The following is a 57,671-nucleotide window of genomic DNA, read 5'->3' as shown; positions in this document are numbered from 1 at the left end:
CGATCGATGCGATCATCAACCAGAAAGGGACTGGCATTAAGTGTATCTACGTCGCCGTAGGTCAGAAGCAGTCTACTATCGCTAACGTGGTACGCAAACTGGAAGAGCACGGTGCAATGGATCACACCATTGTTGTCGCTGCCGGTGCTGCAGATCCAGCATCTATGCTGTTCTTAGCACCTTATTCTGGTTGCACCATGGGGGAGTACTTCCGTGATCGTGGTGAAGACGCCCTAATCATTTATGATGACTTGACTAAGCAGGCTTGGGCGTATCGTCAGATCTCCCTGTTGCTGCGTCGTCCACCAGGACGTGAAGCTTATCCAGGTGACGTGTTCTATCTCCATTCTCGTCTGCTTGAGCGTGCTGCTCGTGTAAACGAAGATTATGTTGAGAAGTTCACGAATGGCGAAGTTAAAGGCCAAACAGGTTCTCTGACAGCTCTGCCTGTAATCGAAACTCAGGGTGGTGACGTTTCGGCGTTCGTACCAACCAACGTAATTTCGATTACCGATGGCCAGATCTTCCTAGAGTCTGATCTGTTTAACTCCGGTATCCGTCCTGCGATCAACGCCGGTCTGTCTGTATCCCGTGTAGGGGGCGCCGCTCAGACTAAGATCATCAAAAAGCTGGGTGGTGGTGTGCGTCTGGCATTGGCACAGTACCGTGAGTTGGCGGCCTTTGCTCAGTTTGCTTCCGATTTGGACGAAGCAACCCGCGCACAGTTGGAGCACGGTCAGCGCGTGACAGAACTGATGAAACAGAATCAGTACTCACCGATGTCTGTAGCGGAAATGGGCTTGAGCCTGTTTGCGGCCAACGAAGGCTACCTGAAAGATGTAGAACTGAACAAAATCAGTGCGTTTGAATCTGCTCTGATCTCTTTCTTCAACAGCGAATATGCTGATCTGATGAAGTCGATCAATGCTTCCGGTGATTTCAACGATGAAATCTCTGCGAAATTCAAAGCTGGCATCGATAAGTTCAAATCTACCCAGACTTGGTAATCACTCGAAAAGTCATAGACTTTTCTGAGTATGCGAGTCTACATCCTAAACGGGTGTAGACTCTTAGACTGAGTTAGGATCAGAGGCGGAACTTATGGCAGTCGGAAAAGAGATTAAGACACAGATTGCGAGCATCGGTAGCACACGCAAGATTACCAGCGCCATGGAAATGGTGGCTGCGTCAAAAATGCGTAAAGCTCAGGATCGCATGAAAGCTTCCCGCCCGTATGCAAACGGTATCAAGGGGGTTATCCAGCATTTGGCAACGGCCAATCCTGAGTATAACCATCTGTACATGCAAGAACGTGAAGTGAAACGCGTGGGTTTTATCATCGTTTCTACGGATCGTGGTTTGTGTGGCGGTCTGAACGTCAACACGTTCAAAACAGCTGTCAGTGCTATGAAAGAGTACCATTCACAGAATGTTGAGATTGATATCTGTGCACTGGGAAATAAAGCGATTACCTTCTTCAAGAACTTCGGTGGCAACGTTGTTGCTGCAAAAGGGCATCTGGGTGATACCCCTGAATTGGCGGACCTGATTGGTTCTGTCAAGGTGATGCTAAATGCCTTTGAAGAGGGCAAGCTGGACAAGATATTCATCGTCTCTAACGAGTTCGTGAATACCATGACCCAGAAGCCGACAGTTGAGCAGATCCTGCCAGCGAAAGCGAGCGAAGACGAAAAAGATGAACGGCTCAATCGCAGCTGGGATTACCTTTACGAGCCCGATGCAAAAGAGCTTCTCGAAGCACTTTTCATTCGCTACGTAGAATCTGTCGTCTATCAAGCGGTTATTGAGAACATTGCCTGTGAGCAGGCAGCGCGAATGCTAGCGATGAAGAACGCAACAGACAACGCGGGCAATTTGATCGACGAGCTGAAGATGGTTTACAACAAAGCTCGTCAGGCAGCGATTACTCAGGAAATTTCTGAGATCGTTAGCGGTGCTGCTGCTGTTTAATACAGTGAACAGGTTTAAACGTTAAGAGGATCCGAACATGAGTAGCGGACGTATTGTTCAGATTATCGGTGCGGTTGTCGACGTGGAATTCCCACGCGATGCCATTCCGAAGGTTTATGATGCGCTGAGCGTCACGAAAACCGGCCTGACACTTGAAGTTCAGCAGCAGCTGGGCGACGGGTTAGTCAGAGCAATTGCAATGGGTCAGACTGAAGGCGTGAGCCGTGGTCTGGACGTTGTGAACACAGGTGCCCCAATTTCTGTTCCAGTGGGAACAGCAACTTTGGGCCGTATTATGGACGTCTTGGGTAACCCAATTGACGAACAGGGCCCGATTGGTGAAGAAGAGCGCATGCCGATTCACCGTAAAGCCCCTTCCTATGCGGATCAGTCAGCTTCCAACGATCTGTTGGAAACCGGCATCAAAGTTATCGACCTGGTTTGCCCCTTCGCGAAAGGTGGTAAAGTCGGTCTGTTCGGTGGTGCAGGTGTAGGTAAAACCGTAAACATGATGGAGCTGATCCGTAACATCGCGATTGAGCACAGTGGTTTCTCTGTGTTCGCGGGTGTGGGTGAGCGTACTCGTGAAGGTAACGACTTCTACTACGAGATGAAAGAGTCCAACGTATTGGACAAAGTATCTCTGGTTTACGGTCAGATGAACGAACCACCAGGAAACCGTCTGCGCGTTGCTTTGACGGGTCTGACCATGGCGGAAAAATTCCGTGATGAAGGTCGTGACGTTCTGTTGTTCGTTGACAACATCTACCGTTACACCCTGGCGGGTACTGAAGTGTCTGCACTCTTAGGTCGTATGCCTTCAGCAGTAGGTTACCAGCCAACTCTGGCGGAAGAGATGGGCGTTCTTCAGGAGCGTATCACCTCTACCAAAGTCGGTTCTATCACGTCTATCCAAGCGGTATACGTACCTGCGGACGACTTGACTGACCCATCACCAGCGACCACCTTCTCCCACTTGGATGCGACAGTCGTACTGTCACGTCAGATTGCGGAATTGGGTATCTATCCGGCTGTAGATCCACTGGATTCTACTTCACGTCAGCTGGATCCGCTGGTTATCGGCCAGGAGCACTACGAAGTTGCTCGTAATGTTCAGGGTGTGTTGCAGCGTTATAAAGAGCTGAAAGACATCATTGCGATTCTGGGTATGGACGAACTGTCTGATGAAGACAAGCAAACCGTATCTCGCGCACGTAAAATTCAGCGTTTCCTGTCTCAGCCGTTCTTCGTAGCGGAAGTATTTACCGGTTCACCAGGAAAATACGTTCCTCTGAAAGACACCATCAGTAGCTTTAAAGGCATCCTGAATGGTGAGTACGACCATATGCCTGAGCAGGCGTTCTACATGGTCGGTGGAATCGAAGAAGCGATTGAGAAAGCCAAGGGCATGAAATAAGTTCTGGCGGAACCTTATTAAGAGGTAATCAACATGGCTGTAACTGTTCAATGCGAAATCGTCAGTGCGGAAGAAGAGATCTTCTCTGGTCTGGTCGAGTTCGTTTCAGTGACAGGTAGCCTGGGTGACCTGGGTATTATGCCCGGTCACACTCCGCTGTTAACGGAACTGAAACCAGGCCCGATCGAACTGCGCAAGCAGGGTGGCGAACAGGACGTGTTTTATGTGTCCGGTGGTTTCATCGAGGTGCAGCCCTTCAAGGTCACGGTATTAGCAGACACGGCTCTGCATGCTAAAGATCTGGATGAAGCCGCAGCTCTTGAAGCTCAGAAGCACGCACAACATGCGATTGCAGACAAGTCAGGCGAGTTCCAGTACTCACGTGCGGCAACTCAGCTGGCAGAAGCAGCAGCACAGCTGCGTACCCTGCAGCAGATCAAGAAAAAGCTCGGCAAATAAGTCGAACTTTGATTGCATACAAAGCAGCCTTCGGGCTGCTTTTTGCGTTTTAGCTCCCAGCTCAGCGGGTTTCTGGTAAAATCTTACATCCATTCTACACACTGGGTCTTCACTCATGTCTATCGATGTTATCGTTCTTGCGGCCGGACAGGGAAGCCGGATGAAGTCTACCCTACCCAAAGTGATGCATCCGCTTGCGGGCCAACCCTTGTTACGCCATGTGCTGAACAGCGCTGCACAACTACAGGATGCACGTCTGCACCTGGTGGTGGGCCACGGTGGTGATCAACTGGTGGACTACATTCAGAGCGAAACAATCAGTGCGCAACCTATTCAGATTGCCTGGCAGCGTGAGCAATTAGGCACTGGCCATGCGGTCGCTCAAGCCTTGCCTGCTTGTGCTAAAGATTCCGTCGTGTTGATTCTGTATGGGGATGTGCCTTTAACACCGTCGTCACTCTTAAACTCAATGGTAAGTGTGGCTCAGCAGGGTGATCTTGCACTCTTAACTGTAAATCTTGCAGACCCCGCGGGTTACGGACGTATTTTGCGCAGTCCGGTGGGGGATGTGGTCGCGATTGTTGAGCATAAGGACGCTACCGATGCACAAAAGGCAATTGCTGAGGTGAATACCGGCATTATGGCAGTTAAGGCCGAGGCTTTAGCCGACTGGTTGCCGCGCTTGTCAGCCAACAACGCGCAGGGTGAATACTATCTCACGGATATCATTGCTATGGCTGCGGAAGAAGGAGTGCGTATTCGGGCATTACAGCCGCAAGCGGAAGAGGAAGTTCAGGGCGTGAATACGCGCAGTCAATTAGCGGCTCTGGAGCGTTGGTATCAAATGCGTCAAGCGCAAGCTTTGATGGCGGCAGGTGTGAGTCTGGCGGACCCACAGCGCTTTGATCTAAGAGGATCACTCAAGCACGAGATAGATATCAGTATTGATATTAACTGTGTGTTCGAGGGTGAGGTGATTTTAGAAGAAGGGGTTGTCATAGGTCCAAATTGCCTGATACGTAACAGCCATATAGGTGCCTACACACGCATTGAAGCGAATAGCGTGATTGAAGGCGCGCAAGTAGGTGCTCAGGCAACGATTGGGCCCTTTGCGCGCTTACGTCCGGGTACGGATTTAGCGACTCAAACCCGTATTGGTAATTTCGTGGAAGTGAAGAAGTCTGTTATAGGTCGGGGCAGTAAAGTGAATCATCTCAGTTATATCGGAGATGCCCAGATAGGTTCAGAGGTGAACATCGGTGCGGGTACCATTACCTGCAACTACGATGGTGTGAATAAGTCTCTGACTGAGATAGAAGACGGAGCCTTCATCGGCTCCAACACCGCTCTGGTTGCACCGGTTAAAGTGGGTGCAAATGCCACCGTAGGGGCAGGTTCCACTTTAAATAAAGCGGTCGAAGCTGGGCAATTAGCTGTGGCGCGTGCGAAACAACGTAACCTAGACAACTGGACGCGTCCAACTAAGCGCGAAAAATAAGGAGCAGGGCATGTGTGGAATCGTCGGTGCGATCGCTGTTAGACCGGTTGCTGAGATTTTATTAGAAGGATTACGTCGTCTTGAGTATCGCGGGTATGACTCTGCGGGTATGGCGTTGCTGAATACACAGGGTATTACACGTGTACGTCGGGCTGGTAAGGTGCAGGCACTAGCAGATGCGCTTGCGCAGGAGCCGGTTATCGGCAACTTAGGCATCGCTCATACCCGTTGGGCGACTCATGGCAAACCCACTGAAGCCAATGCACATCCACACATGTCTGGCGCGGAGTTAGCTGTAGTGCATAACGGTATCATTGAAAACTACGAGGTGATTAAGGCAGCGTTACAAGCTCAGGGATATGTGTTCAGTTCCGACACGGATACTGAGGTTGTCGCGCATCTTTTGGATTTGAATTATCGGCAAAGTGGCGAGCTCTACACAGCCTTACGCGCCACCTTAGCAGAGCTAGAAGGTGCCTTTGCTCTGGGTATTATGCATCGTCAACAGCCCGATAAATTGCTGGCGGCACGTAAAGGCAGCCCTCTGGTAATAGGTGTGGGCATGGGGGAAAACTTCATCGCTTCAGATCAGCTTGCCCTTTTGCCCGTGACAGATCGTTTTATGTTTTTGGAAGATGGTGATATTGCAGAGCTGAGCTGTAGCGGCATTAAAGTTCATGACGATCAAGATCATGCCGTGGAGCGTGCTGTCCATCTTTATGAGCACACAGGTGCTGCTGCGGAGAAAGGCCCGTTTAAGCATTTTATGCTGAAAGAGATCTATGAGCAGCCACAAGTGATGCGCCAAGTACTGGAAGGGCGCGTTTACAAGGATCATCTTCTGGAACAGGCCTTTGGTGTCGCTGCCGCCGAGGTTTTTGATCAAGTCAAAAGCGTGCAACTGCTCGCCTGTGGTACCAGTTATCATGCGGGGATGGTGGCACGTTATTGGATTGAAGAGTTAGCGGGTATTCCTTGCCACGTGGAGGTTGCCAGTGAGTTTCGTTATCGTTCAGTGGTGATACCGCAAGACACTTTATTAATTTGTTTGTCTCAGTCGGGCGAAACAGCAGATACGCTGGCTGCTTTGCGTGAAGTCAAAGGACGCGTTTTATCTTCGCTGGCAATCTGTAATGTTCCAGGCAGTTCGTTGGTGCGTGAAACCGATCTGTCTTTGATGACCAATGCGGGTCCTGAAATAGGCGTTGCTTCGACTAAAGCTTTTACTTCACAGTTGGTGGCGTTAATGCTGACCACTTTGGCCTTGGCTCGACGGCATGGTTTAAGCTCAGAGCAGGAGGCGGAGATAGTTCAGAATCTGTTAGCGCTGCCTGAGCAGATGCAAGATCTCCTCAAACTCGACTCACAAATTGAGGAGATGAGCCAAGCCTTTGCTGAAAAACATCATACTCTCTTTTTAGGTCGAGGTAGCCTCTATCCAGTCGCGATGGAAGGCGCATTAAAGCTGAAAGAGATTTCTTATATTCATGCGGAAGCTTACCCAGCCGGTGAGTTGAAACATGGCCCTCTGGCCTTGGTGGATAAAGAGATGCCGGTGGTTGCGGTCGCTCCAAAGAATTCGATGCTGGATAAATTAAAAGCCAATCTGCAGGAAGTCCGCGCGCGCGGGGGTGAGCTCTTTGTGTTCAGTGGCGATCGACAAAGTATTCAGCAGGAAGAAGGGATCAGTGTGATTTCACTACCCCCAGTCTCACGCTTGATGGAACCGATTTTGTATACTCTGCCACTTCAGTTGTTGTCGTATCATGTCGCTGTGATTAAGGGAACGGATGTGGATCAACCGCGCAATTTAGCGAAATCGGTTACCGTTGAGTAGTGCTGGACTCAAGCAGTCAAAAACCTAAGGCCAGTGCTCACCCACTGGCTTTTTTCTGTCTAGAAGAGAGACTGAGGCGGCTAGTCGTTATCGAACCAGCGCTCCTGATCGACATAAGTGGCTAAGGCTTCTTCTTCACGCTTCTTTTCGATAGCACGTCTGGCTTCAAGAAGGCGTTTGGAGGCCAATTGCTTACGACGATTTTTCTCTTCGATGTCATAGCCCACTAAGAGGTCGAATACTTCGGTCTCGATAGGGTTGAGATCCTGCTCAGCGCGTATCAGCATAGTCTAGGCTCCGATCTGTTTTGCAGATATGGACGATGCTTTAGGGATGTTTAAAGCATCTTGCTGTAAAAAGTCCCAGATCATTTTTTAACCGATTCTGCGACGGATTACAAACATCCAAACGAACAAATTGAGCTTAGATTACGCACGGCGTGTGACGAACAGATGACTTGGAAATCAATTCTTTGTTGCCTTAATCATTGTTATCTGACTGGCGACGAGTGGGTAACAAACGATCATTTTGGCGCAGACTACGCAGGCTGCGTTTGATGGTTTTGAGATGATCAAAAAGTGCCGGGCCGAGTTTCATGGCAACCCCAACGGCTAAAATATCGATGACCACAAGATGGACAACACGTGAAGACATAAGGGTGCTGAGATCCTTATCCTCTTCCACATCCACATGAATAGGAATGGTGGCCAGATCGGCAAGCGGCGTGGTACCCGGGCAAAGGGTAATCACAGTCGCCCCTGTTTCCTTTACCAAACGCACAGTATGCAGCAGATCTTTGGTGCGTCCCGTTTGTGAAATCGCCACCACCACATCACCCTGACGTAGCGTGACAGCAGAAATGGTCTGCATATGTGGGTCTGAATAAGCGGCTGCAGACACCATCAAGCGATAAAATTTATGCTGTGCATCCGCACAGACCGGGGCCGAAGCCCCAAAGCCATAGAATTCAACACGATTCGCTTTGGCTAAAGCATCGATGGCTTCTTCAAGCGTTTCGGGATCGAGTTGTTCACGAATATTGATGAGATTACCGATCATCGAATCAAAAATTTTCTGTTTAAACTCTATGACGGTGTCTTTTGAGTCCATCGAAAATTTTTCGAAGCTGGCGTTGCTGGCCAAACCCTGGGCTAGGGTGAGTTTAAAATCCTGGAAACCGTCATAATTGAGCGCACGACAGAAACGCACGACCGTCGGCTCACTGACATTGGCTTCTGAGGCCAAATCCACAATGCGCATATGAATGACATCGTTAGGATTCGCCAGCACATAATCAGCGACCTTTTGCTCTGATTTGCGTAGTTTTTCTCGCGAATCTGCGATGGATTTCAGGAGATTGAAGGAGTTCAATTCATATACCCGTGAGTTCATTCAAGCCAGCAAAAAGCAGTATATCAATGAAACGGGCAGACGCCTAACCTGTCGACCGTGAATTCTCAATGAAAGCATGGATGAGATTGCTACAGATCTTGGTCTTGAAGACGTACAATAGAAAGATCAATTTTGAGTGTGGATATTTCTCATGCAGGCGTTAAAAAAACAGTTGGAATCACTTAAACCCTGGCAGCTCAATGCGTTTTCAGCCGCATTCAGCGAGCGCATGTTGCCCAACTTCACACTCTTCTCCAAGCTCTTGAAATTTGGTGATGCTCAGAAAGTGCGCCAGATCATGGACGGTGTTTGGAATCATCTATCCGGAACCGGTGCCAAAATGAACTTTGAGGTTCAGCTGGATGTGGTCGAAGGCAATATGCCTTCACTTGATGATTTTGATCTTTATGGTGCGATGCCGGCACTGGATGCGGTTGTGGCGCTCTATTCCACCCTCCTGTGCATTCTCGAAGGCGATGTAGACGATGCGTTTAGTGTGGCCAATCTGTCTAAAGAAAGCGTGGCGACGTTTATCGAGGTGAACCTGGCAGATCCGCAGATGTCCGATGTGGATCTGATGCGCTTTATCGCGAATCATGAGCTGATGCAGGAAGAGGATGCCTTCCGTGAAGACGTCTTAGAGCGTTTGTTGTCGACTGAGCATCCGACTCCGGCGATGATCGCGGACTTACGTCGTCTGGCGCATAATGAAGGTTTCAGTAATATCGGAATCAGTGACGACGAAGAATGATGCTACGTTTGGGTTTGTGTTTACTCATTTTACCGGTGGTCGCACTTCTCTTGCTGTTTTTTATTGAGCAAGCAAGGGTGGATGATTGCCTGGCGATGGGGGGCAGTTACGACTACCTTAAGGCGGTGTGTGATCTGCAAACCTCTCATCCCTTTGTACCTTTGATGGCGCGCTTTGGCACTTGGATCAATCTCGCCATGCTGCTCTCTTGCCTGGGTTTAGTATTCAGTGTTTTGGGCCTGTATAAAAAAGCCTAACTTCTTTTTCTAAGGTATGCCTGTGTTAAGCAAAAAACGCACCCTATGGATTCTGGTTTTGTTATCCGTGGCTTTGATTGTTTGGCTGCTGGCGCCAAGCTGGTTGCAGGGCTTTAATCAAAATCGTCAAGAAGAAGCTCAAGCACAGCGCGAAGCCGGCTTGTTGGCAGGTCAGACCAGTGATCAGCAAGGTTGTTTAGATCAAGCTTTGCGTGCTTTTGATCTCTGTCCCGATTCAAACTTTGTCTGCACAGTAGCACAGGGCACGTTTCTAAAGGCTTGTTGGGAGATGGCTGCACCCAGCGAAGGCTTCTGTGAGGGGGTGCCGGAATTCACGGAAAAGCCCACCGAGGACGCTAAGGAGTGGGCACGTTACACCTGTTGGGAGAAAAATATTCGTGGCGAAGGCTGCCGCTTGTTATTACGTCAGCAACAACAGCTCTGCAGCGCCTCCGCACTTCCTAATTCTTAATTAGAATTCAACGCTCAGAACCAGCTTGCCGCGACAGTGTCCGCTCGCGCTTAACTTGTGTGCTGTCGCGGCCTCTGTGAGAGGCAGTGATCTGTCGATCGCTAAATGTAAACGGCCTTGCGCCAGGCGCTCGACCAATCCGGCCAGTTGTTGGGCATCGGGGCGGGCGCGAATACCCATGACCTGCCAATCCTGTCCTTCTGCCGCGGCAATGATCTGTGCAGCGGTGACGGAGGGTAGAGTGACACAACGTCCAGTGGCTTTAAGGCTAGGTAAGGCTTGAAGCCCAGCGTCTCCGCCAATGCCATCCAGAATCACATCAAATTGCCCGCGGTAGGCTGACCAGTCTAGGTTTGCGTAGTCTAAGCAGGTGTGGGCACCTAAGCTGCGTAAAAACGCATGATTTTGTATCGAAGCGGTTGCCGTCACCTCGGCACCGGCTTCCACCGCCAGTTGCACAGCAAGGTGTCCGACACCACCGGCGGCGGCCAGAATCAAGACTTTTTCACCGGCTTTTAAAGCCGCGGCTTCAAATAAGGCTTGCCAAGCAGTGAGGCCCGTCAGACCCAGCGCAGCCGCTTGAATCGCGTCCACGCCCTCGGGGCGCAGAGTAATCTCATCTGCCGGTGCACAAAGATACTCGGCATAACAATTGGCAGGATGAGGAAAGCGGATGAAGCCTAACACGGCCTGGCCAGGCTGCCAGTTTTCTACGCCTTCACCACAGGCTTCGATAATGCCACTGAACTCCCAACCGGGGATATAAGGGAGCTGCTCGATAAAACCGCAGGCACCCCCGCCACTCACGGTCTTCCAATCGATGGGATTGACCCCTGCAGCCTGGTTTCGAATCAGAACTTCACCGGCTTGAGGTGTGGGTCGCTCACACTCTTCGTAGACAAGATTATCGGGTTCAAAAGCATGAATTCGGATGGCGTGCATAAACAACCCCGCAGGAAAAATTAATGAAGCGGCAGGGCGTTATTATCCGTTTCACTGGCGTCTATTTCCACCTGTGTCAAAAGATCCGCTGGGAAGTGGCAGATAAAACAACTTCCTTGTCCGATTTTGCTTTGAATCTCCAAACGCGCACCGTGGCGCATCAGCACGTGTTTAACGATAGAAAGGCCTAAACCGGTACCACCGCTTTCACTTGAGCGCCCTTCATCCACTCGGTAGAAGCGCTCGGTCAAACGTGGAAGGTGCATGGCTTCGATGCCGGGGCCGTTATCACAGACACTGAAATGCCCACCGCTGGAATCCGTTTGCCAACGGATGCGGATCTCACTCTGTGCAGGGGTATAACGCACAGCATTGAATACCAGGTTGGAAAATGCGCTGTAAAGTTCACTCTCTTGTCCGAGTAGATCCTTGTCCGCGTCTAGATCGAGCGTGATCTGCTGCTGTTTTTCGGCACTGAGAATCAGGGCATCACGTTGAATTCGTTTCAGTAGGTGATGAATTTCAATCGGCTCTTCACTTTGGATCTGTTGCGAAGACTCTAGGCGAGAGAGCAGCAGCAGATCACGCACCAGGCTCTCCATACGCTGAGTTTGTTGCTGCATCTGACTTAATCCGCGCAGTAAGGGACGCGGTAAATCCTGTTCTAAAAAGGTTTCCAGATAACCGCGCATCACTGTCAGTGGGGTGCGCAGCTCATGTGAGGCATTGGCCACAAAGGTTTGGCGAGTTTGTTCTAAGCGCTTAAGACGTGAGATGTCGCGAGCGACCAGGAGTCGATCCCCCTCGCCAAACTGGATGATGTTGTAAAGCAAGGTCATGTTAGGATCGCGTGGAGAAACCAACTCCAATGGCTCTTGATACTGACCTTTGCGGTAATAACGCACAAAACGGGGATCACGGAGCAGGTTGAGAATCGATTTACGGCGATCCGATTTGGTTTTGAAGCCAAGGAGTGTTTCCGCAGAGCGATTCCACCATTCCAGGTGATTATGCTGGTCGATAATTACAATCGCATCGTTGAGCGCGGCAGAGGATTGTTGGAAACGACGGATGACACCGCGTAGAGATGTTTCTCTCTCCTGTGCCGCACGTTGTCGGCGGTACAGGGCATAGCAGAGATCCCCCCAAGCACCGCTGGCATCAGGGGGTTCATCCTGGGGGTCTTGTTGCACCCATTTTAATAGACGCTGAAATTGCCAAATTGAATGGCCAGCCCAGGCGAGTGTGCCAAGTAGCGCACCAAGACGCAGATCACCCAAAAACCATCCGATCAAGCTTGCCAGCAGGAGTGTGAGCAGTAGGCTTTGCAACAGCAGGAAGCGTGAGCGGTACATGGTGGCCTAAGCCCTCCCTCAGCCACTCAGCTGAGCTGAGTGGAAAAACGATAACCTGTGCCGCGAACCGTTTGGATCAGATAATCGTGGCGTTCACCCAGAGCTTTGCGTAAGCGGCGAATATGGACATCCACTGTGCGCTCTTCGACATAAACATTACCGCCCCAAACATGATCGAGCAACTGACCACGTGAATAGGCCCGATCGGGGTGGGTCATGAAAAATTGCAGCAAACGAAATTCGGTAGGCCCTAACTCCAGTGAAGTCTGCTCAGACAAAACACGATGTGAAATCGGGTCCAGTGTTAGACCGTCGACGGTCACCGGTTCTTCGATCCCTTTTGGGGTGGTACGGCGCAAGACGGTTTTCAAACGTGCGACCAGCTCACGCGGGGAAAAGGGTTTGGTGATGTAATCATCCACACCAACTTCTAAGCCCTGGATTTTATTATCCTCTTCCGCCTTCGCGGTGAGCATGATGATGGGAATATCACTCGTCACCTCCTCTTTACGCAAACGCCGCGCAAAGTCGATACCGCTGGTTCCGGGCATCATCCAGTCGAGCAACACCATATCCGGTTTATGATCCAGAATCACACCATGTGCTTGTTGCGCGTTTTCCGCTTCCAAACACTCATAGCCGGCCATTTCCAGCGCCACGGCAATCATTTCCCGAATCGGTGCTTCATCATCAACAATCAGCACACGCTTTGCAGCAGACATTTGCAGAGCCTCTTTATTAATCACAACAGCGTGTATTACAGAAGGTTTCTGTTACATAAATATGACAAATGTCACGAAACTGCAAAAACTTCGCAGCATTATGCGGCGTAATGAAAAATGATGCCGACCAAAACAGCTAACTCGGCCAGGTGATTATTCAGGAAAGCACGAAAACAACCTTCACGTTCACGTGCTTGCGTCAAACTGTGTTGGTAGAGGAAGAAACCGGAAGCCGCGACTAAGCCGAGGTAATACCAATAGCTCATCTCCAGCATCAGCCCTATGAGTAGTAACAGGCTCAGTGCACCGGCTTGTAGAAGGGCGATGATCAGATTGTCTTTTTCACCAAACAAAATGGCGGTGGATTTAACGCCGATTTTCAAATCATCATTACGATCTACCATTGCGTATTGGGTATCGTAGGCGACGGTCCAGAGAAGTTTAGCGGCATAGAGTAACCAGGCGATGAGTGGCAGGCTTTCTTGTGTGGCGGAAAAAGCCATAGGGATTGACCAACCAAAAGCAGCACCCAGCACCACTTGTGGCAGATGGGTGTAGCGCTTCATAAAAGGGTAGGTAAAGGCCAAGGATAAACCGACCAAAGATAACCAGATGGTGAGAGGGTTAGTGAAGAGCACTAAAACAAAGGCCACGAGCATTAACAGCGCAAACAGGAGAAGCGCCTCACGGCTTGTGACCGCGCCTGTCGCGAGCGGACGCTCACGTGTGCGCTCAACGTGACCATCGATTTTACGATCGGCAAAATCATTGATGACACACCCTGCCGAGCGAGTCAGGAACACGCCGAGCGTAAAAATCAGCAGGAGTGTTAAAGAAGGTACGCCCTCGGCGGCAATCCACAAAGCCCAGAGTGTTGGCCAGAGCAACAACCAGGTTCCGATCGGTTTATCGGCACGGGTTAAGCGAACATAGTGTGGTGTTTGGCTGCGTAGATGCGCCCATAAAGCGTGAAGTGACATCTTACCCCCTGTTGAACTCCTCAGCCGGGGTATTCTACGCGCCTCAAGCTGGGAAGGAAGACTTCGATGACCAGTAGAGGTTGGCCCTCTAAACGAAAGATAGAGCGACGTGCCCAATAGACACTATGCTGATCCTCTAGACGGCAGATTTCCAGATCACCACGTTGTATAGACGGATCACTGAATAACCAGGAGCCAAGCGATTGATTACCCAGCGAGCGCAGGGCGCGATGCCGACCGCGCAGAGTGTTGCGCGGGATAATGGAGCGAGCAAATACCCAATCCTGTTGATGGCCACGCAGCATGACTTCGCGAATTAAAGCCCAGTGGTGCGCCGGTTGCTGTAAACAGATCTGCTCACTCGGGCGCATAGTCTGCCATCCTTGACGCAGGCGTTCGACACTAAAACTATGTTGGCTGGCCTGCACCAAGCGGCGCGTTAAGGAACCTCTGTCCGTTAACCAGGGCCGCCAGTGAGCAGGCAGAGGTTGGCGCCTCTTGGCAGAGCGCCAATGTTGACGCTGGAAGCTGTTTAGCAAGGCGGTACGAGCGGACATGATGCGAGTGAAAATGAGTTCTACAAGAAGGTCCACCCAGTGTAGCACCGATGCTTCCTATCTCGAAAGCTCAGGTCACGGTAAACTGCGAGGTCAGCTGGCGCAGAGAGTCGGCATTATGGCGCACACGCTGAGCACTCTGTTGTAGCTCAGTGATGGTATTTGCCATCTCCACCGAGGCCCCTTCAACCTGACGTACTGAGGCCCCATAAAAGTGACTACGATCGTCTAGCTGTTTGATGATGCTAAACATCTTCTCAACTGCTTGTTGCAGTTCATCATTCTCACTGGCACTTTCCGAGGCATGGCGAATACTTTCATCCACCGCTTCAACGCCTTGCTCCATGTAATGCACCGCTTCGCGTGTCTCACTTTGCAAACTGTTCACGGTGGCTTGTATTTCATCGGCGGCACCGGCGGTTCGGGCCGCCAGCTTGCGGACTTCATCGGCGACCACAGCAAACCCACGGCCATGCTCACCGGCTCGTGCGGCTTCAATCGCCGCATTTAACGCAAGTAGATTGGTCTGGGCGGTAATATCGCTAATCATGCCGACAATATTACCGATCTCGGTCATACGGCTATCGAGGTTTTGCACACGATTGGCGGTTGTTTCCACCACATGGCGGATCGAGTCGGTGCCCTTGCGCGCCGTTTCAAATTGCTCACGGGCATTGGCCATCACATCATCCATTGCGCGTTTTAGGGTTTCGGCTGTATGGCTGGCATCGTTAATTTCTTGTAACTGTTGCTCTAACAACTCCAGCATTTTAGTCACAACCTGGCGCACTTCACGACTGTTGTTCCCTGCTTCATCGGTTAAGCCCAGCATCACCTTGTTGGTTTCACGTACGTCGCGTTCACTCTGAATGATCTGGCCGATGATGCCATCGAGATTATCCAGGAAGCTATTGATCCAACCGCCCATATCGGCGGTTTCATCCTTGGTCATAGAAGTGGTATCGAGACGCTGGGTCAGGTTGCCTTCACCTTCGGCAATGGTGCGGATCAACTCAGTGGTGGAACCCATACGGCTGGCTAATTTACGTGGCCCTAACCAGGTGTAAAGAAAAGTCGCGAGCAGCAGAAGCAGAGCATTTAATCCCAGATTCCAACTGCTATTGAGTGGACTGAAGAGATGTAAGGTGCTGGAGGCGGCGAGTAAGCCCGCTGTGGTGAGCAGATAAAGACGACTGAGGACATATTTAATCGATCGACGGCGATACACCTCTTCTAGATCGCCCTCACACATCATGCCCCAAATATCGGGTGAACCTTCCAGCTGAAAGGTAATGCCCTTACCGATCACTGGGATATGACGATAATCGGAGTATCCGGGGTAGGTCACAAAGAGATTATGGCCCTGGCGAATGGTCTCGCGTACCCCAGGATGCAACTGGCCGGTAGCGGGATCGGTAAAGCGCAATTCCAGTTCGGTATGTTGCTTAACCTGAACGGTGCCCCAGCGTGTGTTGACGCCCTGCTTCAGGTTCTCGCCATGGGAAAAGGTGTCATCTTCAAAACGTGAGCGAGACAAGGCGGTGCCTTGCACAATGCTGGGATCAAAGCGGGATTGCACCATAAACAAATAGTTATCACCGGATTCACGATAGATGTGTCCGGCTTCACGCTGTATTAGATCACCCACAACATCATTGGGCACTCGGCTACACACACAACCCAATACCTTGCCATTCACTTCCAGGGGTTGATAGAACATGAGTGTCACGGCGTCGTGAAAGCGTGAGCTGCTTGGACCCAACTCCAGTGTTATGGGGTCTACATAGGGGCCATGTAAAAAAGGGGCTTTTAAACCTTCTTTTAGGGCGCGTAGACAGGTCTGACCCGGATGGATCTGACCCCGACGGGCACGGTGCGTTGAGGCGAGAATCTGGCCCTCGGGGTTGACGAAAAAAAGCTCGGAGGCGTCGTTGATCTGCTCGAACTTGCGCAGCAGTAGAGCTTGATACTCAGCTTCTGAGCTGAGGGCGAATAAGCTGCTGAGTTCGCGTAGATGTTTCCACTGACGTTTCGTCCATTGTTGCAGGATACGCAAGCGTGTCTCGGCAATTCCCTCAAACACCTGCTCGACAACAGGATAGGTGCTGCGGTTGATCCAGCACGACCAGCCGAGGCTGAGCTTATTGTTGGTGCCCAACCAAGGTAACCAGTGCATTTCAGCAGAAGTGAGTGGCATTGCAGGACTTTTTAAGGTATGGCGCATGTGTAACCCCAAGATCGACAACTTAACGGCTTAGTAGATACTCCCGGCGTGATTATTATGATTCTATGCGTGGGCGAAATAAGGTAAGCAAATATTGTGCCTTATTTTCTGAAGATAACTTGCTGTTATTTGGTGCGTTAATGCACCATAAAAGCGCATACAAAATAATTAATACTTTATCTGCTCCTTTAGGGTGCATCCTGCCTTAAATACATCAGAAGGATGTCAGATCAAGAACCGCCCTGATCCTTCATTTCAGCTTCATCATCCGGTGACGCATCTTTTAAGGTGCGTTTTATGTTTTTTAAGCTTTGATGGCGGACATCGGTTCCGCTGACCTGATAGATCAAGTGTTCGGAGAGGTTACGAGCGTGGTCACCGATACGCTCCAGGCTGCGCAGTACCCAGATCACATTCAGGATAGAGGAAATAGAGCGTGGATCTTCCATCATATAGGTAACCAGCGAGCGCATCGCCGAGCGGTACTCTTGATCGACATTGGTATCCTGTTTGGCAACGCTATACGCCAATTCCAGATCATCGCGTGCAAACGCCGTGAGAATGTCGCGTACCATGGAGGACACCAGCATGCCGATATGGCGCACTTCCTGATACCCCCGTGGAGCGGGGCCGGACTGGGCAATCTCGATCGCGTGTTGGCAGATGCGGCTGGCTTCATCACCAATACGCTCAAGATCAGATACCGCTCGGCTGATGGCCACAATCAAACGCAGATCGCTGGCTGTGGGTTGGCGAATCGCGATCATTTTGGTGCATTGATCGGCGATATCCAGCTCCATTTGATTGGTTTGCCGATCAACACGGCGTGATTCTTCAGCGAGGTCGGGGTTGTTGTTGAGCAGAGCATCCAGAGCATCACTGACCTGACGCTCAACTTGTCCACCCATGGCCAGCATTTGGGTGCGAATATCTTCGAGCTCATGATTGAATTGTTGGGAAATATGCCGGGAAAAACCTTCTTTTCCTGTAAACATGACGGGTAATCCTGACAGCGCTTGGCTGTAATTTTCTGTGGATAAGTTGTTTATATTTGTTGTGTAACCCGGTGAATCCTGTGCTTAACCATAACGCCCAGTAATGTAATCTTCGGTTTGACGCTTACTCGGGTTGGTAAAAATGCTGTCTGTATCACCAAACTCGATAATACGTCCCTGATGCAAAAACGCGGTGTAGTCTGAGACACGCGCAGCTTGGTGCATATTATGAGTCACAATAATTATCGTATAAGAATGTTTCAATTCGTTGATCAGCTCTTCAATTTTCAAAGAAGAGATCGGATCGAGTGCCGAAGCCGGTTCATCCAGCAAAATCACATCCGGTTCGACAGCCAGCGCTCGTGCAATCACCAGACGTTGTTGTTGGCCACCGGAGAGATCAAACCCATTGTCATGCAGGCGATCCTTCACTTCATCCCAAAGTGCGGCGGCACGTAAAGAGAACTCCACTACATCATCCAGTGTGCGCCGATCACGAATGCCTTGCACTCTTAAACCAAACGCAACATTTTCATAGATGGATTTAGGGAAAGGGTTGGGCTTCTGAAACACCATACCCACGCGTCGGCGCAGTTCCACCACATCACGCCCAGGGGCATAGATACTTTCTTGATCCAGACGTATATCCCCCCGACAGACACAGCCTTCGATCAAATCGTTTAAACGATTAAAACTGCGTAGCAGAGTCGATTTGCCGCAGCCAGAGGGTCCGATAAACGCCGTGACCCGCTTGGCCGGCAGGGCGAGATGGATATCCTGCAGGACCTGCTCACGTCCGTAGTGCAGGCTGAAATTCTCAACCTGTAGCTTCAGGCGTTCAGGTTGAAAATCCTGCGCTTGGCTGGCCGATAAAGGACGTGATAAGGAAGGAACATTCATAGGCACTCACAGATTATGGAAGCGCTGATAGCGCTCACGTAAATGATGACGAATACGGATAGCGCTCAGATTCAGAAGCAGGATAAGCAGAATCAGCACCAAGGCCGTGGCATACACTAAAGGGCGTGCCGCTTCTGGATCGGGGCTTTGAAAGCTGGCATCAAAAATATGGTATCCCAGATGCATGATTTTTCGATCCAGATGCAGATAAGGAAAAACATCGTCCAGGGGTAAAGTCGGTGCCAGTTTGACCACACCTACCAGCATTAACGGCGCTACTTCTCCCGCCGCACGTGCGATTGCCAGAATGAGGCCCGTCAGCATGGCGGGGGTCGCCAGGGGTAAAATGATTCGCCATAGGGTTTCAGCCGGTGTTGCCCCCAAGGCCAGGCTGCCATCACGCAAACTGCGCGGAATCCGTGCCAAGCCTTCCTCTGTTGCCACGATCACAACCGGAAGGGTTAATAAGGCTAGGGTGAGGCTCACCCAGATTAACCCGGGGGTGCCTAAGGTGGGTGCCGGCAAAGCATCGGCAAACAGCCATTGATCCAACTGGCCACCTACAAGATAGATAAAAAATCCAAGTCCAAAGACACCAAAAACGATTGAAGGAATCCCGGCCAGATTGTACACAGAGATGCGAATCCAGCGCGCCAGCAAACTTTTACCAGCATACTCATGTAAGTAGATTGCCGCTAAAACCCCAAAAGGTGTGACTAGCAGCGTCATTAATAACACCATCACCAGAGTGCCATAGAGGGCGGGAAAGATACCGCCTTGCGTGTTGGCTTCGCGTGGATTTTCAGTCAAAAACGCCCAGATGTTATGCAGATACAGCTGCAGTTTTTCAATAAAAGACAGCGCGTTGGGGCGGGTGATACGCAGTATCTGATCGAGGCCGAGAGCATGTGTTTCGCCCTGGGCTAAACGAATTTCGAGTTGTGGCTGCGCGGCTTGTTGATAGAGGTTCTGCAAATAAAGGCGCAGGCGCTCATGGTCATGTAGAAGCTGCTGTTGGGTCGTCAGCAAAGCCGCATGGGTGTCTGGATCATGGCTAGCACTTGTCCGTAACTGTCGGCGGATCTGCTCCAGCTGCTGATTTAAGCGTCCCATCTCACGCCTTTCCAACAAACGTATCTGTTGTTGTAAGGCTTGGGTCACACGCAGTTGCGTCTGTAAGCTTGACCAAAACTCAGCCGCTTCGGCCGGCACACGTTGTTCCTGTCGGGTGTCTTCTTGTGTCTCCTGCCAGATGAGTGCTTGGGCAAAACCAAACAGATCCCCCCAGGCTTGGCGCTCGATACGCAAGGCGTTCTCTGGGCGACTGAATTCGGCACCTGCTGATTTGGGTAACCAGAGATATTCCTGATTTTGCAGATCACGGTTACCTAAACGCCAGAGTTGTTCGTCTTGGCTTTGATCCACCACCTGACCGGAGCGTAAAGGTTGGGCCAGAAAGCTTAAAGCGCGGGGAGAGGAGGCGTCGGTTGCTGGCAGCTCGAGTTGATAGATAGGTTTAGGCCAGAAATGGTGCAGCCCTTGGGCGGCAATCCAGCCCAGGGTTCCAAGCAGCATAATCAGCGCACAGCTTAAAGCCCCTGCGCTCAGCCAGATCCAGGGCTGGCCACCCTCTGTCCACTTCTTCATTTACAAGGTCCGATAATGCTGGCGCAAGCGCTGTCTGACAACTTCTGCCAGAGTATTGAGCACAAAGGTAAACACAAAGAGTAATAAGGCCGCTAAAAAGAGCACACGATAATGGCTGCTGCCGACTGCCGTTTCCGGTAACTCAATCACGAGGCTGGCCGATAGGCTGCGCATTCCCTCAAACAGATTAAAATTGCTTAACGGGGTATTCCCACTGGCCATCAGCAGAATCATGGTTTCGCCCAGTGCTCGGCCTAAACCGATCATCAGCGCGGAAAAAATACCCGCAGCGGCGGCCGGAAGCACCACACGGCGGACCGTTTGCCAGGGCGATGCACCGAGCGCTAAAGCACCCTGAGTGAGATGGCGCGGCACATTAAAGAGAGCATCTTCGGCGATCGAGAAGATCGCCGGAATCACCGCAAAACCCATCGCGATCCCGACAATCATGGCATTACGCTGTTCATAATCGATCGAGTGTGCAGACAACCAGGCGCCAAGATCACCCTGAAACCAAAAGGCTTCCAATTGTGGCGCACAATAGATCAGCACCGCACCACATAGAAACAGCCAGGGCAATAGAATAAATAACTCTGTGCCGCTGCCAGGCACAGGACGTTTCAGTAGTTTGGGCAGCCATTTCTGGTTGAAGAGCCCTGCCAATAACATGGCGAAGGGCAAAAACAGCAATAAGCTGATCACGCTGGCAAGATGTGCTTCCACCCAGGGCGCCAACCACAAACCGGCAATAAAGCCGATAATCACCGTTGGGAAGGCTTCCATGAGTTCAATACCGGGTTTTACCCAAGCTCTAAGCCCCGGTGACATAAAGCAAGCGGTATAAATCGCTGCCATAATTGCCAGCGGCATGGCGAATAAAAGCGAGAAGAGGGCGGTTTTTAGCGTGCCCAGCATTAAGGGGGTCAGGCTGAATTTGGGTTCAAAACTGTCATGCGCGACGGCCGGTTGCCAAACCCAAGCAGGTGCTTCGTACCCCTCGTAATGCACCTGAGTCCAGAGGGTACGCCAGCTGATCTCAGGATGAGGATGGTGTACCTGCCAAGAGGTCAGGCCATCGGCATCCAAGGCGATGAGTCGCTGTGGATGGGCGGCAAAGCTCCAGTGTTGAGTCTGAGCAGACGCTGACCAGCGTAACGGCTCCTCTCCACTGGTGGTAGGGTAGAGCGCGGTTTGGCCCTGTTGATCCATCGCCAAAAAGCTTTTGCTATAGGGATCGGCACTCAGATGCTGAATTGATTGGGATAAAGCGGGGAATTGGCGTAGTTTCTGCAAACTCAGCTCGTGGCCTGCTTTCTGAATCAGTTGCCATTGCTGCACTTGGCCTTGTGTATCCGCACTCAGAAACGAACGGCCGCCGGGCAGGCGTAAGAGGTGAGTGATGCCCTCCATTCCCGATAAGCGGGTTTCCAGCTGTTTTTGCCAGGTGATAGCTGGCCCTTCCTGCCCCGCAGAAAACACCTGAAGCTGTGCCTGGGTATCAATAATAAGAAGATGTTTGAGGTTGGCATCGATCAACAGATATTGCGCTTGGAAATCCAATCTCTGCACACTCTGTTCCAAGAGTTTAACTTCCGGTTGCAGCTGCCAGCGCTGCACAAGTAAGCGCTGATCCTCGCTGACGGCGGCGAGCAAAAGTTGGCTTTGCGCCAGATTGGTGGCAAGCGCGGTTAGGATCAAGGCACGACCTTCGGGATCAAAAGGTTGTGTAATCGGGAGTGGGAATTCAACATTTCCCTGGCTCACCAGCTCACCCTCTTGATAAACAGAATAAAAACGATGTTGACTCACCCACAGTTCACCCTGGCTTAATCCCCAAGCACTTAAACCTGTTTCGGCATCGGCTTGAGAGAAATGCTGCACTTGAGCGGAGGACAGAAAAGGCAACGGCTGTTGCTGGTGTAACTGACCTGAAACCGGATCAATCCACAAAGCGCCCTGTGTTGCACTCAAAATCAGGGCCAGATCTGCGCTGGGCGACAGAGCTAGAGCCAAGGGTTGTTCGATGGACACCGCGAGCGGTTGCTGACCCTGAGCTTCAAGTTGCGCGCCACGCAGCAGGGGCAAGACTTCCCAAAGTAGATATAAAAAGATCAATAACAGCGACAGAATGACACCGTAACCGGCGCAACTGATACTCAAACGTGACAGTTGGTTACTGAAACGCCGCCAGATTGAGCGCCAGTGGGCCACCTGTACTCGACGTTTGCGCAAGGGATGTACCCGCTTCGGGGTGGGCATAAAGTCACTGGCCATGCTCAGTCCAACTCCAATTCATGCCGAAGACGTGCGCTGAGTTCCGCAGGCAGGGGCAGATACCCCTCCTGTTCAACCAAGGCTTGGCCTTGTTTTGAGTAAATAAAGCGGATGAATTCACGTTGCAAAGGATCTAACTGTCCCTGTGGCGGTTTATTCACATAAAGATAGAGATAGCGGGCTAAGGGATAGTGTCCATTCACGACATTTTCAGCGCTCGGCTCAGCATAAGGATGTTCAGGGCTCAGCGCCAAAGCCAGGGTTTTGACGGCAGGGTTACGAAAGCCGATGCCCGAGTAACCGATACCGTTCAGCGCACGGCCAACCCCTAACACCACGGAGGAAGAACCCGGCTGTTCATTCACCTGAGCACGAAAATCTCCACCGAGCAGCACCTTCTCTTTGAAGTAACCATAGGTGCCAGAAACGGCGTTACGACTGAAGCGCGTAATCTTACGTGTCTGCCAAGGCGCGTCTAAACCGAGTTGTCCCCAGTGGGTAATCGCCTGTGGATAACCCTGGAAACGATTTTCCGAGAAGATGGCATCCAGCTCAGCCAGGGTAATCTGTTGCAAAGGATTGTGGCGATGGACAAAAACAGCGACCAGATCGATCGCAATTGGCAAGGCCAGCGGAGGATAACCGTAGCGCTGTTCAAAACGACTGATTTCTGAAGGGCGCATCGCCCGACTCATGGGTGCAAAAAGCGCCGTGCCTTCGGTGAGTGCAGGGGCGCCGGTTGAGGAACCAAAACCCTGTAGCTGTAGGTTGATCCCTGGATAATAGGATTGAAAATGCTCCGCCCAGAGTGTCATCAGACTATTCAGGGTTTCTGAACCCATCGATGAAAGCGAGCCGCTGACACCCGGTCGTGCGCTGTAGTCTGGGTGTTGATCCTGGGCAGCCTGGGCCAAAGAAAGGCTGCTCAAGCTCAAGAGAAGCATAGAAGACAGCCGCCAAGCACCGAGCCGCAGCCATTTCAGCCGCGCCTGGATTCGACTTAAACAAGGGGAGTGTCCCCGCAATGCTCTGTGCATGGCCTCACTCATAGATGGATTTCTAATCGAGCATAATATGACGTTTTGATGACAAAAAGATGACAAATCCAAGATAAACCCTAGGGTGAGTTTGTCATCATATTGTCATAGAGCATTCATCTGCTTGACACATTTTCTCGTCAAACTGCGCAGCGTAGGCTCACGCGACCGAGTATTTCTGCTCGATGCGAGCCGGTCGTGTACTTCAAACTGACGAGGATCTATCCATGAAATTCCGTAACACAGCACTTGCCCTGGCCATGTCTGCTGGTCTGGCCGTAGCGGCTCCTGCCATGGCGCGTGATACCATCCAGATCGCAGGTTCTTCAACTGTTCTGCCTTTCTCCTCTATCGTAGCGGAAGAGTTCGGCAACTCCTTCCCACAGTTCAAAACTCCGGTTGTGGGTTCAGGTGGCTCCGGCGGTGGTCTGCGTCAGTTCTGTCAGGGTGTGGGTGCGAACACCATCGATATCGCCAACTCTTCGCGTGCTATTCGTCCAAATGAGCTGGAAAGCTGCCGTGCGAATGGTGTGACAGAAGTGATCGAAGTGAAATTTGGTTACGACGGTATTGTCTTCGCTTCCCGCGCCGATAGCGGCAAGTTTGCTCTGACACCTAAGCATGTCTTCCTGGCGGGTGCTGCCCAGATTCCGCAGAATGGCCAGATGGTTGCTAACCCTTATACCCGTTGGTCACAGATCGACAGCAGCCTGCCAGATCAGGAAATCGTGCTGGTGATTCCAGGTTCTAACCACGGTACGCGTGAAGTTTACGAAGAAAAAGTGGTTCACCCAGGTTGCGAAAGCTTCGCGGAAGTGAAAGCTATGGAAGGTGAAGCTAAGACCAACTTCTGTAACGCCATCCGTACCGATGGTCGTGTGGTTGAGATCGCAGGTGACTACACCGAGACTCTGGCACGTTTGGATGCTCAGCGTGATGCCTTGGGTGTCTTTGGTCTGAGCTTCTATGATCAGAACCGTGACCGTCTGCAGGTTGCGACCGTGGATGATGTGGTTCCAAGTTTGGAAACCATCTCTTCGGGTGAATACCCTGTTTCGCGTCCACTCTATTTCTATATCAAAAATGCCCACGTAGGTGTCATCCCAGGTCTGCTGGAATATGCCCAGTTCTTCATGAGCGAAGAGATTGGTGGCATGGGTAGCCCGCTGGAAGCCGCCGGTTTGATTCCGATGGGTGATGAGGAGCGTGCTGAAGTTATCTCTGCTGTGCAGTCGCGCACTTTGATGCCATAAGGCAACTGGCTTGAGAAGTGAACCGGGGCTCTGCAAGCGCATCCCCGGTTTTTGCTTATCTGCAAGATATACGCTGGAGCGAATATGAGTAACATGCTGCTGATCACACTATTGCTAGGGCTGATGGCGATTGCTTATCAGTTGGGCTTAGTTCGCAGTAAAGGAGTGGCCGCGACGACCTCGGGAACAGGCGTAAAGATGCATTCGCGTCCGACCTATCATGCGATGTTAGTTGCCCTTTGGGTGGGCGTGCCTGCTGCTTTGATCTTTGCTGTTTGGAGCCTTTTTCAACCAGGCATCATCGAATCTATGGTGCTGGCACAGTTGCCGCCTGAAATGATGCCAGCAACCGAAAATGATGTCCGAATTCTATTGCGCCGCATTCATAACCTTTCCGGTGGTTTTGGTTTGATCGAAGAAGCGGCTGCTTATGAACTCAACGCCGCACGTTACATGGCTGAACTTCGTAGCATCAGCCAGATGTTGATGATCGCTTTAATGGCGTCTGTTGCCGCGACTGCGTTGGTCTGGACCCGTAAACGTATCCATCCTTTATTACGTGCGCGCAATCAAGTTGAGCAAGCCGTACGCGTTTTGTTGGTCGCCTGTTCGGCGGTGGCTATTTTGACCACGATCGGCATCGTGCTCTCGATGATCGGTGAAGCCATGCGCTTCTTCTCGTTTGTTAGCCCTATGGATTTCTTCTTTGGCACCACCTGGAATCCACGTTTCTCCACAGTCGGTACAGATGGCCAGACAGGCTTCGGTATGTTGCCCTTGCTTTGGGGTACGATGATGATCGCTTTAATCGCTCTGGCAGTAGCGGTACCCGTGGGTTTGATGGCAGCTATTTTTCTATCTGAATACGCTTCGGATCGTGTACGTGCGGTGGCGAAACCGATCATTGAAGTGCTGGCCGGTATTCCGACCATCGTTTATGGCTTTTTCGCCTTGATCACAGTGGGGCCTTTCCTGGCCAACTTTGGTGCTAGCCTGGGTTTAGAGATTCGTGCCACCTCAGCCATCACCGCCGGTTTGGTGATGGGGATTATGATCATCCCGTTTATCTCCTCTTTGTCTGACGACATTATCACTCAGGTGCCTAAGTCTCTGCGTGATGGCTCTTTGGGATTGGGCGCTACCAAATCTGAAACCATCCGCAAGGTGGTATTACCGGCAGCTTTGCCGGGTATCGTCGGTGCCATCCTCCTGGCGGCCAGTCGTGCTATTGGGGAAACCATGATTGTGGTCTTGGCGGCGGGCAACAGCCCGGTGTTAACCGCTAATCCCTTTGAAGCGGTCTCCACCATGACAGTAACCATCGTCAATCAGCTGACCGGCGATCTCGATTTTGCGAGTCCGCAGTCTCTAGTGGCCTTTGCTTTAGGTTTGACGCTGTTTGTCATCACCTTGTTGCTGAATGTGGTCGCTTTGGTGATCGTCCGTAAATATCGTGAACAGTACGAGTAAGTTATGAAGACAACAAACATGATGCCGGAAGATCAGTTGGATTTGGCGCAAAAGCGTGATCGCATGCAGCAACGTGTGAAAGCGTCTTTGAAGCGTCGCCATGCTCAGGAAAAACGTTTTAAAGGCATGGGAATGGCGGCAGTGGTGACGGCCTTAGCCTTTGTCACCCTGCTGTTTTTCACCATCTTGTCGAAAGGCTTACCGGCTTTCTGGCAAGCGACGCTGACACTGCAGGTGTATTTTGATCCGGAGGTGATTCGTATTGATCCAAAACCGGAGAAGCGCAGTGATGAAAGCGAAGGTGCGTTTCAGCAGCGTTACCTGGCTTGGCAAACTCAGCTGGGTTTTGTGAACTTTAATCGTATTATCCTCGATTCCTTAGCGCGCGAAATCCCAGAAGCGCCTGAGTATCAACGCGATGCCTTGCGTTTGGTGACCAGCGGTGAGCGCTTTGCGCTGCGTGGTCTGGTAGAAAAAGATCCAAGCATTATCGGTCAAACGCTCACCTTGGATCTGCTCGCCGATGCCAACGTTGATGTTTGGATGAAAGGCAATATCGATCGTAATTTGCCGGATGCACAGCAGCAGTTGAGTGCCCGTACGCGAGCTTGGGTCGATGAGTTGCAAGCGCGCGGAGTAATCAAGAGTAAGTTCAGTACCGCGCTCTTTATGAATCCAGATTCACGCAGCTCCTTGGCGTCTGCGGGTTTGGCGGGTGCGTTTATGGGCTCACTTATGATGATGTTGATCGTGATGTTCCTGGCGGTGCCTGTGGGTGTGGCTTCCGCCATCTATCTTGAGGAGTTTGCGCCGAAGAATAAGCTGACCGATCTGATCGAGGTCAATATCAACAACCTCGCGGCGGTGCCTTCAATCGTGTTTGGTCTGCTGGGGGCTTCGGTCTTTATTCTCTGGTTCAAAATGCCGCTGTCGGCTCCACTTGTCGGCGGTTTGGTTTTGTCCTTAATGACACTGCCGACCGTGATTATTGCCACACGCTCCACCTTAAAAGCGATTCCACCCTCGATCCGCCAGGCGGCTTTGGGCATAGGGGCTTCGAAGGTGCAATCTGTGTTTCACCATGTTTTACCTCTGGCGATTCCGGGCATTCTCACCGGTGCGATTCTGGGGGTGGCTCAGGCTTTAGGTGAAACCGCGCCTTTGTTGTTGATTGGTATGAGCTCTTTTGTGGCGAGTGTACCGGCCACGCCTTTTGAACAATCCACCGCGCTGCCGGTACAGATCTATCTGTGGCAGGGCAATGAACTGCGTAATTTCTTCGAAGCGCGTACCTCGGCAGCGATCATCGTGCTGCTGGCGTTGATGATTACGTTGAACGCGCTGGCCATCTGGTTGCGCAAGAAATTTGAAACCCGTTGGTGAGCGAAATGAATATGGGACAGCCTTCTATGAATACTTTAAAAGTCACTCTGCCAGAAAGCGCAGACAGCCAGGCCTTACCTCAGGGCAATATCAAAATGAGCGCGCGCGACGTCAAGGTGTTTTACGGCGCCAGCGAAGCTCTGCATGGTATCAATATGGATATCTATGAGAATGAGGTGGTGGCGTTTATCGGTCCTTCCGGTTGTGGTAAATCGACCTTCTTGCGCTGTTTGAATCGTATGAATGACACCATCGACAGCGCACGCGTCACTGGGAAAGTCACGCTGGATGATCAAGATATTTACGATCCTTCTCTGGATGTTGTGCAGTTGCGTGCTCAGGTGGGCATGGTGTTCCAGAAACCGAACCCCTTCCCAAAATCGATCTTTGAGAATATCGCCTATGGCCCACGCCTGCATGGTTTGGTCGACAACAAAACCGATCTCGAAGAGATTGTTGAGTCGAGCTTGCGTCGTGCAGGCTTATGGAATGAAGTGAAGGATCGCTTGGATGCACCGGGTACGGGCCTTTCCGGTGGTCAGCAGCAGCGTTTGTGTATTGCACGTGCGATTGCGGTCAGCCCAGAAGTGATTTTGATGGATGAGCCTTGCTCCGCACTGGATCCGATTGCGACCACCATCATCGAAGAGTTAATCGACGAGTTAAAAGGTAGCTACACCATCGCCATCGTCACGCACAACATGCAGCAGGCCGCACGTGTTTCCGATCGTACCGCCTTTTTCCATCTCGGCAATTTGGTTGAGTTGAGTGCAACGCGTGAAATCTTTACTAACCCTCAGGATACCCGCACAGAAGACTACATCACTGGGCGCTTCGGTTAAAAATAAATAGGGCAGAGACTATGAATACTTCCCGTGTGGATGGGCACACTTCGCAGGCATTTGATGCCGATATGAATGAAATCGTGAATAAAGTGCTGGATATGGGCAGCCTGGTGACACATCAGGTGGAAAAGGCGATCTATGCCTTTATCCACACCGATGCGGACATGGCGCGAGCGGTGATCAGCAAGGACGATGAGGTGAATCACCTCGAAGTCAAAATCGATGAGCATTGTGTTCAGGTGTTGGTGCGTCGTCAGCCCACAGCAGGTGATCTGCGAGCCGTGATCGCTGCGATCAAAACCATCAAGGATCTCGAGCGCATCGGTGATCAGGCAAAACGTATCGCGCGCAGCGCCATTAAAGCGGCGGAAGCGGGTGCTGAAGCGGATCGTGCTTTCCCTGAGTTTGAAATGATGGGCACACGTGTAGTGCGTATGTTGCAGGATGCCATGACTGCGTTTCGTAACCATGATGCTCAGGAAGCTTTGCAGGTCGCTTTACAAGACAAGGCGATTGACAGTGATTATGAGTCGATTCTGCGCCAGAACATGACTTATATGATGGAAGATCCGCGCAACATTACCCGCATTGTTGAGATGACTTGGGTTGGACGCGCGATTGAGCGGATTGGAGATCATGCGCGTAATGTGTGTGAATACACCATCTACTTTGTAAAAGGGCGTGATGTGCGGCATATCGATGATGCACAGATCGAGGCGATCGTGCAGGGCCGCTAAACTTTGTCATAGACTTGTCATCTTAGGTCGCTAAACTACCATATAATGAATTTCATATATGTTTGCTGAGGTGACCTATGACTATCAAAGTGGGTATTAATGGTTTTGGCCGTATCGGCCGCTTGGTGTTACGTGCTGCTTGGCACTGGCCGGAGATTGAGTTTGTTCAGATCAACGATCCGGCCGCCGATGCTGCCAGCCTTGCCCATCTTCTCAATTTTGACTCCGTACACGGACGTTGGAGTGAAGAGGCTCAGGCCGAAGCGGATGCCATCCTGATTGCAGGCCGTCGCATTCGTGTCAGCCACGAAAAAGAGATCGTGGCAACGGATTGGTCGAATTGTGATCTGGTGTTTGAGTGCTCCGGTAAGATGAAAACCCGCGAGCGTTTGCAAGCCTATCTGGATCAGGGGGTGCAGCGTGTGGTGGTGTCTGCCCCGATTAAAGAAGCCGGCATTCTGAATATCGTAATGGGGGTGAATGATCATCTTTATGATCCGGCGCAACATCGAATCGTGACCGCCGCCTCCTGTACCACCAACTGTTTGGCACCGGTGGTCAAGGTGATCCACGAAAAGCTCGGCATTCAGCATGCAAGCATGACCACCATCCATGATTTGACCAATACACAAACGATTCTGGATGCGCCGCATAAGGATCTGCGCCGTGCCCGCGCCTGTGGCATGAGCTTGATTCCGACCACGACCGGTTCTGCAAAAGCGATTATCGAAATCTTCCCTGAGTTGGCTGGACGCATCAATGGTCATGCGGTGCGTGTTCCTCTGGCGAACGCCTCACTCACCGATTGTGTGTTTGAAGTGAAAACCCCAACCGATGCCGAAACGGTGAATGCTTTGTTAAAAGAAGCCGCAGAGGGCGAACTCCAAGGGATTCTGGGTTATGAAGAGCGCCCGCTGGTGTCGGTGGATTACCGTGGTGATTCGCGCTCCAGTATTGTTGATGCCCTGTCGACGCTGGTGGTCAACCAAACCCAGGTCAAAATCTATGCCTGGTACGACAATGAGTGGGGTTACTCCATGCGCATGGCTGAACTTGGCTTAAAACTGGCGCGTTTAGATCAGGAGCACTAAGCATGTTGGCCCAGCTGTCACCGGAAATACGTCAATACTTGATCGTCACGAGCAATTATTGGTCTTTCACTTTGACCGACGGTGCGCTACGGATGTTAGTGGTGTTGCACTTCCACAGCTTGGGTTATTCACCCCTGGAGATCGCGCTGCTGTTTCTTTTCTATGAGATCTTTGGCGTGATCACCAATCTGGTCGGAGGTTGGCTGGGCGCACGTTTGGGCTTGAATCTGACCATGAATATCGGCTTGGTGTTGCAGGTGTTGGCGCTGTCGATGCTGCTGGTACCCAGCGCTATGCTGACCGTTCCTTGGGTGATGGCGGCACAAGCCTTATCGGGGATTGCCAAAGATCTAAATAAGATGAGCGCCAAAAGCTCGATCAAGCTACTGGTGCCAGCCGAGGCTCAGGGCACACTCTATAAATGGGTTGCCCTGCTTACGGGTTCAAAGAATGCGCTGAAAGGTGTGGGCTTTTTTCTCGGTGGTGCACTCTTGATGGCACTGGGGTTCACGGGGGCGGTGGCCGCCATGGCAATTGCTTTGGCGCTTGTTTGGTTACTCAGCCTTGTGTTGCTGAAAAAGGATCTGGGCAAAGCCAAGCATAAACCCAAATTTCGCGATATCTTCTCGAAAAGCCGTGCGATCAACTTTTTGTCCGCCGCACGGATGTTCCTGTTTGGAGCACGTGATGTCTGGTTTGTGGTGGCATTGCCGGTGTTTTTATCGCAAACCCTAGGGTGGGATCACTGGCAAACGGGCGGTTTTTTGGCGCTTTGGGTGATAGCCTATGGCCTAGTGCAAGCGCTGGCGCCCTTACTCACCGGTAAGGCCTCGGGGCGCACACCGGATGGGCGTATCGCCTTAATCTGGGCCGCGATTCTGACCTCGGTTCCGCTGCTGATTGCAGGGGCACTTTGGTTAGATTGGCACCCCGCCTGGGTGCTTATCCTCGGATTGCTGCTCTTTGGTGCGTTGTTTGCGATTAACTCCTCTTTACACAGCTACTTGATTGTCAGTTATGCCGGACAAGATGGTGTCTCCCTGGATGTTGGTTTTTATTACATGGCAAATGCGATGGGACGCTTAATTGGTACACTTCTGTCCGGTTGGGTGTTTCAGTTGGCGGGCCAGGGCACAAGTGGTTTACAGGCCTGTTTGTTGATTTCAGGGCTGATGCTGGCTGTAACTGTCGTGATTTCTTTGGGCTTGCCCGGCGTTAAAAAGGTGATTTCCTGATCTTGATCAGGTCGTACGGTGTGGTTGGCCTGCAGACACTCGGATATAAGCTATGCTGAAAGCAGATATTTTCAAGCCCGCTTAATCACAGAAAATCTCAAAAAGGAGGTGTCTGTGTGGCTTCTACTGCGTCAGCTTTACCGCGAACATCCTCAGCAAAGTCATTTGATGCTGGGGATGTTGTGCGCCTTTCTCCTGATTTATTTTCTACCAGTCGGGACAGAACGCTTTGACAAAGCATTACTCGAAGCGGTGCGTTTAACAAATTGGTATGCCCGTGAGCATGTCATTCTCTGCTTATTACCGGCTTTCTTAATCGCAGGCGCGATGGCGGTGTATATCAGCCAGGGTGCCGTCATGCGCTATTTGGGGCCCAATGCGTCCAAGCCGGTGGCCTTTAGTGTCGCATCGGTATCCGGCACTTTACTGGCAGTCTGCTCCTGTACGGTGTTGCCGCTCTTCGGTGGAATCTATAAGCGAGGCGCAGGCCTAGGGGCTGCGATCGCCTTTCTCTATTCTGGCCCCGCAATTAATGTGATGGCGGTGGTGGTGACGGCCAAGATTCTGGGTGCCGAAATAGGGATCGCACGTGCGGTCGGTGCCATACTGTTTGCGCTGGTGATTGGTACCTTGATGCATTGGATCTATCACAAGGAAGAAGCACAACGCTTGATTAAAAATACCCGTGGCTTCGATTCTGCCGAGAGTGAACAGCCTTTGGGCGTTATCGTCATTTTTTTCGCACTGATGATCGGTATTTTGGTCTTTGCCAACTGGGCCTCGGTAGATAACGAGGCTTGGATGCAAGTCTATGCTTGGAAATGGCCCATCACGGCAATGCTCAGTTTAGGACTGCTGGTCTTGTTGGTCTGGCGCTGGCATTGGCCAGTACAACCCCTATTCGGACTGGCGCTTGTGCTGGTTCTGACCGCTTGGATTTGGCCTGGCCTGCCTGAATTACCTTTTGCGCTTGGGATTGCCGGTCTGATGTTGATCTCGGCACTGCGGGAGGCCGATCGGGAGTGGGCGGCGCAAAGTTGGGATTTTGCCAAACAGATTTTGCCGCTGCTCTTGGCAGGTGTTTTTGTGGCCGGTTTTGCGCTGGGTCGGCCAGGGCACGAAGGTATGATCCCTTCACAGTGGGTGGCTGCCGCCGTTGGTGACAACAGTCTGGTTTCAACCTTCATCGCCGCCTTATTAGGGGCGATGATGTATTTCTCAACTCTGACCGAAGTGCCGATTGTGGAAGCTTTAATGGGGGCGGGTATGGGTAAAGGGCCGGCTCTGGCACTGCTACTGGCAGGCCCTGCGCTGTCTTTGCCCAATATGTTAGTGATCCGAAGTATTCTGGGAACTGAGAAAACCTTAGTCTACTGCTTCTTGGTTGTGGTCATGGCGACCTTAACGGGATTTGTCTACGGTTATTTTTGGTCGTAAAGATGAATAGAGGTTGGTGCGGAGGATGGAATGATGAAATTTACAATTTATGGAAAAGGCTGTTCTAAGTGTGAAAAACTCACCGAATATGCGCAACAAGCTGCTGAAGAGCTGGGGTTGGCGTTTGAGCTGGAGAAAATCACGGATACGAATGCGATTATCGATGCCGGTGTATTGCGCACACCGGCTTTAGCACTGAATGATGAAGTTGTGATTGAGGGCAGTATCGCCAGCGTAGCCGCGATCAAAAAACTGCTGGTTTAAGTAAAACGGCTGGTTTAAGTTCAGTCTATTTTCAGGGATTCAGGTTTAGAGGCTTTTTCCGAATCCTCATCGCGCCAGCTGATTTTTAACCCCAGCTTGCTGATCCCACACTCTTTCTCGGCGGCGATACTTAAATTCAGTAAGCCGTTGGGTTTGAGCCGAATCTTGCCCTGCTCATCCTCTAAACGTATCTGTCCCTTATCTAAACCATCAATCAGCGCTTGCAACAGGGCGCGCACTTGAGCGGTTTCTTGTAGAGATTGATGACGAAAAGATTTCTTTTTGGCCATGTGCCTATCCTATGGTCCGGGAGACGAATTAAAGACTTACAAATTCAAGCGTTGAATTAGGGCCGCCATCTGTTCTGGGCGGAAAACCCGGATGCTCGGGTAGTCATTACTGAGTCCCAGTATACACCCCTCAGGGTGAATTATTGTGACAGCGCAGCCTTCACCCTCGAGTCCTTCCTGGCTACGAGTCGCTAAATTAAGACTGGCATCACACTCCACATTGAGCACGCCAGCACGGAGCGTAATGCGCTGGCCTAGGTGGAGATTACGATGGCCATGCACCAGGGCCAGAATGCCGGCACGCTCCAGCGCATCACGCCCGATCTGGCTAAGGTGGCCATCTTGAGGCCGGTATTTGGTGCGTACCATATTTCCCAGGCTACTGAAATAAAGCTGAAAAGGCTCTTCAAGCAGTGCCGCTCGAAAACGTTGATTTAGGACTTCTGCTCCCCGTTCGGCCAGCTCTAACGCACTGGAGTCATCACAACCGGCATGGATAAACAGGAGGCTAGCGCTAGGTTCCAGTAGCTGCAGGCTGGGGTAAAACCAGGCAAATTCGCCCTCGGCCTGCAGGAAGAGTTGTTGCCAGATGCGCGTGGCAGCATAGATGTCCTGCCAGTTGAGCCCTTCGACTTGGCAGCGCTGGCTAAAGGCATTCACCCGTTTGGCTAAACGCTGCAGTTCGCGTTTGATCTGTTCTGGGGTGAGGCGTCCCGCTGCGGCTTCGGCAAAGCGTTCCGGCCAGTCTGGGGCGGGTAAAAGCGCAGCACGGCAAAGATCAGCTGAGGGTAGATGCGTTGGACGTAACTCAGGATAGGTATCGAGGAGTTGTCGGAAAAAAGGAATTGCCTTACTGCCTAAACGCACAAAAAAATGTCCGTTGCGTGGGCAGTCGGTGGCACCAATCGAACGCATCGCCAGAAGTAAACGCAGATCGTGGTTGCCGGCCAGCAGCGTAAGATCCGTTCCGAGATCACGCAGGCGGCGAATCACACGTAACAACGCCAGATTATCGGGGCCTTTATCCAAACAATCTCCGCCTAGGATCAAGCGTGCAGCATCTCGCGGCTGTGCCAGATGAAACTCCTCTGGGCCTGGGCCAAAACGCTGAATCCAAGCACAGGCTTCGAGTGAGGCTAAAAATGCTTGTGCATCGGCGTGAAGATCGGTCAAAAACAAAATCGGTTTTTCCGGCCAGAACCAGGCCTGGGTCTGCCCTAAGCGTGTCAGGCAGGCGTGCAACTTATCCACAGACGGAGTATCACTGAGATACCAGCTCTGGGCATCGTGATGAATCCAGGGCTGGAAGGTGCGCGGTAAACGCTGTGCTTGCCAGGGGGAGGTGGGATACACAGGAGGCGAGCTTAGATCGAGTGGACCCGGCCGATAAAAACGCTTCATCCTGGCCCCATTAGGCTGCTTAAGGCCGATTCTGCGTAGAGACCGGCAATATCCAGGCCTATGCCACTTTGTGCCCCTTTAAAACCGCCTAGGGTGGAGACTTCAAAGATCACCGGGCCTTCAGAGGTGAGCGCAATATCCACGGTTGCAAAATCCAGATTAAAGGCCGCCTGGGCGCGCTCGGCGATATCGATCACCTCTTGCGGGAGGTCGCGTTTAGCATAGTGCCCACCGCTGTGGATGGTGGTATTCCAGGTGTTAGCGCCCGCAATGCGCGCATAAGCACCGAGATAACGCCCTTGTAAAAAGACCAGCCCGAGGTCTTCTCCCGGCAGTTGCAGGCGCTTCTGTACATAGAGCATGGGATTGCGGCTTTGGAATTTTTTTAACTCTAGACGCAGCGCGGCTTCACTCTGCGCTTGGCTGAGCAGCAACATGCCACGCGCCTTGGTCGAAAACAGAGGCTTTAAAATCACCTCTCCCCAGCGCGCAATACAGGCTAAGGCTTCTTCGAGACTCTCAGTGACGCAGGTGGGAGGCAGAGGTAAACCGGCAGTCTGTAAGGTGACGGTACAGGTTAAACGATCCAGCAGACGTAACAGCGCGTGAGGTGAGCTAAAAATGCGTACACCTTGTGCTTCAGCAACACGTAATAACTCCAGACGCTGTAAGGCCAGAGAACCTGAGTCCTGGCCGATTTTTTTGATAATTAAGCCATCCAGCTCACACAGATTGAGATCATCTGCTATCAGTTGCTGATTCGGTATATCCAGATGTAGACGATTAGGGTGAATGATTTGACGATAACCGCTACGTGCTTCCAGAGCATCCGCAAGAATCTCAGTTGACCATTTGCCGGCCATTCCAATCACTGCAATCCGTGCTTTAGGCATGTAAAAGCTCCTTAATGGGCAGTTCATAGTGGTCGCTAAAAGGATCTGAGTGCACCAGATGTTCCAGTAGATAAACTCCGCGCTCAAACAAGCCTCGGGCGTGGGATTCATCCAGAATAAAGCGGGTGGAGGTGATCAGGCTGCGAGCTAAGGCGAGCGTCATCCGTGCGGCAAATAGTCCATCTTCTTGGGAGTCGGCAAATTGCTGAGCACACAGAAAAAGTTGTAGAGCCGTCTGCTCCAGACGCTGGCGCGATTCCGAGTCAAACAGCGGTAGACGTAAACAGGACACCATAAACACGGAAACATCTTGAACATAATCGGACGCGCGTGAGCGGTGCAGATCAATAAATTTGATTTTCTGCTGCTCATCATCAAAGAGGATATTATCCAGGTTAAAGTCACCGTGAATATACACACTAAAGGGCGCATTTAACTTGGTTTCGATCAATTCCACCCGGCTGAGCAGCGCGCGAAACGCTAAGCGTTCCAGATCACCAATACGAGTATGGCCGTAATCAAACTCCGGATGCACATTCAGAATACCGGGTAAACGCCGTTTTAACTGTTGCAGGTATTCAGCGTTGACCTTCTGGTTCTTGCGTGTTTTCAGCCAGAGCTGTGGCAAGATCTCAATTAAACGAGTGATCGCGGCTTCGCGCGTCGTGTTTGGGCCAGAAACAAGCAGCTGCTCCAGGGTATAACCCGGCAGATGCTCAATGATCAGTGCGCCGGATTGTCCTTGGTTATGTTGTGACAGGATTTGCGGAGCGATACCTGGAAAAATGGCATTCCAGCGCTCTAGACCACGGCGCTCCTCTTGTACCTTGCGCAATTCGCCCTCTTTCAACACCCCGATAAACGCATCGCTACCCGGTTCATGGCTGAGTGCTGAGATGGCGCTACCTGAGCGAGTTTCAGCAATCTGTGATAAGGAGAGGGCATCTAACTCCTTATCCAGCCCAAGATTCCCCACCATCGCTTTCAAGGACAAGAATTGCTCAAGGTTCATGGTTTGGCCGAGCATCACACCAATCAAGGCTTCACTGATGTTCACCAAGGCATTCCCCATCTCTAACAGATGACGCGCAAGGAAGAGGCTGGTGATCAGAGATTCTGTTTGATCACTGTGCTTCAGGGCTTTCAGATGTGCGCGGCGGCTGCGGCGATAGAAGCGCGCCAGCTTTTGTTGGGTTTGGCTCAGTTGTAAAGCTTCACGTGTATCCGCGTGTTCAAGTATGCGTTCCAACAGCGCCAGAGCGGCATCAATCTGGTTAAAACGTTTTAGATACTTATGCTCTTCGAGAATTCGGCGTTGCTGGATTTGTGGCAGATCACGTGCCGCATCACGACAAAGGGCGGCAATACGCTCCAGTTCGTCAGCGATATCCCCGGCGGCTTTCAGAGATTGAGCATGCAGGCGATCCTGATGCTGAAACGCTTTAATACAACGTGCATGCACTCTCTGCCGTAAATTATAGGTATGGCCACTACGTGCCAGCAGTGAGCGTGCCAGGGTATTGGATGGGTTTTTGAACAGGGTTTTCAGCGTCTGTACCTGGGTGCGTACTTCCGCCAGCAGAAACACGAGCTGGGTGTGTACCTCGCTCGGCAGCATCAGATTCATCCGCGTCTCCCTAAGCCCTTCATAAACTTTGCACAAGGATCACCTATTCTGTGCAATCAATAGACTCCTTACTATACGCGGAAGTGCTGGATTTTGCTGCGTAGGTGATTGGCCAGTTGTGACAGCGCTTGGCTGATATCAGCAGAGTGTTGCGCATCACGATCGAGCGCGCTGATATCCCCTTGAAGTTGTTGCAAACCTTCTAGGGTATGGCTGGCAACGGTGCGTTGCTCTTCGGTGGCTGCCGAGATTAAGCTGCTGGACTGAGTGATTTGATCCACAGAGTGGCGTATTGCTTGTAAGGCTTGATCAGATCTTTCGGCCATGACCACACCCTCTTGTGCTCGCTGTCTGGCGCTTTCCATTGCGGAGACGGCGATATCGGCTTGTCCTTGAAGGCTTTCAACAATACTGCGAATCGAGTCGGTAGCCGAAGCGGTGCTGGCCGACAGACTGCGGACTTCATCTGCGACCACGGCGAATCCTCGTCCCGCTTCACCAGCACGTGCCGCTTCAATGGCCGCATTCAATGCTAGGAGGTTGGTTTGCTCGGCAATCGTTTGAATTACGCTCAGCACCTGAGAAATTTTGCTCGATTCCAGATGCAGCGTGCGAATAACGGCGGAGGCAGCATCCATATCCACCGCCAGCTGGGTCATTTGGCGGCGTGCCTCGGTCACACGAGTGGCACCTTCTTGACTGAGATCCCAGGCAGCTTGGCTGCTGAGCACGGCGGCATGCGTTTGCTCGGCCACTTCATGGATGGCGCTGTTCATCTCCTGCATGGAGCGCGCCATTGCGCTGGCATCTTGGCCTTGGCGTTGTACACGCGCACGTAGATCGGAGCTCATCGTTTGCATATCCGTGGCGTGCTGTTGTAACGGCTGTCCAGCCTGTGACATCTCGGCAATCAAGAGTTGGAAGTGTTCAAGCATTTGATCCAAAGCTTGTGCAGCATCGGCCACTTCGTCTTGCCCTTGGATCTGGGTACGACCACGAAGATCTGCCGAGTCGGCAACCTGGAGCAGGTGCTGGCGTAGGCGCAGCAAGGGACCGGTAATTGAAGCATGCACCCAAAACATCCACAGGCTGGAAAAAAGAATCAGAGCCAAAGCCAAGGCGCCGCCGAAAGTCAGAGTTTTGGCCGTCAGGTTTTCGGCGGCGAGTTTGACCTCATCGGCGGCTTGAATCTGTACACGAATTAACTGGTTGAGCTGCTGATTTAAAGGTTTCAGAACGGCTTCTATGTCGGCATTGAACGAGGATTCATTCAAAATTTTGACCGCCAGCGCATCACTACCCACGGGCTGTAACCAGTCGAGATAGAGTTTCTCGGCTTTTTGCATGGCCAGATCCAGTGACTGGTTCAGCTCATCAACCTCATCCGCACGTTGTTGTTGATAGGTATGCCAGTGGTGTTTGGCCTGCTCCAGCAACTGAGCCACCTCCGCTTGGGTGTCGGCCTGATTGCTCCAGCCGGTGCGATAGCGACGCATAGCATCCAGCGCGGTTTGTTGCATCAGGCGTTGGCTGCTGAGAATATCATCCATCACCTGAAGGTGTTCATGATAGAGTCGGTTAAACAGTGCATCTTTTTTAGCGGCCATTTGAAAAGAGATGATGAGGATCAGCAATAAACTCAGTAAAGGTAGGCCACCCAGTAACCAAATACGGGTGGAAATTTTAAAACTCGAAAGCATGGCTGAGTCCTCAGGGTTGATCAAAAAGGAGATTATCTTGAGTCAAGATGACGTTTCTGTGACAGGGCTGAGGCTTTTGCTCTGAGATCTCAACTGACGAACTGAGTTTTTTATGTGATTAAGAGGCCAAGATGCGGTTATACCTACTGATCCTGACAGGAATACTAAGCTTTGCTAGCCCGAGTCAGGCTGAAAGCTTTCGCGTGGCGGCCGCGGCGGATCTGCAACAGGCGATGCCGCATCTCGTGGCGGCTTTTCAACAAGTCTATCCGCAGTATGAGCCGCAAGTGACTTTGGGTTCCTCCGGGGTATTCAGCTCGCAGTTGCGACAGGGCGCACCTTTTCAACTGTTTATGTCGGCCAGCAGTGTGTATGTTGAACCCTTAGTAGCCGCAGGCCTGACGCAAGATGAAGGCCATATCTATGCCTATGGTACCCTCGCCCTCGTGAGTCGTTCGCCGCTGCACGCTGAATCGGCGCAAGCGGCTTTGGCGGCTTGGCAAGCCAAGACTTCGCGACCGCGTTTAGCCTTGGCCAATCCTCGCCATGCCCCTTATGGGCAAGCGGCTCAGGACTGGTTATTAACTCAGCCCAAAGGGCAGGTGTTATTAAATTCTGCGGTCCTCGGTGAGAATGCTGCTCAGGCTGTGCAGTTTGTTTTTAGTGGTGCCTTGGAAATGGGTGTTCTTGCTTGGCCTTTGGTGCAACAGCGTTTTCCTGAGGCAAGTGTTTGGCGGATTCCGCCAGAGTCGCATCGTCTGCTGGATCAACGCATGGTACTGATGCATTCCGCCGGTGACGCGGCTCGGGCGTTTTATCATTTTTTACAAAGCAAAGAAGCTCGAGCGATCTTTCAGGCTCAGGGTTTTGATTGGGTGCCGTAAATGGACTGGTCAGCCTTAAGTATCTCCTTAAAACTGGCATTCTGGACCAGTGTATTGCTACTGCCACTAGGTTTGGTTTTAGGCCGCTGGTTAGCCTGGTATCCCCCGCGTGCTGCCGCTTGGGTTCATAGTTTAATTTTCCTGCCTCTAGTGTTGCCACCAACGGTACTCGGATATTACGCCTTGCTAGCGATTGCGCCGGATGCACCCTTGGGCATGCTCTGGCAAAGTTTAAGTGGCCGATCTTTGGCCTTTAGCTTCGAGGCTTTACTCCTGGTCTCCTTGGTCGCGAATCTGCCATTTGTGGTGCAACCGATCAGCAATAGCTATCAGGCACTGGATCGCGATATTTATGATGCGGGACGTGTCTGTGGTTTAGCGCCCTGGTCCTTGTTCTGGCGTATTGAGCTGCCGTTAATTTGGCCGGGCGTGTTGAGTGCGACGATGTTGACCTTTACCCATACACTCGGAGAGTTTGGTGTGGTGTTGATGGTCGGCGGCAACCTAGCAGGAGAAACACGCACGCTATCGATCGCCATTTATGATGAGGTACAAGCCCTCAATATGAGTGCAGCGGGACAGATGTCATTATTTCTTTTGCTACTTGCGTTTAGCGCCCTGCTCTGGATGCAGTGGCAAAATCGGCGCGCTCGGCGTTTGATGTTATGAGGCGCTGACGATGGACGCGGCGCTCATGAGTTCCGGTTTACATCTTTCTCTATCGAGTTCGGGTGTCATCCCTTTACACCTGCAGTTGGACTGTGCCCAGGGTGAGCTTCTCGCTTTAGTGGGGCCTTCGGGCAGTGGTAAAACCACGCTACTGCGCGCTTTGGCGGGTTTATATCCTGAGGTTCAAGGGGTGATTTCTTGTGCAGGTGAAACCTGGCTCGATAGCAGGCGTGCAATCCGTCGTTCACCACAGCAACGTCAAGTCGGTATGGTGTTTCAGCACTACGCTCTGTTTCCGCATTTAACTGTGCAACAAAATGTTGAGATGGCGTTGCTGCAACAACCGCTCAGAGTGCGTCAACAGGCCGCACGTGAGATGTTGGCTCGGGTCAAACTTTCAGGCTTGGAGGAGCGCTTGCCCGCACAGTTGTCTGGCGGACAAAAACAGCGTGTTGCCTTGGCGCGCGCGTTGGTCGGGGAGCCGAAGTTACTTTTGTTAGATGAGCCTTTTGCCGCCGTTGATCAGCAAACCCGCTACAAACTGCGCCGCGAACTGGCACAGTTGCGCCACTCTTTGCAGCTACCGATTCTGCTGGTCACGCATGATCTGGAAGAGGCTCAGCAGTTGGCGGATCAGATCTGTGTCTTGCACCGTGGCCAAGCTTTGCAAGTGGCTTCACCCTCGAGTCTGATGCGTGCACCGGCAACGCCCGAGGTGGCTAAGCTTTTAGGGATGCAAAATCTTTTTCGCGGTGAACTTCGCCAGTTGGATCTGTCTGAAAAGAGGATTCACCTGGATTGGCAAGGCTTACCTTTGCAGTGGCAGCTGACCTCGACACAACACGTGGCAGCGATAGAGTTCCATCGAGCACAACTCCAGCCGGGGCAAGCGCTGCAGTGGTTAGCACCTCCGGCCAGTATTCAGCTGTTTAGAGATGCCGCAGCCGCCGCCACTGCGCTGAATGCATTTCCAGCCATCGTCGAAGAGTCGGTGTTATTAGGGCCACACCTCAGCTTACGAGTCAGGCCCTGTCATGCACCTGATTGGCCTTTGAGTTTTTATCTATCGCAGAATTTCCTTGAGCAGGAGGCCTGGCAGCCGGGTGAAACGCTGCATCTGGCCTTGCATCCGCAACGCTTGCATCTGTTCTTGCCAGCAAACACCGTGGATGCTCGAGAGATCACCGCTGGCGAGCGGCCTGTTTGAACAATTTTGTTAGAGGAACTCTATTAGGCCGCTTGATCAATCACAGCCCCGTCAAACCCTGCCAGATTAAGCGCAAGGCTAGGAGGGAGAGCAAAAGGTTAAAGGCCAGGTTAAAGCCTTGATGGCTCATACGGCGTAACACTTTTAAGCCCAGCCAGGTACCGAGCGCACCGGCCAGAATCATCCACAGCATTAACCCTAGCCAGTCGATAAACACAAAGCCTGCCGCCCCAAAAACAAGGGCTTTGGGCAGGTGTTGTAGGCTCATCGCGGCCGCAAAGTTGGCGACCGTGCGGAACTTTTCCCCCTGATAACGCTGTTTGACGAAGGCCGCGACTAAGGGCCCGGTTGCACCGGCAAACAGACTAATAAAACTGGTGACCAAGGCCGCAATAAAGGTACCGCGTTGGCCGAGCGCCAGGGCGGGCAGCTTGGGCCCCCAACAGAGATAGAGGATAAACACAGCGATAATGAGCTGTAGCAGAGCCATCGGCAGCTGCACCAAAAAAAGGCTGCCGAGCCAGGCCCCTAAAAAAGCACCGGGTGCAAAAACCCAGAGGAGTTTGGGATCCAGATCCCGCAAGGTCATCAGGGCGCGGTTGAGATTAGAGCCGAGTTGCACCATGCCATGTACCGGAATGATGGCCGCTGGAGGTAAAACCAATGCCATCACCGCTAAGAGTAAAACCCCGCCCCCGACACCGACACTGGCCGTGATAGCCGAGGTGAGCCCTGCACAGGCAATCAGTAAAAGACTGATGCTGAGTTCCAAATCAGGGGGTAAAAGGTTGAACATTAAAGCGCCTCTAAACGGGCAAATCCCGCAACCAGCCATTTGCTGCCTTCCTGGTCAAAGTTGACCTGAATGCGCGCTTTCGGGCCTGAGCCTTCATAGTTTACGACCAGACCCTCACCAAATTTAGGATGTAACACACGCTGGCCGAGATGGAAATTTAAGCCAGGGACTTCCGCCTGGGATAAGCTGCTTTGATTATTAAACAGGCTGCTTGAGGTTTCTGGCCGAGTGCTGGAGTAGGGTCGGCGTACACTCGCGTTCAGGCGCACTTCTTGAAGTAGATCGTCTGGAATCTCACGCACAAAACGGGAGGGGCGATTGCTCTTTTCTTGTCCATGCAAGCGTCGTGATTCGGCATAGGTCAGATAGAGCTTCTGCATGGCACGGGTAATCCCGACATAACAGAGGCGGCGCTCCTCTTCCAATCGAACCGGGTCTTCGGCTGACATGCTGTGCGGGAACAGCCCTTCTTCCATGCCGGTGAGGAACACCAGCGGAAACTCCAAGCCTTTGGCTGAATGCAGCGTCATCAGCTGTACTGAGTCGGTATGCGCATCGGCTTGGGTATCCCCAGCATCGAGTGCAGCTTGATCAAGAAATGCCGAGAGTACCGATACATCACTTTCTTCGCCCTGTTCGACCTGCCATTGGCCCGCAAATTGACGTGCGGCGGTGACCAGTTCATCTAAGTTTTCCAGACGAGATTGGGCTTTTTCACCTTTTTCCTTTTCGTGATGTTCAATCAAGCCGCTGAGTTGGATAGCACGATCCGTTTGCTCATGCAGCTCTAAGCCTTCACTTTCGCTATTGAGCTGATTAATGAGATCGAGGAAGGCTTGTAACGCGTTACTGGCCCGTGCGGGCAACTGCTTTAATTCGGTAATTTCGTTGGCGGCACGCCACATGGAGATGCCTTCCTGACGCGCTCTTTCACGAATCATCTCTAGAGTTCGAGTCCCGATACCGCGTGTGGGGACATTGATGATGCGTTCCATGGCGGTGTCATCGTCACGATTGGCCATCAGGCGTAGATAGGAGAGGGCATTTTTGATTTCTAAGCGTTCATAGAAGCGCTGGCCACCGTAAATGCGATAAGGCATCCCGACACGAATCAGTGCTTCTTCCAATACGCGTGATTGGGCGTTGGAGCGATAGAGGAGCGCACACTCATCACGCCGATTGCCTTCGTCTAGCCATTTGCTGATCTGATCGACAATAAAGCGCGCTTCATCCTGTTCGTTGAAGGCGCTATAGAGCGAAACGGCTTCACCTTCACGACTATCGGTCCAGAGATTTTTACCTAAGCGTCCGGAGTTGTTCTCAATCACCGCATTGGCTGCTTTCAGAATTCGTTGTGTGGAGCGGTAGTTTTGCTCTAGGCGCACCGTCTGTGTGCCAGGGAAATGCTGTTCCAGATTTTGGATATTCTCGATACGCGCGCCACGCCAGCCATAGATGGATTGATCATCATCACCGACGGCCATGAGTTTTTTATCACCCTGACAGAGAAGGCGTAACCAGGCGTATTGTATGGCGTTGGTGTCTTGGAACTCATCGACTAACACATAACGAAAACGTTCGCGATAATGCTTCAGTAAGGCGGGTGCACGATCACGTAGTAACTCTAGGGAGCGTAACAGCAGCTCACCAAAATCGATCATCCCGCCACGCTCACAGGCCTCTTCATAGGCACTGTAAACCTCAATCAGTGTCCGACCATAGGGATCGCCGGTACGTTCAAGATGGCGGCTGCGTAAGCCTTCATCCTTCTGCGCATTGATAAACCATTGAATTTGGCGCGGTGGGAAACGGGTATCGTCCAAATTGAGCTCTTTGCACAAGCGTTTGATCAGGCGCAGTTGGTCATCGCTGTCTAGAATTTGGAAGTTCTCGACCAGGCCCGCATCCTGCCAATGGCTGCGTAATAAGCGGTGAGCCAAGCCGTGGAAGGTACCGACCCACATCCCTTGGGTGTTCAGTCGCAGCAACTCTTCAATGCGACCACGCATCTCGCGTGCGGCTTTATTGGTAAAGGTGACCGCGAGAATGGAGTAGGGAGAGAGTCCTTCGGTTTCGATCAACCAGGCGATGCGATGAACGAGTACTCGTGTTTTACCTGAGCCGGCACCGGCCAACACCAGGAGGTTTTCCAGCGGCGCAGTGACGGCCTGACGCTGTGCATCGTTTAATGAATCTATGATGTGAGTAACGTCCATCAGCCTTTCAACTTTGAGTTAGAGTAACGAGAGAAGCTCAGCACAGCTGTGCGGGTGTGCGAATCCGTGACAGCAGTATCTGCCGATAGGCTTCAGGATCTTTCAACTTCATGCTGGCGCCCTGACGTGAAGCCTGTTCCAGGCCGAGCCAGGGAATTAAGCGTGATAACCAGAAGCGCATGGCCGCCGTGCGGGTTAAACGTGGCCAAGCGCGTTGCTCATCGGCAGTGAAGGGGCGCACGGCAGCATAACCCTGAATTAAAGCCCGTTCACGTAGAGGATCGATCTGGCCTTGCGTTGTGCGGCACCAATCATTGGCGACGATGGCGAGATCATACAGCCAATAGGCTGTCGCGGCGTTGTAAAGATCGAGGATAGCGACAAGCTGCTGATCCGCAAACAAGGCATTATCACTAAACAGATCACCGTGGATAATGCCCATAGGGAGATCCCATTGTGCACTGCGCAGCTGATCAAAGGCCTGGACTTCATCCCGCAGCAACTCAGCATCTTCATGACTCAAACGCGAGTACACACGTTCACTTTCGCGACGCCACCAAAAGACACCCCGATGTGCCTGGCGCTGCAGATAGAAGTCGGCACCGGCCAGATGCAGTTTCGCCAGGGCTTCACCGATTTGCTGGCAGGCGCTGACGTCTATCGCTTCTACAGGCAGATCCTGGCCAAAGAAGCGTGGCTGTAACACACAGGGTTTACCACTGAGTTGCTGTAGGGCGATGCCATGCTGATCTTTAATGGCATAGGGCACCGGAATATCGCGTGCCGCCAACCACTGGCCCAGCTCAACAAAAAATGGCACTTCATCGGCGCTGAGTTCTTCAAACAGCGTCAGCACATACTCCCGCACCTGGCCAGCTTGATTCAGGCTGACGAAGTAGTTGGTGTTTTCGATTCCACCATCTATGCCCTGTAGTGAGATCAACTCACCCAGGTCATAGCGCTGTAATAGTCGGCTGAGATCCTCAGCGAGGACAGGGGTATAAACGGCCACGCGACATCCTTACCAGCGGAATAAGATCCATTTAGGGGTTAACACCGTGGGTTCACCGACACGAATCAGATCACCCTTGTCACCTTGCGGCACCAGGTAGTAAGGCTCGCCAACAACAGGTACCACCTTGATCTCTTTGAGTACACCATTGACACGATACTCGTAATAGGTGGCTTCGCCATCATGGCTGATGGTGATCTGCGGCTCTTCATTCAGCAGCCCCTCTTGTGCCTGTAAGCTGACTAGTGGCAGGGCACAGAGTAAAAGTACGATTGCAGGTTTCCAGTTCATAATAGGCATCTCGTTGGTTTGAATGGCCGTAATTGTCTATGATTGTGACCCCAGAGAACTTTTACGGCAACCGGCTGAGCGGAAATATCCATGAGTGAACAGCTTCCACCTGTTATTTTAGTCGACGGCTCATCCTATTTGTACCGAGCTTTTTTTGCATCTCAACAGGCGGATCTACGCACTCAGGAGGGGTTTCCGACCGGTGCTATCCGTGTTGTAACTTCGATGCTGCGCAGTTTGCTACGTCAATATCCAGACAGCCCGGTCACGGTGGTGTTTGATGCCAAGGGTAAAACCTTCCGCGATGAAATATATCCTGAATATAAAGCGCAGCGACCCTCTATGCCGGATGACTTACGTCTACAGGTGGAGCCGATCCACGCCATTATTCAAGCGATGGGAATCCCTATTCTGGTAGAAGAGGGAGTGGAGGCGGATGATGTGATCGGCACATTGGCCCGAGAAGCCACAGAAAAATGTCATGAAGTGATCATATCAACGGGTGATAAAGATATGGCGCAATTGGTCAGTGAGCATGTCACCCTGATCAATACGATGAACGATACACAAATGGATGCGGCCGGTGTTCTTGAAAAGTTTGGTGTACCGCCTGAATTGGTCATCGATCTCTTGGCGTTGCAGGGAGATAAGGTGGATAACATCCCCGGTGTGCCCGGTGTCGGTGAAAAAACGGCATTGGCTTTATTGCAGGGGCTAGGTGGTATCGAGGCCATCTATGCTCGTTTGGATGAAGTACCGAATTTGCCGGTGCGTGGTGCGAAAAGCCTGGCGACTAAGCTGGCGCAACATCGTCATGAGGCAGAACTTTCCTACCAGTTGGCGACCATCAAAACCGATGTACCTTTGCATCTTCGGGTAGATCAGATTCCTAAACCGCAGCCGGATATTCAGGCATTGCTGCCTTTATTCCGTCAGTTTGAGTTTAAAAGCTGGGTCGCGGAGTTGGAGCAGGGAGGTGCTGTGGTAGCCGACATGCCCAGTACACCGCCGATTGCCATGACTCGCGAGGTTGAAACGCTGCTGAGTTGGGAGGCCTTTGAGTCCTGGCAACAGGCTTTAGAGCAGGCCGAGGTGTTTGCTTTGGATACGGAAACCACTAGTTTGAATTATATGGAAGCGGAACTGGTGGGGATCTCTTTTGCGATTGAGCCTGGCAAAGCGGCTTATTTGCCCTTGGCACACGATTACGTCGGTGTGGCTTCGCAGTTGGATCGCAAAGAGGTGCTTGCACGTCTTAAACCGCTGCTGGAAGACCCTGGACGCGGTAAGGTCGGCCAACATATTAAATATGATATGAATGTGCTGGCGCGTTATGGTATTCAGCTACAGGGCGTGGTCGCGGATACCATGCTGGAATCCTATGTGCTGGATTCCACAGCGGGTCGTCACGATATGGACTCCTTAGCGCAGCGTTTCCTGGGAGTAAAAACCACTTCTTTTGAAGCGTTGGCCGGTAAGGGTAAGCAGCAGCTGACTTTTAATCAGATTGATCTTGAGGCCGCCGCTGCCTATGCCGGTGAAGATGCGGATATCACCTTACGTTTGCATCAGCATTTACTGACAAAGCTTCAGGCCGAACCTGAGTTGTTAAAGGTCTTCTCAGAGATCGAAATGCCTTTGGTGCCGATTCTGGCAGAAATTGAACAAACGGGTGCACAGGTTGATGCCCAACTTCTTGGACAGCAAAGCCAAGAGTTGGAAAAGCGTTTGGCTGAGTTGGAAGCCGAAGCATATGAGCTGGCCGGTGAGACGTTTAATCTCAGCTCACCGAAGCAGTTACAGGTGTTGCTCTATGAGAAGCAAGGCATCCCCGTGACTAAGAAAACGCCTAAAGGGGCACCTTCCACGGCGGAGGAGGTGTTACAAGAGTTAGCCCTGGATTATCCGCTTCCCAAAGTGATTCTGGAGCATCGTGGTTTGAGTAAGTTGAAATCAACTTACACCGATAAGCTGCCGCAGATGATTCAGCCGAGTACAGGGCGTATTCATACGTCTTACCATCAAGCGGTGACGGCGACCGGGCGTTTGTCTTCTTCTGATCCCAATCTGCAAAACATTCCAGTGAGAACGCAAGAGGGGCGGCGCATTCGTCAGGCCTTCACGGCACCCGTGGACCATCTCATCGTTGCGGCGGACTATTCACAGATTGAGTTGCGTATCATGGCGCATCTCTCTGGTGATGCCGGTTTGCTGCGCGCGTTTAGTGCGGGAGAAGATATTCACCGAGCCACCGCGGCAGAAGTGTTTGGTGTGACTCTGGAGCAGGTTTCTGCTGAGCAGCGTCGACGTGCGAAAGCGATCAATTTTGGTCTGATTTATGGTATGTCGGCCTTTGGTTTAGCGCGTCAGCTTGGGGTGGGTCGCAACGAAGCTCAAGCCTACATCGATCATTATTTTGCCACCTACCCAGGTGTGCAACACTACATGGAAAGCACGCGAGAGCAAGCGCATCAACTCGGTTATGTGCAAACCCTCTTTGGCCGCCGTTTATATCTTCCCGAAATCAACGCGCGTAACCGTATGCGTCAGCAGGCGGCTGAGCGGACGGCCATTAATGCGCCGATGCAGGGGACAGCGGCGGATATCATCAAGCGCGCGATGGTCAAGGTTGATCAATGGTTAAAACATTCCAGGATCTCGGCCCGCATGATTATGCAGGTGCACGATGAATTGGTGTTTGAGGTGAAAAAGAGTGATCTTGAAGCCTTTATTCAGGGCGTCGTGCAGCCGATGGAATCCGCAGCGGAGTTGAAAGTGCCGCTGAGAGTAGAAGTGGACTATGGTGAGAGTTGGGAGCAGGCGCATTGATTAATATTTAATCAATGCGGGAACTTTGCCAACCATAAAGGTCAGATTAAGTGAGCAGTGGAAAAAGCGTCAGTGCCAGGCGCTGACTGCTCGCTTGAACGTCAGATGCGTGAACCCTCAGAGTCGTTGTTCCCCTTGCGACGCTGAGGGTTTCTTTGTGTCTTACTCTAAAGTGCCGTCCGCACGCTCATCAGCATTGAGACTGTCCAGTTCCGCCAACAAAATATCACTGATGATGGCGCGTAACTCCTCCACACCTTGGTTTTTTAGTGAGGAAAAGGTTTGCAAGGTGACTCGATCGCCCAAGCGTTTTTGCAGCTGTGCGCGCAATTGTAACAGGGTGCTTTGTGCCGGACCGCGTGTCAGCTTATCGGCTTTTGTTAGCAGAACATGTAGGCGCATACCGGTTTTTTGGCACCAGCTCACCATCATCTCATCAAACTCTTTCATTGGATGGCGTATGTCCATCACTAAAACGACAGCACGTAGGGCATCACGTTTTTGCAAATAGGTGTCAAGGTGTTGTTGCCAATGGGTTTTCATCGCCACGGGCACTTTGGCATAACCATAGCCAGGCAGGTCTACTAAACGTAAACCGGGCAGATTGAGATCGAAAAAGTTAATCAGTTGCGTACGACCAGGAGTCTTGGAAGTGCGCGCAAGTTTGCCGTTTTGCGTGAGTGTATTGATGGCGCTGGATTTTCCGGCATTGGAGCGGCCCGCAAAGGCAACTTCAGCCAGGCTATCCGCCGGACACTGGCTAAGTTTGTCGGCACTGGTTGCATAACGTGCCTGGTTGAACTGAATAATTGGGCGGTCGCCGGACATGGATGTCTCACTTAAGTCGCATGGGTGGAAGGAACAAATACGTTCCAGTTTGTGCGGATATTAGTTTATAATATCGCCAATTTTACCCGTGAACTGAGGGAATCTCTAGTCAGGGTAAACAGGTTCATCCTGTCTACGCCGGTCTCTAAGAACATACGGCGAAGGCTAAATTCGAATTTATTAGCAAGAGTCTGGGTCGAGCAATGAACAAACTACTGATCAGCTTATTGATAAGTGTGGGAATCACTGGCATGGCACATGCTGCCGGTGGTAATGCAACAGCAGGAGCCTCTAAGGTGGCGGTGTGTGCAGCCTGTCACGGTGCCGATGGCAATAGCCCAGCAGGTACCTTCCCATCTCTGGCTGGCCAGAGTTCACGTTATTTGTTGAAACAGATGCAGGATCAACTCAGTGGCGCACGCGTCATTCCAGAAATGACCGGTCTGTTGAATGGTTATTCTGAGCAGGATCTGCGTGATATCGCCGCCTTTTACGCTAGCCAGCGTATCAATATTGGTCAGGCAGATGCTGAACTGGTTGAACGTGGCCGTTTGATTTATCAGGGTGGCCTCGCGGATAAAGGCGTTGCGGCCTGTGTGGCTTGCCACATGCCTAATGGCCAGGGTAACAATCCAGCCCGCTTCCCAGCGTTGAGCGGTCAGCATGCTGAATATACTGTATCGCAGCTGCAGAAGTTTGCCGCTGAAGAGCGTCACAATGATCCTAACCGTATGATGCGCGATATTGCTGTCAAAATGAGCGAAGCCGACATGCGTGCCGTGGCTCAGTATATCCGCGGCCTGCATTGATCTCTGATCTGCGCGGTTGAGAATGAAGGGTGGCTTAGGCTGCCCTTTTCTATTTAGACCGCGAACTTTTCCTACGGATCTCCGGTCTTAAATGGGTTGTTCGAACTCTAGAGAGATGAATTATGTTGAATAAACTGCGTATATTGCTCTGTTTGATGCTGTGTTTACCCTTTCTAAGTGCTCAGGCCGCTGAGTATCAAGCGGGAACGCATTATGTTGAGCTGCCGAATCCTGTCAGCACTCGTAATGCAGATAAGGTTGAGGTGGTGGCGGTGTTTAGTTATCTGTGTCCACATTGCTCTAATCTTGAGCCGGCCTTGCAGAGTTGGTCAAAACGCTTGGCAGACGATGTAGATTATCAACATCTACCTGTGGTTTTCCGTCGTGATTGGGAGCCTTTGGCGCGCGCTTATTATGTTGCGGAGCTGGCGGGGCGTTTGGACGAGACACATCAGCAGACTTTCGATGCCATACATCTGCATCAGCGTCGTTTAGCGTCTGTGGATGATCTGGCTGCTTTTTATGCACCTTTAGGGATAGATCAAGAGGAGTTTAAAAAGCTCTACGGATCTTTTGCTGTGGATATGAAGCTTAAGCAGGGCAGTGCTAAGACCCGAGGCTACGAGATTACGGGTGTGCCGGCGATGGTCGTGAATGGAAAGTACCGTATCACCGCGCAGATGGCAGGGGGTAATCGTGAGATGTTAGAGGTTGTAAATTACCTGATTGAAAAAGAACGTGCGCAATAAGCACGACTTTTGATCCGAATCAGCAAAAAAGCCACTGTTGCGGTGATTTTCCCTAGAGATCAACTCCCGCATAGTGGCTTTTCTGGTTTATAGTTACTGCCACAGATTTGGCCGAACGGCGACAAGAGGTTGGCAGTGGCAGCAGCAAACGATGAATATCGTCATAAGTATAAGGTGCTGGTCAAAGAGCTCGAGCAGCAAGAGCAATATTCAAGTCGTTTATTGGAGCAGTTAAGCCAGATCGTCGCTGTTTTATCCTTAGGCTTGCAAGGTCAAGACAAAACACTGGATGCTTTACTCCTGCGTTTACAGTCGGCTATGTCCGATGTCGAAATTGGTCGCTTGCGTGCCCTGCTTAAAGAGTTAGAGCTGCAAATTAAACAGTTAGACACCTCGCGTCATGCCCATACTCAAGAGCTGGAAGAGGTGTTGCAAGCTTGGCTGAAGTTAATCGAAAGCTCATCTCCTGAGCTTGATCTCTCTTCCTTATCGCAAGCGCGCCAATTGCTCCCTGAGGCTGCCGACAAACTTTATTTACTCGCACCTTTCATCTCGCAACTACTAGATTGGACACACCCACAGACTGCCTCGACATCAGTTTCTGCATCTGCCCAGAATCTGTCCGTGTCGGAGGAGCCCGCGGAGCTGTCCACGTTGATCTGTGCGCAGTTGATCGAGTTGCTTGAACATCTCAACTTGCCACGAGAGCGCAGTGAAAGTGCACAAGAGTTGGTTCAGCGTCTAGACGCGAACCCACCCCTGCAAGCTGTGCCTGAGCTTTTGGCCGAAGTGGTTAGCCTAGTGCGCATGTCTGGCATCTCGATGGCAGATAATTTTGAGGATTATTTGCTGAGCCTAAATCAGCAGCTGTCCTATGTGCAGCAATTCCTCACTCAGGCTCAGAAAGATGAGCTGAGTGCTGTGCAGCAGCATCAGGATTTAGATCGACGTGTACGTAAAGACGTTAAAGCGATTCATACCAGCGTTAAGCAATCTAATGATCTGGATGCACTGAAGTTGAGTGTCACGCGTCAACTGAGCAGTATTATTAAAACCATGAATCATTATCGGGATCAGGAAAGCCAGCGTGAGCAGGCTTTACAAACCCGTTATGAACAGCTGTTAGAAAAGGTTCAGCTCATGGAGAGCGAAGCCTGTGAAGTGAAAAATCGCATAGAAGAAGAGCAAAGAAAGGCGCGCACCGATCATCTGACTGGTTTACCTAACCGTATTGCTTATCAAGATCAGGTGTTGTCGGAACTTGAGCGCTGGCGTCGTTACCAAACGCCCTTCACCCTGTGCGTTGCTGATCTTGATCATTTCAAAAAAATTAATGATGACTATGGCCATTTGGCGGGAGATAAGGTGTTACGCCTAGTAGCAAAAACCTTACGCGGCCAACTCCGCACAACCGATTTTATTTGTCGTTTTGGTGGGGAAGAGTTTGTTTTAATTTTTCCTTCAACGCATCTCGAAGACGCACGCTTAGCAGCTGAAAAGCTGCGCTTAGCGGTGGAGTCTAGCCCGTTTAATTTTCAGGGTGAGCCGGTTCATGTCACAATGTCGTTTGGGATTAGTCAGGTGCGCCCAGGGGACACGCCCGAAACCGTGTTTGGGCGCGCTGATAAAATGCTCTATAAAGCCAAACATCAAGGGCGTAATCAGACTGCGATTGATGTTTAGGGGTGTGGTGCCAGACGGCGACTCTTTTTTCTCCATTGCATTTTCAACAGGAATATAAGGCGTGCGACCTGTTTTTCGTTCAATCAAAATTTGGTGGGTCATCGCCCGTTTCCGTCTCGATACGTTCTTCTTTCATCCACACATGCCCTGGCCTCTGCGGCTAGTTTTGTGGTTTTTACCCTGGCGTTATCTGATTCCGGCTCAGCAACCGCGTGCGGTGCGCCTGCGTTTAGCGTTAGAGGCTCTTGGGCCAGTGTTCATCAAATTTGGCCAGATGCTGTCCACGCGTCGCGATCTTTTGCCGGATGATTTGGCGGTAGAGCTCGCCAAACTTCAGGATCGAGTGCCGCCGTTTTCGGGCCGACAAGCGCAGCGTATCATCGAGCAATCTCTCGGGCAGTCAGTGGACCAACTCTTTGCGAGCTTTGATCCAGAGCCTATGGCTTCAGCTTCGATCGCACAGGTACACAGTGCGACCTTGCGCCAGGGGCGTTCGGTCATTGTTAAGGTGATTCGTCCAGGCATCGACCGTGTCATACGTCAGGATATCTCTCTGCTCTATACCCTAGCCTGGTTGGTTTGTCATTTATGGTCTGAAGGGCGTCGTTTGCGGCCGATTGAAGTCGTAGAAGAGTATGAACAAACGATCTTTGATGAACTGGACTTGCGCAAAGAGGCGGCGAATGGCTCACAGCTGCGACGTAATTTTGATGCATCGCCCATGCTTTATGTACCTGAAATCTTTTGGGACTACACGCGTCGTGATGTTTTGGTCATGGAGCGTATTTACGGTATCCCTGTTGCGGATATGGAGCAGCTTCGTGCTCAGGACACCAATCTAGAGAAGCTGGCTGAGCGTGGTGTGGAGATTTTCTTTACACAGGTGTTCCGCGACAGCTTCTTTCATGCGGATATGCACCCGGGGAATATTTTTGTTTCGCGTGATAACCCTGAAGATCCCCAATATATCGCGATAGACTTTGGCATTATCGGCTCTTTGAGTGCTGAAGATCAGAGCTATTTAGCCCGTAATATACTTGCCTTCTTCCAGCGCGATTACCGTCAGGTTGCGCAGTTGCATATCGATTCGGGCTGGGTGCCGCCTGATACTAATGTGCATGCCTTTGAAACGGCGATACGCAGTGTCTGTGAACCGATCTTTGAAAAGCCTTTAAAAGAGATTTCTTTTGGTTTAGTGCTTTTAGGGCTTTTTCAAACAGCGCGCCGTTTTAACATGGAGGTACAGCCACAATTGGTACTGCTGCAGAAAACCTTGCTGAATATTGAAGGCCTGGGGCGTCAACTCTATCCTGATCTGGATCTGTGGAAAACCGCTAAGCCTTTTCTGGAGAACTGGATGAAAGAGCGTATGGGGCCAAAAATGGCGTATCAGAACCTACGTCAACAGTGGCCGGATATGCTGGAGAAGTTACCGCAGTTACCGCCTTTGATTTTTGATGTCTTGCAGCAAACGCGCCGCCATAACCAGAATGAGAACGAGCGTCAGTTACGCCAGTTGCAAGCTGTTGCAAATGCCTCACGCCAGCGTCGGCGTAAGTTGTTACTTGCCGCTATACTCATGGGCTTGGCTTACGTCTCCATCGATCCGAGCGTGCAGTCTGCTTTAGAATCCATGCCCTGGTATGGCGTTTTAGCCTTGGTCTTGGGTCTATATGCGGCATGGCGAGCCTGACAAACTTAGACGGCTTAGGTATGCTCTGCCCCTGAAATTTTCACCGCAATGGATAAAACCATGTCTGAAGAATGGCTTGATGAGATTAAATGGGATGAGCAGGGGTTAGTGCCGGCCATCGCTCAGGACTACCAAACCGGACGCATCATGATGTTTGCCTGGATGAACCGCGAAGCGCTACACCTGACTCAGCAAGAGCAACGCGCAATCTACTGGTCGCGTTCACGGCAAAAGCTGTGGCGTAAAGGTGAGGAATCTGGACATGTTCAGCGCTTGCATGAAATACGCTTGGATTGCGATGGTGATGTGGTGCTGTTGAAAATTGAACAGTTAGGCGGCATCGCTTGTCATACTGGGCGTGAAAGCTGCTTTTATCGTCAACTGGATAGATCTGGGCAGTGGCAGGTAACGGATGATGTTCTAAAGGATCCTAGTCAGATCTATTCAGCCGAATAAACGATATCAGTTTTCTGGAGATAGTATGTCGGACGTATTGGCCCAGCTGCAAAGAGTGTTAGAGGAGCGTCGTCACGCCGATCCACAGTCCTCTTATGTTGCTTCTTTGCATGCCAAAGGATTGAATAAAATTCTTGAAAAGGTCGGAGAAGAAAGCGTTGAGACGCTTTTAGCCGCAAAAGATGCTGAACGATCGGGTGATACAAGCGAATTGGTTTATGAAACAGCGGACTTGTGGTTTCATTCGCTTGTGATGCTGTCACACTTGGGTCTGAGCCATGAGGCTGTGCTGGCAGAGCTGGCGCGTCGCTTTAATATGTCGGGTTTGGACGAAAAGGCCTCTCGACAGGTTGATTCATAACAGGCTATAAACCTATCTGAAATGTTGCAATCTATCTTGAATCAGAGCAGAGGATAAACGCATGGGCTTCGGTGGAATCAGTATTTGGCAGTTGGTGATCGTACTGGGTATCGTCATTCTGCTCTTTGGAACTAAAAAACTACGCAACCTCGGTGGCGATATTGGCAGTGCGGTTAAAGGCTTTAAAAAGGCGATGCATGAAGATGACGCCACGAAAAGCACAGCAGACGAGAACAAAAAACAGCTGACAGAGGATGCTCAGTTTAATGAGCAGGCGAAGACTCAGGATAAGGTCGAGCCAGATACGCGTCAAAACACTGAACAAAATACCAAGTAAGTCACGCCATGTTTGATATTGGCTTTGCCGAGTTACTCATCGTCAGTGTTGTGGCTTTGCTTGTATTAGGGCCTGATAAGCTGCCGACAGCAGTACGCACCTGTGGTATGTGGATTGGCCGTATCAAGCGCTCAGTGACCGCCATACAGCATGAAATTAGTGAAGAGCTGCGTGTTGAAGAGCTACGCCGCACCGCAGCTATCAGTAAAGAAGAGCTGGATAAAGAGTTGAAGGAGATGCGTACGCCCTTCAAAGCAGCAGCAGAAGAAGTCGATGCTGCGGTTAAAGCGGTCGACACATCAGAAACCCCTCCTTCTTCCCCAGCAGCAGAAGATCAGAAGCATTCATGAGCCATTCAAAACCTGAACATGCTGAAAAGGATCAAGAGCAGCCGTTTATCTCCCATTTAGTGGAGTTACGTTCGCGCTTATTGCGTTCGGTTTTAGCGGTCTTAGTGATCTTTGCAGGTCTTTTCTATTTTGCCAATGATTTGTACCTGCTTCTATCTGCGCCGCTCACCGCCCTGCTGCCTCCTGGCACCAGTATGATCGCAACTGATGTAACGTCGCCGTTTTTTGCGCCATTTAAACTCACGCTGGTGGCTTCGCTGGCTTTGGCGATGCCGTTTATTCTGCATCAAATCTGGGCTTTTATTGCCCCAGGCTTGTATACGAATGAAAAGCGTCTCGCTATACCCTTGCTAGTATCGAGCATCTTTCTTTTTTATGCCGGTATCGCCTTTGCTTATTTTGTGGTTTTTCCGCTGATTTTCGGTTTCTTTACCAGTGTTGGCCCAGAGAATGTGGCTGTTATGACAGATATCAGCAGCTACCTGAATTTTGTACTCAAGCTCTTTTTTGCCTTTGGTATCACGTTTGAGATACCGATTGCGACGTTATTGTTAATTAAGTCTGGCGCTGTTACGCGTCAGGCTCTGGCAGCTAAACGCGCCTATGTCATCGTTGTTTGCTTCATTTTTGGGATGTTGCTGACACCTCCCGATGTGATCTCGCAAAGCCTTTTAGCGCTACCTATGTGGTTGCTATTTGAATTGGGCTTGCTGTTATCCCGATTGCTTCCGGCCAGTTCGGAACAGGACGTTGAAGATGAAGATGCAGTGGAGATCGAAGCCAGTGAACAAAAAACAGAATAACGAAAAAACAGCTTGACCGACCTAATGGGTCTCTGTAATATTCGCGCCTCGCTTGAGACGAAGCCTTCCGGCCTCGGTTGGAGAAAGAGATTCTCTCAGCGATAGAAGCAGTTTAGTTCATTGTTTTCAAACAAGAATAAGTTGCTTCGGAAGTGTTAAGCGCAATCGCGGTGAGGAAAAAAAACTTACACGGGATTGAAAATAAAGCTTGACTCTTCGGACGAGGTCGCTAGAATACGCACCTCGCTTGAGACGACACCTCGCTGAGGAGGTTGGCCAAGCCGCTCTTTAACAATCGATCAGGTAATGCGTGTGGGCGCTTGTTGAGATTGAGCATACAGCTTAATCAGGACAAGCAACCCAATGATATTCATTGAGATGTAAT

54 protein-coding genes (1 of these 54 running past the window's edge) are annotated in these 57,671 nt (G+C 51.4%); 31 read left to right on the top strand and 23 right to left on the bottom strand.

The genetic code is table 11. The annotated features are described in order from the left end of the window. The 6 genes from atpA to glmS form a co-directional block, all read left to right on the top strand. Positions 1-1,007, top strand: partial view of a F0F1 ATP synthase subunit alpha gene (atpA, locus tag E1H14_RS11895; protein ID WP_149391705.1) — the 3' portion only. Its footprint begins 538 nt before the window's first position; the window shows 1,007 of its 1,545 coding nt (coding positions 539-1,545); the start codon falls outside the window, past its left edge; it ends in the stop codon at positions 1,005-1,007. A gap of 94 nt (positions 1,008-1,101) precedes the next feature. Continuing rightward, positions 1,102-1,971 carry a F0F1 ATP synthase subunit gamma gene (gene atpG / locus E1H14_RS11890; RefSeq protein ID WP_149391704.1) on the top strand — a complete coding sequence of 290 codons (870 nt, stop codon included), beginning with the start codon at positions 1,102-1,104 and terminating at the stop codon, positions 1,969-1,971. 37 nt (positions 1,972-2,008) lie between these two features. Then, positions 2,009-3,388, top strand: a complete 1,380-nt coding sequence (gene atpD / locus E1H14_RS11885; RefSeq protein ID WP_149391703.1) for a F0F1 ATP synthase subunit beta — start codon at positions 2,009-2,011, stop codon at positions 3,386-3,388. A 33-nt stretch (positions 3,389-3,421) separates the two neighbouring features. Next, the gene (locus E1H14_RS11880; protein ID WP_149391702.1) at positions 3,422-3,847 is read left to right on the top strand and encodes a F0F1 ATP synthase subunit epsilon; all 426 of its coding nucleotides are present in this window, start codon (positions 3,422-3,424) and stop codon (positions 3,845-3,847) included. Between the two features lie 115 nt (positions 3,848-3,962). Next, positions 3,963-5,345 carry a bifunctional UDP-N-acetylglucosamine diphosphorylase/glucosamine-1-phosphate N-acetyltransferase GlmU gene (gene glmU / locus E1H14_RS11875; RefSeq protein WP_149391701.1) on the top strand — a complete coding sequence of 461 codons (1,383 nt, stop codon included), beginning with the start codon at positions 3,963-3,965 and terminating at the stop codon, positions 5,343-5,345. A gap of 10 nt (positions 5,346-5,355) precedes the next feature. Further along, positions 5,356-7,182, top strand: coding sequence for a glutamine--fructose-6-phosphate transaminase (isomerizing) (glmS, locus tag E1H14_RS11870; protein ID WP_149391700.1), 1,827 nt, complete (start codon positions 5,356-5,358; stop codon positions 7,180-7,182). Between the two features lie 80 nt (positions 7,183-7,262). Here the strand turns inward: glmS and E1H14_RS11865 are convergent, their stop codons facing one another. After that, entirely contained in the window at positions 7,263-7,469 is a 207-nt protein-coding gene (locus E1H14_RS11865) for a PA3496 family putative envelope integrity protein (protein ID WP_149391699.1), read from the bottom strand. A gap of 193 nt (positions 7,470-7,662) precedes the next feature. After that, the gene (hexR, locus tag E1H14_RS11860; protein WP_200834102.1) at positions 7,663-8,553 is read right to left on the bottom strand and encodes a transcriptional regulator HexR; all 891 of its coding nucleotides are present in this window, start codon (positions 8,551-8,553) and stop codon (positions 7,663-7,665) included. A 172-nt stretch (positions 8,554-8,725) separates the two neighbouring features. Here hexR and E1H14_RS11855 point away from each other — a divergent pair, with 172 nt between their 5' ends. Genes E1H14_RS11855 through E1H14_RS11845 form a run of 3 tightly spaced genes read left to right on the top strand, consistent with a single transcriptional unit; the run spans position 8,726 to position 10,054 of the window. Continuing rightward, entirely contained in the window at positions 8,726-9,325 is a 600-nt protein-coding gene (locus tag E1H14_RS11855) for a YjaG family protein (RefSeq protein WP_149391697.1), read from the top strand. Beyond that, entirely contained in the window at positions 9,322-9,582 is a 261-nt protein-coding gene (locus E1H14_RS11850) for a hypothetical protein (RefSeq protein WP_235017456.1), read from the top strand. Before E1H14_RS11855 ends, E1H14_RS11850 begins: the two co-directional genes overlap by 4 nt. A 22-nt stretch (positions 9,583-9,604) precedes the next feature. Further along, positions 9,605-10,054 (top strand): hypothetical protein, encoded by a 450-nt coding sequence (locus tag E1H14_RS11845; RefSeq protein WP_235017455.1) that lies wholly within the window; start codon positions 9,605-9,607, stop codon positions 10,052-10,054. Here E1H14_RS11845 and E1H14_RS11840 read toward each other — a convergent pair whose 3' ends face one another. The 11 genes from E1H14_RS11840 to E1H14_RS11790 all read right to left on the bottom strand — a co-directional run bounded on the left by E1H14_RS11840 (position 10,055) and on the right by E1H14_RS11790 (position 23,594). Next, positions 10,055-10,996 (bottom strand): NADP-dependent oxidoreductase, encoded by a 942-nt coding sequence (locus E1H14_RS11840; protein ID WP_149391695.1) that lies wholly within the window; start codon positions 10,994-10,996, stop codon positions 10,055-10,057. A gap of 20 nt (positions 10,997-11,016) precedes the next feature. After that, positions 11,017-12,351, bottom strand: coding sequence for a phosphate regulon sensor histidine kinase PhoR (gene phoR / locus E1H14_RS11835; protein ID WP_149391694.1), 1,335 nt, complete (start codon positions 12,349-12,351; stop codon positions 11,017-11,019). Between the two features lie 26 nt (positions 12,352-12,377). Continuing rightward, positions 12,378-13,073 carry a phosphate regulon transcriptional regulator PhoB gene (phoB, locus tag E1H14_RS11830; protein ID WP_149391693.1) on the bottom strand — a complete coding sequence of 232 codons (696 nt, stop codon included), beginning with the start codon at positions 13,071-13,073 and terminating at the stop codon, positions 12,378-12,380. Positions 13,074-13,171: 98 nt separating this feature from the next. Further along, positions 13,172-14,053: a 4-hydroxybenzoate octaprenyltransferase gene (gene ubiA, locus E1H14_RS11825; protein WP_149391692.1), complete on the bottom strand. Its 882-nt coding sequence runs from the start codon at positions 14,051-14,053 to the stop codon at positions 13,172-13,174. 20 nt (positions 14,054-14,073) lie between these two features. After that, a complete protein-coding gene (locus E1H14_RS11820) occupies positions 14,074-14,658 on the bottom strand; it encodes a chorismate--pyruvate lyase family protein (protein WP_149391691.1) in 585 nt (194 codons plus the stop codon). Between the two features lie 22 nt (positions 14,659-14,680). Then, a complete protein-coding gene (locus E1H14_RS11815) occupies positions 14,681-16,834 on the bottom strand; it encodes a methyl-accepting chemotaxis protein (RefSeq protein WP_149391690.1) in 2,154 nt (717 codons plus the stop codon). Between the two features lie 230 nt (positions 16,835-17,064). Then, positions 17,065-17,829: a phosphate signaling complex protein PhoU gene (gene phoU / locus E1H14_RS11810; RefSeq protein ID WP_149391689.1), complete on the bottom strand. Its 765-nt coding sequence runs from the start codon at positions 17,827-17,829 to the stop codon at positions 17,065-17,067. Between the two features lie 84 nt (positions 17,830-17,913). Continuing rightward, positions 17,914-18,729 (bottom strand): phosphate ABC transporter ATP-binding protein PstB, encoded by an 816-nt coding sequence (pstB, locus tag E1H14_RS11805; RefSeq protein ID WP_149391688.1) that lies wholly within the window; start codon positions 18,727-18,729, stop codon positions 17,914-17,916. A 6-nt stretch (positions 18,730-18,735) separates the two neighbouring features. Continuing rightward, positions 18,736-20,376 carry a phosphate ABC transporter permease PstA gene (gene pstA / locus E1H14_RS11800; protein ID WP_149391687.1) on the bottom strand — a complete coding sequence of 547 codons (1,641 nt, stop codon included), beginning with the start codon at positions 20,374-20,376 and terminating at the stop codon, positions 18,736-18,738. Beyond that, a complete protein-coding gene (locus E1H14_RS11795; RefSeq protein ID WP_149391686.1) occupies positions 20,377-22,650 on the bottom strand; it encodes an ABC transporter permease subunit in 2,274 nt (757 codons plus the stop codon). A gap of 2 nt (positions 22,651-22,652) precedes the next feature. After that, positions 22,653-23,594 (bottom strand): PstS family phosphate ABC transporter substrate-binding protein, encoded by a 942-nt coding sequence (locus E1H14_RS11790; protein WP_235017454.1) that lies wholly within the window; start codon positions 23,592-23,594, stop codon positions 22,653-22,655. A 320-nt stretch (positions 23,595-23,914) separates the two neighbouring features. On the opposite strand from E1H14_RS11790, the gene E1H14_RS11785 reads away from it, so the two are divergent. The 9 genes from E1H14_RS11785 (at position 23,915) to E1H14_RS11745 (ending at position 33,402) form a co-directional block, all read left to right on the top strand. Further along, positions 23,915-24,940, top strand: a complete 1,026-nt coding sequence (locus E1H14_RS11785) for a substrate-binding domain-containing protein (RefSeq protein WP_149391684.1) — start codon at positions 23,915-23,917, stop codon at positions 24,938-24,940. Positions 24,941-25,024: 84 nt separating this feature from the next. Next, complete coding sequence (gene pstC, locus E1H14_RS11780; protein ID WP_149391683.1) at positions 25,025-26,410, top strand: phosphate ABC transporter permease subunit PstC; 1,386 nt, start codon at positions 25,025-25,027, stop codon at positions 26,408-26,410. Between the two features lie 3 nt (positions 26,411-26,413). Beyond that, positions 26,414-27,793 carry a phosphate ABC transporter permease PstA gene (pstA, locus tag E1H14_RS11775; RefSeq protein ID WP_149391682.1) on the top strand — a complete coding sequence of 460 codons (1,380 nt, stop codon included), beginning with the start codon at positions 26,414-26,416 and terminating at the stop codon, positions 27,791-27,793. A gap of 95 nt (positions 27,794-27,888) precedes the next feature. Beyond that, positions 27,889-28,635 carry a phosphate ABC transporter ATP-binding protein PstB gene (gene pstB, locus E1H14_RS11770; RefSeq protein ID WP_235017457.1) on the top strand — a complete coding sequence of 249 codons (747 nt, stop codon included), beginning with the start codon at positions 27,889-27,891 and terminating at the stop codon, positions 28,633-28,635. A 20-nt stretch (positions 28,636-28,655) separates the two neighbouring features. Next, positions 28,656-29,375 (top strand): phosphate signaling complex protein PhoU, encoded by a 720-nt coding sequence (gene phoU / locus E1H14_RS11765; RefSeq protein WP_149391680.1) that lies wholly within the window; start codon positions 28,656-28,658, stop codon positions 29,373-29,375. 77 nt (positions 29,376-29,452) lie between these two features. Further along, positions 29,453-30,466: an ArsJ-associated glyceraldehyde-3-phosphate dehydrogenase gene (locus E1H14_RS11760; RefSeq protein ID WP_149391679.1), complete on the top strand. Its 1,014-nt coding sequence runs from the start codon at positions 29,453-29,455 to the stop codon at positions 30,464-30,466. 2 nt (positions 30,467-30,468) lie between these two features. Further along, positions 30,469-31,701, top strand: coding sequence for an organoarsenical effux MFS transporter ArsJ (gene arsJ / locus E1H14_RS11755; protein ID WP_149391678.1), 1,233 nt, complete (start codon positions 30,469-30,471; stop codon positions 31,699-31,701). 114 nt (positions 31,702-31,815) lie between these two features. After that, complete coding sequence (locus E1H14_RS11750) at positions 31,816-33,138, top strand: permease (RefSeq protein WP_235017453.1); 1,323 nt, start codon at positions 31,816-31,818, stop codon at positions 33,136-33,138. Between the two features lie 33 nt (positions 33,139-33,171). After that, positions 33,172-33,402, top strand: a complete 231-nt coding sequence (locus E1H14_RS11745; protein ID WP_149391677.1) for a thioredoxin family protein — start codon at positions 33,172-33,174, stop codon at positions 33,400-33,402. Between the two features lie 20 nt (positions 33,403-33,422). Here E1H14_RS11745 and E1H14_RS11740 read toward each other — a convergent pair whose 3' ends face one another. The 5 genes from E1H14_RS11740 to E1H14_RS11720 all read right to left on the bottom strand — a co-directional run bounded on the left by E1H14_RS11740 (position 33,423) and on the right by E1H14_RS11720 (position 39,313). Further along, the gene (locus E1H14_RS11740) at positions 33,423-33,692 is read right to left on the bottom strand and encodes an amphi-Trp domain-containing protein (protein WP_149391676.1); all 270 of its coding nucleotides are present in this window, start codon (positions 33,690-33,692) and stop codon (positions 33,423-33,425) included. Positions 33,693-33,728: 36 nt separating this feature from the next. Then, positions 33,729-35,093 (bottom strand): metallophosphoesterase family protein, encoded by a 1,365-nt coding sequence (locus tag E1H14_RS11735; protein WP_149391675.1) that lies wholly within the window; start codon positions 35,091-35,093, stop codon positions 33,729-33,731. Beyond that, on the bottom strand, positions 35,090-35,986 hold the full coding sequence (locus E1H14_RS11730; RefSeq protein WP_149391674.1) for a GAK system ATP-grasp enzyme: 897 nt from the start codon (positions 35,984-35,986) through the stop codon (positions 35,090-35,092). The genes E1H14_RS11735 and E1H14_RS11730 overlap by 4 nt, the downstream gene beginning before the upstream one ends. Then, on the bottom strand, positions 35,979-37,613 hold the full coding sequence (locus E1H14_RS11725) for a phosphotransferase (protein WP_149391673.1): 1,635 nt from the start codon (positions 37,611-37,613) through the stop codon (positions 35,979-35,981). The genes E1H14_RS11730 and E1H14_RS11725 overlap by 8 nt, the downstream gene beginning before the upstream one ends. Positions 37,614-37,684: 71 nt before the next feature. Further along, positions 37,685-39,313 (bottom strand): methyl-accepting chemotaxis protein, encoded by a 1,629-nt coding sequence (locus E1H14_RS11720; RefSeq protein WP_149391672.1) that lies wholly within the window; start codon positions 39,311-39,313, stop codon positions 37,685-37,687. Between the two features lie 131 nt (positions 39,314-39,444). Between E1H14_RS11720 and modA the strand changes: the two genes are divergently transcribed. From modA to E1H14_RS11705, 3 genes are read left to right on the top strand one after another with little or no spacing between them, the layout of a single operon-like run. Continuing rightward, positions 39,445-40,197 carry a molybdate ABC transporter substrate-binding protein gene (gene modA, locus E1H14_RS11715; protein WP_149391671.1) on the top strand — a complete coding sequence of 251 codons (753 nt, stop codon included), beginning with the start codon at positions 39,445-39,447 and terminating at the stop codon, positions 40,195-40,197. Beyond that, positions 40,198-40,866, top strand: a complete 669-nt coding sequence (modB, locus tag E1H14_RS11710) for a molybdate ABC transporter permease subunit (protein WP_149391670.1) — start codon at positions 40,198-40,200, stop codon at positions 40,864-40,866. Between the two features lie 10 nt (positions 40,867-40,876). Beyond that, positions 40,877-42,073, top strand: coding sequence for an ABC transporter ATP-binding protein (locus E1H14_RS11705; protein ID WP_235017452.1), 1,197 nt, complete (start codon positions 40,877-40,879; stop codon positions 42,071-42,073). 40 nt (positions 42,074-42,113) lie between these two features. Here E1H14_RS11705 and E1H14_RS11700 read toward each other — a convergent pair whose 3' ends face one another. From E1H14_RS11700 to E1H14_RS11685, 4 genes are read right to left on the bottom strand one after another with little or no spacing between them, the layout of a single operon-like run. Then, positions 42,114-42,869, bottom strand: coding sequence for a sulfite exporter TauE/SafE family protein (locus E1H14_RS11700; RefSeq protein WP_200834098.1), 756 nt, complete (start codon positions 42,867-42,869; stop codon positions 42,114-42,116). After that, positions 42,869-45,085 (bottom strand): DNA helicase II, encoded by a 2,217-nt coding sequence (gene uvrD, locus E1H14_RS11695; protein WP_149391668.1) that lies wholly within the window; start codon positions 45,083-45,085, stop codon positions 42,869-42,871. Before uvrD ends, E1H14_RS11700 begins: the two co-directional genes overlap by 1 nt. Positions 45,086-45,122: 37 nt before the next feature. Further along, positions 45,123-46,097: a homoserine kinase gene (locus tag E1H14_RS11690; protein ID WP_149391667.1), complete on the bottom strand. Its 975-nt coding sequence runs from the start codon at positions 46,095-46,097 to the stop codon at positions 45,123-45,125. A gap of 9 nt (positions 46,098-46,106) precedes the next feature. Further along, complete coding sequence (locus tag E1H14_RS11685) at positions 46,107-46,388, bottom strand: DUF2782 domain-containing protein (protein ID WP_149391666.1); 282 nt, start codon at positions 46,386-46,388, stop codon at positions 46,107-46,109. A gap of 90 nt (positions 46,389-46,478) precedes the next feature. On the opposite strand from E1H14_RS11685, the gene polA reads away from it, so the two are divergent. Beyond that, positions 46,479-49,217 carry a DNA polymerase I gene (polA, locus tag E1H14_RS11680; protein WP_149391665.1) on the top strand — a complete coding sequence of 913 codons (2,739 nt, stop codon included), beginning with the start codon at positions 46,479-46,481 and terminating at the stop codon, positions 49,215-49,217. Positions 49,218-49,379: 162 nt separating this feature from the next. Here the strand turns inward: polA and yihA are convergent, their stop codons facing one another. After that, positions 49,380-50,045 (bottom strand): ribosome biogenesis GTP-binding protein YihA/YsxC, encoded by a 666-nt coding sequence (gene yihA / locus E1H14_RS11675; protein WP_149391664.1) that lies wholly within the window; start codon positions 50,043-50,045, stop codon positions 49,380-49,382. A 203-nt stretch (positions 50,046-50,248) separates the two neighbouring features. Here yihA and E1H14_RS11670 point away from each other — a divergent pair, with 203 nt between their 5' ends. The 9 genes from E1H14_RS11670 to tatC all read left to right on the top strand — a co-directional run bounded on the left by E1H14_RS11670 (position 50,249) and on the right by tatC (position 57,286). Then, positions 50,249-50,854: a c-type cytochrome gene (locus E1H14_RS11670; protein ID WP_149391663.1), complete on the top strand. Its 606-nt coding sequence runs from the start codon at positions 50,249-50,251 to the stop codon at positions 50,852-50,854. Positions 50,855-50,976: 122 nt separating this feature from the next. Next, positions 50,977-51,603 carry a thiol:disulfide interchange protein DsbA/DsbL gene (locus tag E1H14_RS11665; RefSeq protein WP_149391662.1) on the top strand — a complete coding sequence of 209 codons (627 nt, stop codon included), beginning with the start codon at positions 50,977-50,979 and terminating at the stop codon, positions 51,601-51,603. 135 nt (positions 51,604-51,738) lie between these two features. Next, positions 51,739-53,286, top strand: a complete 1,548-nt coding sequence (locus tag E1H14_RS11660) for a GGDEF domain-containing protein (protein ID WP_149391661.1) — start codon at positions 51,739-51,741, stop codon at positions 53,284-53,286. A gap of 61 nt (positions 53,287-53,347) precedes the next feature. Then, positions 53,348-54,979: a ubiquinone biosynthesis regulatory protein kinase UbiB gene (gene ubiB, locus E1H14_RS11655; protein WP_149391660.1), complete on the top strand. Its 1,632-nt coding sequence runs from the start codon at positions 53,348-53,350 to the stop codon at positions 54,977-54,979. A 60-nt stretch (positions 54,980-55,039) separates the two neighbouring features. Next, the gene (hisI, locus tag E1H14_RS11650) at positions 55,040-55,435 is read left to right on the top strand and encodes a phosphoribosyl-AMP cyclohydrolase (RefSeq protein ID WP_149391659.1); all 396 of its coding nucleotides are present in this window, start codon (positions 55,040-55,042) and stop codon (positions 55,433-55,435) included. 25 nt (positions 55,436-55,460) lie between these two features. After that, positions 55,461-55,796 (top strand): phosphoribosyl-ATP diphosphatase, encoded by a 336-nt coding sequence (locus E1H14_RS11645; RefSeq protein WP_149391658.1) that lies wholly within the window; start codon positions 55,461-55,463, stop codon positions 55,794-55,796. A 61-nt stretch (positions 55,797-55,857) separates the two neighbouring features. After that, positions 55,858-56,133: a Sec-independent protein translocase subunit TatA gene (gene tatA, locus E1H14_RS11640; protein ID WP_149391657.1), complete on the top strand. Its 276-nt coding sequence runs from the start codon at positions 55,858-55,860 to the stop codon at positions 56,131-56,133. Between the two features lie 8 nt (positions 56,134-56,141). Then, a complete protein-coding gene (tatB, locus tag E1H14_RS11635) occupies positions 56,142-56,483 on the top strand; it encodes a Sec-independent protein translocase protein TatB (RefSeq protein WP_149391656.1) in 342 nt (113 codons plus the stop codon). Next, complete coding sequence (gene tatC / locus E1H14_RS11630; protein ID WP_149391655.1) at positions 56,480-57,286, top strand: twin-arginine translocase subunit TatC; 807 nt, start codon at positions 56,480-56,482, stop codon at positions 57,284-57,286. Before tatB ends, tatC begins: the two co-directional genes overlap by 4 nt. Positions 57,287-57,671: the final 385 nt, after the last annotated feature.

This window comes from Nitrincola tapanii, assembly GCF_008368715.1.
Taxonomy (GTDB): Bacteria; Pseudomonadota; Gammaproteobacteria; order Pseudomonadales; family Balneatricaceae; genus Nitrincola; species Nitrincola tapanii.
This window is presented reverse-complemented; position numbering and strand designations above follow the sequence as displayed.

Bases quoted from the DNA above. Each gene is read 5' to 3' on its own strand.
- E1H14_RS11795 (WP_149391686.1), bottom strand. From the start codon at position 22,650: ATGGCCAGTGACTTTATGCCCACCCCGAAGCGGGTACATCCCTTGCGC.
- atpD (WP_149391703.1), top strand. From the start codon at position 2,009: ATGAGTAGCGGACGTATTGTTCAGATTATCGGTGCGGTTGTCGACGTG.
- E1H14_RS11855 (WP_149391697.1), top strand. From the start codon at position 8,726: ATGCAGGCGTTAAAAAAACAGTTGGAATCACTTAAACCCTGGCAGCTC.
- E1H14_RS11745 (WP_149391677.1), top strand. From the start codon at position 33,172: ATGAAATTTACAATTTATGGAAAAGGCTGTTCTAAGTGTGAAAAACTC.
- yihA (WP_149391664.1), bottom strand. From the start codon at position 50,045: ATGTCCGGCGACCGCCCAATTATTCAGTTCAACCAGGCACGTTATGCA.
- pstB (WP_235017457.1), top strand. From the start codon at position 27,889: ATGAGCGCGCGCGACGTCAAGGTGTTTTACGGCGCCAGCGAAGCTCTG.
- phoU (WP_149391680.1), top strand. From the start codon at position 28,656: ATGAATACTTCCCGTGTGGATGGGCACACTTCGCAGGCATTTGATGCC.
- pstA (WP_149391687.1), bottom strand. From the start codon at position 20,376: ATGAAGAAGTGGACAGAGGGTGGCCAGCCCTGGATCTGGCTGAGCGCA.
- E1H14_RS11735 (WP_149391675.1), bottom strand. From the start codon at position 35,093: ATGAAGCGTTTTTATCGGCCGGGTCCACTCGATCTAAGCTCGCCTCCT.
- polA (WP_149391665.1), top strand. From the start codon at position 46,479: ATGAGTGAACAGCTTCCACCTGTTATTTTAGTCGACGGCTCATCCTAT.
- pstB (WP_149391688.1), bottom strand. From the start codon at position 18,729: ATGAATGTTCCTTCCTTATCACGTCCTTTATCGGCCAGCCAAGCGCAG.
- E1H14_RS11685 (WP_149391666.1), bottom strand. From the start codon at position 46,388: ATGAACTGGAAACCTGCAATCGTACTTTTACTCTGTGCCCTGCCACTA.
- phoB (WP_149391693.1), bottom strand. From the start codon at position 13,073: ATGTCTGCTGCAAAGCGTGTGCTGATTGTTGATGATGAAGCACCGATT.
- E1H14_RS11740 (WP_149391676.1), bottom strand. From the start codon at position 33,692: ATGGCCAAAAAGAAATCTTTTCGTCATCAATCTCTACAAGAAACCGCT.
- E1H14_RS11670 (WP_149391663.1), top strand. From the start codon at position 50,249: ATGAACAAACTACTGATCAGCTTATTGATAAGTGTGGGAATCACTGGC.
- modA (WP_149391671.1), top strand. From the start codon at position 39,445: ATGCGGTTATACCTACTGATCCTGACAGGAATACTAAGCTTTGCTAGC.
- E1H14_RS11865 (WP_149391699.1), bottom strand. From the start codon at position 7,469: ATGCTGATACGCGCTGAGCAGGATCTCAACCCTATCGAGACCGAAGTA.
- E1H14_RS11730 (WP_149391674.1), bottom strand. From the start codon at position 35,986: ATGCCTAAAGCACGGATTGCAGTGATTGGAATGGCCGGCAAATGGTCA.
- phoR (WP_149391694.1), bottom strand. From the start codon at position 12,351: ATGTACCGCTCACGCTTCCTGCTGTTGCAAAGCCTACTGCTCACACTC.
- E1H14_RS11790 (WP_235017454.1), bottom strand. From the start codon at position 23,594: ATGCTTCTCTTGAGCTTGAGCAGCCTTTCTTTGGCCCAGGCTGCCCAG.
- tatB (WP_149391656.1), top strand. From the start codon at position 56,142: ATGTTTGATATTGGCTTTGCCGAGTTACTCATCGTCAGTGTTGTGGCT.
- hisI (WP_149391659.1), top strand. From the start codon at position 55,040: ATGTCTGAAGAATGGCTTGATGAGATTAAATGGGATGAGCAGGGGTTA.
- modB (WP_149391670.1), top strand. From the start codon at position 40,198: ATGGACTGGTCAGCCTTAAGTATCTCCTTAAAACTGGCATTCTGGACC.
- tatA (WP_149391657.1), top strand. From the start codon at position 55,858: ATGGGCTTCGGTGGAATCAGTATTTGGCAGTTGGTGATCGTACTGGGT.
- E1H14_RS11760 (WP_149391679.1), top strand. From the start codon at position 29,453: ATGACTATCAAAGTGGGTATTAATGGTTTTGGCCGTATCGGCCGCTTG.
- uvrD (WP_149391668.1), bottom strand. From the start codon at position 45,085: ATGGACGTTACTCACATCATAGATTCATTAAACGATGCACAGCGTCAG.
- glmU (WP_149391701.1), top strand. From the start codon at position 3,963: ATGTCTATCGATGTTATCGTTCTTGCGGCCGGACAGGGAAGCCGGATG.
- tatC (WP_149391655.1), top strand. From the start codon at position 56,480: ATGAGCCATTCAAAACCTGAACATGCTGAAAAGGATCAAGAGCAGCCG.
- E1H14_RS11785 (WP_149391684.1), top strand. From the start codon at position 23,915: ATGAAATTCCGTAACACAGCACTTGCCCTGGCCATGTCTGCTGGTCTG.
- E1H14_RS11705 (WP_235017452.1), top strand. From the start codon at position 40,877: ATGGACGCGGCGCTCATGAGTTCCGGTTTACATCTTTCTCTATCGAGT.
- E1H14_RS11850 (WP_235017456.1), top strand. From the start codon at position 9,322: ATGATGCTACGTTTGGGTTTGTGTTTACTCATTTTACCGGTGGTCGCA.
- E1H14_RS11840 (WP_149391695.1), bottom strand. From the start codon at position 10,996: ATGCACGCCATCCGAATTCATGCTTTTGAACCCGATAATCTTGTCTAC.
- pstA (WP_149391682.1), top strand. From the start codon at position 26,414: ATGAAGACAACAAACATGATGCCGGAAGATCAGTTGGATTTGGCGCAA.
- E1H14_RS11700 (WP_200834098.1), bottom strand. From the start codon at position 42,869: ATGTTCAACCTTTTACCCCCTGATTTGGAACTCAGCATCAGTCTTTTA.
- E1H14_RS11880 (WP_149391702.1), top strand. From the start codon at position 3,422: ATGGCTGTAACTGTTCAATGCGAAATCGTCAGTGCGGAAGAAGAGATC.
- E1H14_RS11665 (WP_149391662.1), top strand. From the start codon at position 50,977: ATGTTGAATAAACTGCGTATATTGCTCTGTTTGATGCTGTGTTTACCC.
- arsJ (WP_149391678.1), top strand. From the start codon at position 30,469: ATGTTGGCCCAGCTGTCACCGGAAATACGTCAATACTTGATCGTCACG.
- E1H14_RS11645 (WP_149391658.1), top strand. From the start codon at position 55,461: ATGTCGGACGTATTGGCCCAGCTGCAAAGAGTGTTAGAGGAGCGTCGT.
- atpG (WP_149391704.1), top strand. From the start codon at position 1,102: ATGGCAGTCGGAAAAGAGATTAAGACACAGATTGCGAGCATCGGTAGC.
- E1H14_RS11720 (WP_149391672.1), bottom strand. From the start codon at position 39,313: ATGCTTTCGAGTTTTAAAATTTCCACCCGTATTTGGTTACTGGGTGGC.
- glmS (WP_149391700.1), top strand. From the start codon at position 5,356: ATGTGTGGAATCGTCGGTGCGATCGCTGTTAGACCGGTTGCTGAGATT.
- ubiA (WP_149391692.1), bottom strand. From the start codon at position 14,053: ATGTCACTTCACGCTTTATGGGCGCATCTACGCAGCCAAACACCACAC.
- pstC (WP_149391683.1), top strand. From the start codon at position 25,025: ATGAGTAACATGCTGCTGATCACACTATTGCTAGGGCTGATGGCGATT.
- E1H14_RS11815 (WP_149391690.1), bottom strand. From the start codon at position 16,834: ATGCGCCATACCTTAAAAAGTCCTGCAATGCCACTCACTTCTGCTGAA.
- E1H14_RS11725 (WP_149391673.1), bottom strand. From the start codon at position 37,613: ATGAATCTGATGCTGCCGAGCGAGGTACACACCCAGCTCGTGTTTCTG.
- phoU (WP_149391689.1), bottom strand. From the start codon at position 17,829: ATGTTTACAGGAAAAGAAGGTTTTTCCCGGCATATTTCCCAACAATTC.